The sequence below is a fragment of the Comamonas sp. B-9 genome (genome assembly GCF_000410635.1).
Lineage (GTDB): Bacteria > Pseudomonadota > Gammaproteobacteria > Burkholderiales > Burkholderiaceae_C > Comamonas.
In genome coordinates this window covers 17,204-68,767 of record NZ_KE148601.1, presented here as the reverse complement: position 1 = coordinate 68,767, position 51,564 = coordinate 17,204, and the positions used below count along the sequence as shown (strand labels likewise).

Below are 51,564 nucleotides of genomic sequence, written 5' to 3'. Positions count from 1 at the left end.
GCTGGCAGAGCGCGAACAGGTGCCGGTGGCGCAAGGCACGCACAGCGCCACCAGCCTGGCGCAGGCCCAGGCCTTCATGCAGCAGCTGGGTGGGCCGGTGATGCTCAAGGCGCTGGCAGGCGGCGGCGGGCGGGGCATGCGCGCGGTGATGGCCGTGGAAGACCTGGGCGCAGCCTTTGACCGCTGCAGCTCCGAAGCGCTGAGCGCCTTTGGCCGCAGCGATCTGTATGTGGAGCAGCTCATCGGCGGCGCCCGCCATATTGAGGTGCAGATCGTGGGCGACGGCAGCGGCGCGGTGCAGCACCTGTTTGAGCGCGATTGCACTTTGCAGCGCCGCCACCAAAAGCTGCTGGAGATTGCACCCAGCCCCTTTATCAGCGAAGCGCTGCGCGCGCAGCTCGTGCAGCACGCCTGCCGCCTGGGCGCCGCAATGCACTACCAAGGCCTGGGCACGGTGGAGTTCCTCGTCGACAGCCGCAGCGGCCAGTACATCTTTATCGAATGCAATCCGCGCCTGCAGGTGGAGCACACTATCACCGAGGCCATCACCGGGCTGGACCTGGTGGCGCTGCAGTTTGCGCTGGCCGATGGCGCCAGCCTGCAGGACCTGGGCCTGGACCAGGCAATGCCGCTGCCCCGCCAGTTTGCGCTGCAGGCGCGTGTGAACATGGAGAGCATGCAGCCCGATGCCCAGGCCCTGCCCACCGGCGGCACCTTGGCGCGCTTTGAGCCGCCCACCGGCCCGGGCGTGCGCGTGGACAGCTTTGGCTATACCGGCTACGAGACCTCGGGCAACTATGACTCCCTGCTCGCCAAGGTCATCGTCAGCGGCCCCAGCCAGTTTGGCGTGCTCTGCGCCAAGGCCGAGCGTGCGCTGGCCGAGTTCCATATCCAGGGCCTGGAGACCAACCTGGACTACCTGCGTGCGCTGCTGCGCGATGCGCAGGTGCTGCGTGGAGATATCGACACCACCTATGTGGAACGCCAAGGCCCGGCGCTGCATGCAGCGGCCACTGCACTGGCAGCACAGCGCCAGGCTGACCCACAGAGCACCAGCCAGAACGCCGCACAGACCGGCACCAGCGACGAGCCCGCGTTGCCCGAAGGTGCCCATGCGGTGCGCGCTGCGATGCGCGGGCGGCTGATTGCGCTGGAGCGGGATGCCGATACGGTGCAGGCCAAGGGTGCCTCGGTGGCGGTGCTGGAGGCCATGAAGCTCGAGCACAGCGTGGACCTGGCCCAGGGCGGCCGCTTTGTGGCGCGCGCGGCGCTGCTGGGCGAGGTGGTGGCGGCGGGCACCCTGCTCGGCTGGGTGCTGCCCGATGCATCGGCCGATGCGATGGCCGCAGAGCAGCAACAGGCCGACCTCGATGCGATCCGCCCCGACCTGGCCAAGGTGCTGCAGCGCCAGCAGGGCCTGATGGATTCGGCCCGCCCTGAAGCGGTGGCCAAGCGCCGGCGCCATGGCAAGAACACCGCACGCGAGAACCTGGAGCAGTTGCTCGATGCCGGCAGCCTGGTGGAATACGGCGGCCTGACCCTGGCCATGCAGCGCGGGCGCCGCAGCGAGGAAGAGCTGATTCGCCTCAGCCCCGCCGACGGCACCATCACCGGCCTGGGCCGCATCAACGGCCAGCAGTTTGGGCCCGAGCAGTCGCGCTGCGCGGTGATGGCCTATGACTACACGGTGTTTGCCGGCACCCAGGGCTTTATGGCCCACCGCAAGATGGACCGCATCGTGCACACCAGCGAACGCCTGGGCCTGCCCTTTGTGCTGTTTGCCGAAGGCGGCGGCGGGAGGCCCGGCGACACCGACTATGTGGGCGTGTCGGGGCTGGAGTTCACGACCTTCACGCACATGGCACGGCTGTCGGGCAAGGTGCCCACCATCGGCGTGGTCTCGGGCCGCTGCTTTGCCGGCAATGCCGCCTTGCTGGGCTGCTGCGATGTGATCATCGCGACGCAGGATGCCAGCATCGGCATGGCCGGCCCGGCGATGATCGAAGGCGGCGGTCTGGGCGTGGTGGCGGCCGACGACGTAGGGCCCGTGGGCGTGCAGACCCGCAATGGCGTGATCGACCTGCTGGCCCGCGACGAGACCGAGGCGGTGACCCTGGCCCAGACCTACCTGGGCTTTGTACAGGGCAAGCTGCCGCCCGGCGCGCATGCCGACCAGCGCCTGCTGCGCGCGCTGGTGCCCGAGAACCGGGTCAAGGGCTACGACATCCGCGCGGTGGTGCAGACCTTGTTTGACAGCGGCAGTTTTCTGGAACTGCGCGAGCACTTTGGCCGCAGCGTCGTCACCGGCTTTGCCCGGCTGGAAGGCCAGGCCGTGGGCGTGCTGGCCAACGATGGCAGCCACCTGGGCGGCGCGCTCGATGCCAACAGCGCAGACAAGATATCGCGCTTTCTGGAGCTGTGCGACAACTACGGCCTGCCGGTCGTGTCGCTGTGCGATACGCCGGGCTTCATGGTGGGACCCGAGAGCGAGAAGGCTGCAGCCGTGCGGCACTTTGCCCGCATCTTTGTGACGGCCAGCCATATCAAGGTACCCGTGCTGGCCATTGTGCTGCGCAAGGCCTATGGCCTGGGCGCGCAGGCCATGCTGGGCGGCAACCTGTTTGTGCCGGTGGCCACCGTGGCCTGGCCCACCGGCGAGCTGGGGCCCATGGGCATCGAAGGCTCGGTGCGCCTGGCCTACCGGCGCGAGTTGGAAGCGCTGGAGGACGCTGCCGAGAAGGCCGCCTACTTCCAGGCCAAGACCGATGAGATCTACGCCCAGGGCAAGGCGCTGAACGTGGCCAGCTACAACGAGATCGACGATGTGATCGACCCGGCGCAGACACGCAACTGGCTGGCCAGCATGCTCGCCAGCCTGCCAGCAGCCAGCCCAGGGCGGGCGGCCTCGGGGGTATCGCCCTGGTAGGCAACCCGCCCCCGCCTCAGCCAAACACTGCGACCGAGATCCCCAAAAACACCAGGACCGTAGGAGACACCATGAGCCCCATCGCATACCGGCAACAAGAAAAGCCCTTGCATGAGTACCTGCGCCAGCATGCGCGCACCCAGCCCGACAAGCCCGCCTTTATCTGGTACGGAACCGCCATCAGCTGGGCCCAGCTGGACCAGATGAGCGATACCTTTGCGCACCAGCTGCAGCAGCGCGGCGTGGCCAAGGGGGACCGGGTGGCCCTCTTCATGCAGAACTGCCCGCAGTACGTGATTGCGCATATCGGCATCCAGAAGCTCGGCGCGGTGGTGGGGCCCTGCAGCCCGCTGTTCAAGGGCCATGAGCTGGAGTACCAGCTCTCTGACCTGGGCGCCAAGGTGATCGTCGCAGCCGATGTGCTCTACGAGATCGTGCAGGCGGCACGCCCCAAGACGGCGATTGAACATGTGTTCCTCACCCACTACGCCGACCTGCTGCCGGCCCAGCCGACGATCGACCTGCCCGCCGAGATCGGCACGCCCAAGCGCCATATCGATGGCACGACAGACTTTGTGGACTGCCTGCGCACGCCCCTGCCCGCGCCCGATGTGGGCCCGCTGGACATGGACGATGTGGCCCTGATGACCTATACCTCAGGGACGACCGGCCTGCCCAAGGGGGCGATGCTGAGCTACCGCAACGCGCTGTTCAAGGCCCATGCGGCAGCGGACAACAATCCGATCCGCGATGACGACACCATGCTGGCCGTCGCGCCGCTCAACCACATTGCAGGCATGCTGATCGGCCTCAATGTCACGCTCTACACCGGCATCCGCTGCGTGCTGCTGTACCGCTTTGACCCCGTGCAGGTGCTGCAGGCGCTGGCGCGCTACCGGGTGAGCTGGTGGTACAGCGTGGCGAGCATGAATGCAGCGGTGATGCAGGTTGACGCTGCGCACAGCTACGACCTCAGCGCGCTGCGCATCAACCCCAGCACCAGCTTTGGCATCACCATCAACCAGGCGCTGGCCGAGCAGTGGCGCGGCTTTGCGCCCAACTGCCAGCTGTTTGAGGTGACCTATGGCATGTCCGAAACCCACACCTGGGACACCTCGATGCCCGTCGATGCCATCAAATGGGGCGCGCACGGCATTCCGATCGAAGGGGTGGAATGCCGCGTGATCGATGCGGGCACCGGCCAGGACCTGCCAGCTGGCCAAGTCGGCGAGCTGGTCTTGCGCAGCCCGGGCAACTTCAAGGGCTACTGGAACAAGCCCGAGGCGACGGCCAGCACCTTGAAGGACGGCTGGGTGCATACCGGCGATATGGCCAAGATCGACAGCGATGGCTACCTGACCTTTGCCGGCCGCTTCAAGGAGATGATCAAGGTCTCGGGCTACAGCGTCTTCCCCGAGGAGGTCGAGTCCATCATGATCAAGCATCCCTCGGTCGCCCAGGTGGCGGTGATCGGCATCGATGACCCGAACAAAGGCCAGGCCGTCAAGGCGGTGGTGATTGCCCGCAAGGGCGCGCCGGCAGTGAGCGCGCAGCAGCTGATCGACTGGTGCCGCGAGCAGATGTCGGTCTACAAGGCACCGCGCGAGATCGAGTTTCGGGAGGCACTGCCCACGACGGGTACCGGCAAGGTGCTGCGGCGCCTGTTGAAGGATCCGCAGAAAGCGAGCGCCGCATGAACGCGCAAGCCCACCCCGATGCGGCGCTGGATAACCAGGCGCTGCTGGAGCTGTTGCAGCGCGATGGCGAACTGGCCACCGAGCGCCTGGCACACTGGGCGCGTACCAAGGGCGACCAGCTCTTCTACCTGTATGGCGAAGACGATGTGCGCCTGAGCTATGCCGAGTTTGACCGCATCACCGATGCCATCGCTGGCAACCTGGCAGCTGCCGGCATCGGCCGGGGCATGCCGGTGTCGGTGTTCATGCGCAACCAGCTCATCAGCGCCTTGGCGATGTTTGGCATCTGGAAGGCCGGCGCCATCTTTGCGCCGATCAATTTTGGGCTGACTGAGCGCCTGCTGGCCTACCAGATTGGCGACACCCAGCCGGTGATGCTGCTGGCCGAGCGCGCACTGGTACCGGCGCTCAACGCGATCGTCGACGAGCTGGCCCAGGTCGCGCCCTTGGCCCATGTGGTGGTCTACGAGCCACCCGCCGCCAGCCATGATGCGGTGACAGGCGGCGTGCCCTACCGCGGCCCGCATGCGGAGACGGACTGGGCCGCGCTACTGCAGCCCGCAGCCAAACCGGATGTGGCGCTGGCCTATGACGACCTGTGCAACATCATCTACACCTCGGGCACCACCGGGCCATCGAAAGGCGTGGTGCAGAGCCACCGCTGGATGAACCAGTACACCTTCCTGTTCCGCCAGATGCTCAATGGCCATGACGTGGTCTACAACGACTTGCCGATGTACCACGTGGGCGGCGCGGTGTTCAATGTGGTGCGGGCGGTGTGGGCCGGCAGTGGCCTGGCCTGCTGGGACCGCTTCAGCCCCAATGACTTTTGGCGCCGCATTGCAGTCAGCGGCGCCACCAGTGCGGTACTGGTGGACACGATGATCTCCTGGCTGGCCAAGGCAGCGCCAGCAGCCACCGACCACCACAACAGCCTCAACAAGGTCTATATGCAGCCGCTGCCCCAGCGCCATGCGGAGATTGCGCGCCGCTTTGGTTTTGACTTTGTGACCGCCGGCTTTGGCCAGACGGAGTCGGGCATGTCCTGCTTCACGGTCATCGAAGAGACGGACGCCAGCTGCGAATCCCCGCCCGCCTACCGGCGCGGCCAGACGCGCGAGTCCATCCGAGCGCAGGTGGCGGCCCTGGGCCTGGAGCTGCTGGGCCCCGCGCAAGCGGGCCAGGTGGGCAAGGGCTACCTGGGCCATCCGAGCCTCTTTGTAGAGGCCGCCGTGCTGGACGAACGCGATGGCGAGTGCCCTGTGGGCGTGGCCGGGCAGCTGGCTTTTCGGTCGAAGCTGCCCTATTACCTGCTGGTCGAATACCTGGGCAAGCCCCAGGCCACCGCCAAGGCCTTTCGCAACCTCTGGTTCCACACCGGCGACTCGGCGCTGCGCCATGCCGATGGCAGCCTGAGCTTTGTCGACCGCATGGGCGACCGCATCCGGGTGCGCGGCGAGAACATCTCGTCCTTCCATATCGAGGACATGGTCAACCAGTACCCGGCCGTCGAGATGACGGCCGCCTTTGCCATTCCCGCGCACGAGGGCGATGAGGACGATGTCGTCGTCTATGTCGTGGCGCGCGAGCAGCAGCTGATCGACCGCCAGGCGCTGCATGCCTGGTGCGACAGCAAGATGCCCAAGTTCATGCGGCCGCGCCATATCCGCGTGGTCGAGCAGTTCCCGCGCACGCTGACGCAAAAGATCGAGAAGTTCAAGCTCAAGGCGATGATCCTGGCCGAGCTGCAGGGCCAGCCTGCCAACGAGACAGCGGCCACGCCACCCACCAAGGAGGGCCGCATGACCTGATACCTCCGCCCTGCCCCACCCAGCTTTGCGCCAAACCCTTTGTGTGATCCGCTACGCCGTGCCCACCAGGCCCAACCCCTTGCCCTGAACCCTTTGACAGCGGGGCAAACCCACCTGGCCGTGGCCAACGATAAAAATACCAGGAGACCATTTCCATGAAGTTCAGAACCACTTGTTTGACGACCCTGCTTGCATCTGTTGGCCTGGCCTCTGGCGCATGGGCGCAGGGCATATCCGACAACGCCGTGCGCATAGGGGTGATCAGCGACACCTCCAGCGCCTACGCCGATATTGGCGGCAAGGGCACGGTCGCGGCGGCCACGATGGCGATCAAGGATTTTGGCGGCACGGTGCTGGGCAAGCCGATCGAGCTGCTGTCGGTGGACCACCAGAACAAGGCCGACATTGGTGCCACCCGCGCCCGCGAATGGTTTGACCGCGAGAACGTGGACATGGTCATCGGCCTGGGCAACACCGCCGTGCACAACGCAGTCGCCACCGTGGCCAAGGAAAAGAACAAGGTGCTGATCAACACCGAGGCGGGCTCGAGCTCGATCACCGGCGAGAACTGCGCAGCCAACATCGTGCACTACACCTACGACACCTATGCCACGGCCAACAGCACCGTCAAGGCGGTGACCGAGGGCGGCGCCAAGAGCTGGTACATCGTGGCGGTGGACTATGCCTTTGGCCAGGCACTGTCCAACGACATCACGGCCGCCGTCGACAAGAACGGCGGCAAGGTGATCGGCACCGTCAAGCACCCACTCAATGCGCCCGATTTCTCGTCCTACATGCTGACGGCGCAAGCCTCCAAGTCCGATGTGATTGCGCTGGCCAATGGCGTGAACGACACCATCAACTCCATCAAGAGCGCGCGCCAGTTCGGCATCACCGACAAGCAAAAGGTGGCCGCAGCGCTGATGTTCATCTCGGACGTGCATGCGCTGGGCCTCAAGACCGCCCAGGGCATGTATGCGACGACGGCTTTCTACTGGGACCGCACGCCCGAGAGCCGCGCCTGGTCGCAAAAGTACTTCAAGGTCATGAACAGGATGCCGACCATGGCCCAGGCCGGCACCTACTCGGCGGTGATGCACTACCTCAAGGCGGTCGAAGCGGCGGGCACCGACGAGACCGCTGCGGTAATGACCGCGATGAAGAAGATGCCTATCAAAGACTTTTTCAGCGACGACGGCAAGATCCGCGAGGACGGCCGCATGGTGCATGACATGTACCTGGTGCAGGTCAAAAAGCCCGAGGAGTCCAAGGCGCCTTGGGACTACTACAAGATCATCGCCACCATCCCGGGCGACCAGGCCTTCCGGCCGCTGTCCGAGGGCAAGTGTCCGCTGGTCAAGTCTTGATGGGCATCAGCCACTGACGGCCCCCAGCGCTGCGCCCCGGCACATCTGGCTCAGCCATTAGCTGGGCTGCTGCGGCAGCGGCTGGCTCATGGCCGGCCGCTGCGCACCATGCCCAGCCAACTGCAACGCCCTGCTCACGATGCCCCTGGGCTGCGCGTATATTGTCAGCCTAGGGAAACTTTTGGAGCCTTGCATGCTGTTGGATGGTGTTCGCGTCATAGCACCCAGTTGCTACCCCGAAGACGCATGGAATGAGGCGGAGGTTCTAGGCGGCATGGTGTGGCTGTGGAACCAGCACAGCTACTACCGCCAGGGCTCGGTCGAATCGGCGATGGAAATACTGACCGCGATCATCGCTTCGCGCCATTTCTGCTTCTTTGTCAAAGACCAGCAACCTTTGGGCTATGTCAATTGGGCCTTTCTGAATGAACAGGACGAGCAGGCCTACATCCACAAAACCGAGCCCTATGCGGCTTTTTTGGACCGTCCCCACGATGGCAGCACGCCAGTGCGCATGTGGATGCTGTCCTGGTTCTTTCCCGCAGGCGGCGGCACAGTCGCCAAGCGCCTGCTGAGAAAGCATGTGCTCAAGGCGGAGCGGGCCTATTTCCTCTACCACAAGCCCGCCACAGGCACGGTAACGACCAAGTTCTTCTCCGGCCTGGAGCGGGGCCGCTAAATTGGCGCTGCAGGCCGAGCGCTGCACACAGCGCCCCATGCAGCCACACTGCTTGAACAAGCAGCATGGCTTTGTTGGGGCTAGCGGTTCATCGGTACCCGCCTTCGGCGCTGGCGCTTAAGACTTGGGCTGCCTCTCATCGCGTTGGCGCCGCCAGGCCAGCATGCCGATCAGGGCGGCCAGCCCTCCCAAGGCCAAAGGCGCATTGACGGGTACACGGGCCAGATCACCCGTGCCTCTAGTCAGCTGGTTGCTAATGGTGGCGGTAGCCGTCTGCCCGGCCACAATGCGGCCAGGCTGGGTATAGACAGGTGGCGCCCAGACCAGGCCATCGGGGGCAGCCGGCAAGGTTTCAGTCACCGTGCATTGGCTCCCTTCTGGCACTGCAATCGGGGCGGCACTGCCCAGGTTACCCGCCACAGCGATGCTGCCAGCGGTGTTGAAGTTCGGGCTGACGCAGGCGACGCTGAAGCTGATGCTGCCGCTGTACGCAGCAGCACCTGCGGGCACGAGCACCGCCTTGTTCACCTGCAGCGTCCCCATGGCCTGCATCGTATTGGAAAGCGTATTGGTAATGGTGGCCGTCTGCTCCTGGCCAGCGAGCACCGGGGTGATCGCCGAGTAAGCCGGTGGCCCCCAGGCATAGCCAGCCGGTGCTGCAGGCAAGGTCTCACTCAATGCGCACTGGCTGCCCGCTGGCACCGTGATGGCGCTGGATGCACCCAGGTTGTTGGCCACGGTGATGCTGCCATGGTGCGTCGCGCCGCTGTCGCAGCTCAGCGCAAAATCAATGCTGCCATTAAAGGGCGCGGCGCCCGCCGGTGCGTTAACCTCTTTGCGCACCACAATGGATCCAGTGCCAAGCCTGGACTGCAAGTACCAGTTGTTGCCCACCTTGACCAGCGCATAAACAAAGCTGCCCTGCGCGATGGAGCCACCATCGAGTGTGAAGGTCGCGGCGGAATTGCCCGAGACCTCGACCACCAAGATCCCGTTCCCGGTGGTGAGCGCGCCTGCGCAAGCCGCGCCCGCCGCAGGTGTTACCTTAAGCACCGTGCTGCCACTGGTGTCTCCCACCACCTTCAGCACATCGGAGGGTGCGCTGCTGTCGCCCAGACAGGTATCGACCGCCAGCACTGCCGCATTGCTGCCGCTATAGCTGGGCTGGATGGTCAGCACATCATTGGGCTCGCTGTCCACCAAATTGGTGGTCGAGGCATCCGAGTTGACCGGTCCGTTCATCACAAAGGCCCCAGCACCCGCCTTGAAGGCATCCAGCCGCGAGCCTGCCGCCATGCCAAAGCTGGTGTAGGTGGAGGTTTTGTCGCCGTTCGTCTTCTCGGCTAGGGCCCAGACGGAGGCATGGTTCAGCGCGATATCGAGGCTGGAGTTGACATAGGACTTGTTGCTCAACCCTCTTGCCACGCTGGCGTTGTCCAAGCTCAACTGGGCCGAACTGGCCGCCGCCGAGCTGCGGTACTGGATGATGTCCACCAGATAGCCATTGCTCGCTGCAGTCAGGTCTGAGCCTTTGTCAAACAGCATCTGCACATCCTGCTGCCCGCTGTCGACCAGCAGCAGCGGCGCCGTCGCCGACTGGGTCGTTAGCGTGGCTTTGCCAAATTGCGCCTGGATGCCTTGCGAATCCACGCTGGTACCCCAGTCATCAATCCCGATGGCCAGCGCAGAACGGCTGGCCTGGATGTTGGCAGAGCTGTTGGCGCCGTTTGCCAGCAACTGCGAGCCGGTGACGGCCAGCTTGATGGCCGGGCTCATATAGGGCTCGCTGCCTCCCAGCGCCGGGTCCATCGTGATCTGCATCGCCCCCTGAGACGTGACCAAGCCCTTGCCGGTACCGATGGCCCGCGATTTGCCAATTTTGATGGCGCTGCTGTCGGCGACCGCGCCGCTTCTGGTCAACGTGATCGTGCTGTCGTTGAGCACCACCTGCGAAACGGCCTCACCGCCACTGCTGGCGGCAGCCCCGGACACATAAATGCCCTCCAGGCGTGCACCGGTCATCGACATACCGAGCCGCCCCTTGATCTCGATCTTGCCCGAGCTGCCATTGCCCGCATCCTGGTAGGCGCCCTGGATGGCCCGCAGGCCGGCGTTCAGGATGGGGTTCTTGGTTCCTCCCGACGAAGTCTGGTTGAGGGTCAGGTTATCGAGCGTCACCGTCGTGAAAGTGCCGTTGCGTGCGGTATTGCCCGTCCCTCCTTCGCCCGACACCACGCTGGACCCGGCCAGCACGCCATAGATCGCGGCACCACCGGTGGTATTGCCTCCGCTATAGCTCATGGCCGCTGTGATGTTGGTATTGGCCGCACTGATGTTGACACCACTGTGGCTGCCGATGCTGGTCGCATTGTCTGTCGTCGCCACATCCAGCGTGATATTGCCCGCCTGCATGGACGCATTTCTCGCTCCAGGTGCACCTGGGCCGGTAGCGTACTGGTTGCCGATGCCGCCATAGCCCCCACTGACATGGGCTTGGACATTGGCATTGCCAATGGTCAGCACGCCATCCAGGTTGGAGCGGGCTAGCAGGTAAAAGCTGGCAGTGGCTGGCTGCGTCAGCAATCCTGCCGTAGCTGGCACCACGGTGCAGGTGGCATCGGCCCCTGAGTTGCCTGGCAGGTAGGAGCCATCGGCTGCCTGGCTGCAGTTTTGTGCCTGGGCCAGCGCTGCAGTGCACAGCAACACAGCGCCCACCGTCGTTTGCTTGCCTGCACGCTTGGTGATTTCGGAGCATGCCACCCAGGCCCCGAGCGCTGCGCTCCACTTGCTGGTGTAGGTTTTATTCATGTCACTCCTTTGAATTATCCGTCGACAGAATATCCATCAACAAAATACAAATAACACTTGATTGTGGGCCTCATCAAATGAAATGTCGAGAATCGAAAACGCCCACTAAATGTCAACCAATGTGAATACAGCAGCAGTGCCTGATTTAGCCCGAATGCTTCAGACACAACAAGAAACAGATCTATTGATTCAGCTCAAGAAAATACGCTCTTGGTTGCACCCGCTGGCACTTTGAAGAGCTCACCACCCGGCACGACGAGATGGCAAGCATTTGACTTTCATGAAAAAAGTACCACCTCGGTGATCAATGTCGATCAGCCTACCCAACGGAATCCATGGCTTTCTCAGCTCTTCATTTTCAGTTTCTGCCTATACCGCAACTTATGCACCCGGGAATTTCCATTACGCCCCTTTAAAAATACGTCCCTGGCATAGGCAAGTTATCACTGAAAATCTGACACAGCTACAAATGTCAATTAATGTCATCCGATCAATTAATTGATCACCTAATGCTATAAATAAAACCTAATTTAAATCTCAGGCACCGACATTTGCTGCCTGCGCACGTCCTATACCGTCGCTGTTGACCATGCTTTTGAACTTACCGATTCTTTCTTCTTCGCTCATGGGTCTGGCCTTGGCGGCCCCATTGATGGCCCAGGCCCAACTGGTCTACCGGCCAGACAGCCCGCTCGGTATTCCCACCTTTACCTGCAGCAACGCCTCCGAGCCCTTTCTGACAGCAGCGGCACTCAAGGATCCGGGGCAGGTGCTCAACACCCAAGCCACCAGCATCAGCGACCGAGGCAACCAGCAGCGCTGGGCCTATGCCTTCAATCCCGCAGCGCCGGGCTCGCACACCATTCCACAAGCCACGGCCGGGGCCACCGAAGAGATCCCCACGTCGCTGACCTTTGCCGGCAATGCAGTGCCCGCCGCGCTCAGCAGCCTGCCCACCATGGCCTGGCAGCATTTCTCGGGCCGTGAGGTGTTTGCTTATAGCGGCGGCACGCTAACAAGCCCCCAACTGGGCACCGCCCAATCGCTCAGCTCGGTGGGCTTCTACCTGGCCAATCCCAATGGGGGCGCGCCCTCCAACCAGACGCGGTTCTTGCGCTACCAGTTCTATCTGGCACCTGAGGCCGATGCGGCCACCTACCAGCTGAGCTTGAGCGGCGTGGGCGCCGATGACCAGATTGCCGGCTACTACATCAACGGCGTGCTGAGCGGCACCAGTCCAGTGCTGGGCGCAGGTCCCACTGCGGATCTGCAGTGGAAAACGGGCCTCAATACGCTGACCGTGGCCCTCTATGACACCATCCCATCAGCTACACGCTTGGTCGTAGGCGGCGCGACTGCGTCTGCCTGCATTCCGCAAACCCTTGCCGTAACGCTGGCCGTGCAGGCGCCGCTCATCACCACCGCGCAGACGCAGGTGCTGAGTGGCATCGCAACGTCGGCGGCACCGGGCGGCGGCGCATCCACGCCCTTGCCCCCGGGCACCACCATCACCTTGCAACTCTCCGGCCCCGATGGATTTAGCGCCAGCCAGACCACCACCGTCATCGGCAGTGGTGGCGCGTATTCACTGACCTGGCCGGCTGGCCTGGCGCCCGGCAACTACGAGGTCATTGCCCTCCTCAGCGACCAGCCAGGCGTGCAATCGAGCGTGGGCAGCTTTACCGTGCAAGCGGTGGTCGTGCCGCCCCCTCCGCCACCGCCGCCGCCCACCACGCCGCAGGCTGTGCCAGCGCTGGCTCCCTGGGCCACCATCGGCTTGGGAGCGTTGCTTGCCCTGCTGGGCAGGCAGCGCCTGCGCCGCCGTACAGGCTGATCCGATCCAAGGCCGCCTTCGGGCGGCTTTATTTATCTATCTGATGGATCATGACAACAATTAGCTGCATATCCATTTATTTTCAGAGAGAGTGCCTACCACGTCACAAGGACGAGCGCGGAGGTGCTTGGGGGGAGATGACAGCTAGGAAATTGCTTTTTTCTCAATAAACTGAGATTTAGACAACGAAATGCAGATTTTTCTTGAAAACCAGCATATATATAGATTGCTATTTTAGTTACATTTTGTTAACTTCGTCTCCTTTTACACCGAGGGAGACACCATGAACAAACTTTTGGCATCCGCCGCGCTGGCGCTCAGTGGTCTGGCGTTCACTGCCGCCGCCCAAGCCGCGCCGCTGCAGTGGACCTTGAAGGACGTGACCTTTGACGATGGCGGCACGGCCACCGGCTCTTTTGTGTATGACGCCGACAGCGACACCTACAGCAATGTGCAGCTGAGCACCACGGCAGGCAGTGTCGGAGGAGCTTCGGAATTTCGCAGCAAATGTGTCACGCCCCACTGCATCAACGCCTTGCCGGAGCTCATCTTTGTCGCCTCCAGCAACCAGAGCGACCTGACCAATGTGCCCTACCTCGATATTGAACCGTCGGCACCTCTCACCAATACGCCGGGTACGGTCGAGCTGGTGTTTGGTATGTCCACCACCTGCGGCAATGCAGCCTGCTCCACCAATGGCCCCGGATTGCGCGCGTTCTTCAGTGGCCAGCTCGTTGGGATACCCTATATCGCTCCACCTGCTGCACCCACCAGCGTTCCGACGCTGAACCCATGGGGCCTGGCCGGACTCAGCATGCTATTGGCCGCATGGGCCTTGCTGTATCGCCGCCGCGCATCCTGATATAGGGCGGTTCCTTTTCCCCGGACATCCAGCCATCTGCACTGGTCCTTTACCCAGCCCTGCCTGCGAGTAAACCTCCAAGGGTGCCTCAAGACACTCCCTGACATTCAGGCAAGCAATATGTAAGGATAAGTTGATAGAATGTAAAGATTAACAACGGGGATATGATGATTTTCAAGAAGATTGCATTGGTTGGCGCCTTGCTCGGCACTGGTTTGGCACAGGCCTTTGCGCCGCAAACAGGCACCTGGATTGTGACCAGCGAAGTCAATGGCAAGCCAGGCCGTGGCTTGGCGATTGATGTGCAGGACAATACCTTGGTTATGCAAATGTATGCATATGATGCCAGTGGTAACGCTACGTTCTATATGACCAGCGGCACCTTGGCGAATGACCGCTACTCTGCGCCCCTGAACAAATACCGTGGCGGCCGTTATCTGGGCAGCGGAGACCTGTCGGGCAAAGAAGACGGCAGTGCTGGCAACGTTTCGATCCGCTTTGAGTCGGGCACCAAGGGGTACATCACCCTGCCTGGCGAGACCGAGAAAGAGATCTCCCGCTTCAATTTCGCCTATGGCAATAATCCAGAAGGCCTCAAAGGAATCTGGATTTTCAGCCCACTCAATTCGCTGACGCCGACCTCGGACTTTTTCAGACTTGAAAAAGTGCAGGCCCCAACGGCCGATGGCAATGGCGTGATCACTACTGCTGCAGGCACTTTTGGCTGCGAATACCAAGTATCTGGAAGCGCTGCCGGAACGGTGATTTGTGCAAAGGTGAGTTCGGCTGGCAGGTTGCTCGGTGGCTACCAGTTCACCTACAGCGTGAACGAGGGTGAAGGCTATTACCTCAATAGCGCTGGCGTACGCGCCTCCATCGCGACCATGCACCGCTTGGCCAATCGCGCAGATACGGGAACGGGTATTGTCCTCAAAACGGAAGCGAATGACGACAGCGCGGCCCCGCAGGTGAGCCCAGAGCAACTGCGCCAGGCAATCGAAAGCGTGGCAGCGCAAGTGGAATAAGCGGCAGCACGCTGCGAGCAAACACCACCAAACCGCCCTAGGGCGGTTTTTTTATGGGCGATTTCGCCGCTGCAGACGTTTGCAGCTTTGGCCCCAAACGGCGCAGCCCATTTTTGACATCGCCAGGCTTGGCGAGCCACTAAACTGGCCCACTACCGATAAATCAGGACATGCTTTGATGCGGACACCTTATCTATTTGCCTGCCCTTAGAACCTGTTCAATGTCTCCTCGCGCCGCGACAGTGTCTTTGCGGGATAGGATGCTAGGCGCGGGGCGCAGCCAATAGCAAGCTATTGGCAAGCGCTGCAACGCCGCAGACCGCCCCTGCCCGGGCGGCCGCAAAGCCCCTGTCCCTAAGGGTTGGAGTGAAATCGGGCGATTTCTTCGCGCTGGCCCTTGCTTGCCCCCCAGTGCAAGCTGCGTTCCATCCCTTCGAACTCTTCCCGATTGCACTCCAACGCGCCTGCGTAGAGACTTTGAACAGGTTCTTAGCCTTGGCACTCATTGCCTGCCAGCAAGAGAAGCCCAAAGCCACAACGCAGGCAGCCACCAAACCCACATTTACGGCGCCAAGCGTGGATATAGCAACCCCCGACAAGGCGGTGAAAAGCTGGTGGGCCTTGGTGGATGCAAGGGCCAGCTTTAAACACCAAGAGTGCACACAAGCCCCTAATGCCGAGCAAGCAGCGCTGCGGCAAGCCCAGTTGCGCTTGAGCACTGGAGCCGTCAAGAGCTATCTGCAACAAGACCCCAACTGCACGTTGTATACCTACGATCGCAGAATCGATCGCGTAGATATGGAAACGGAATCCAGAGCCTTGGTTGTCGCCACGATCAAGAACATTACCCGCCCGAAAGAAGGACAGTCGATAGCGGGCAATTACGCAGAAGGTGGAACCGTCGGTGCCGAATACCGCTATGTGCTATCCCGCGAGGATGACGGCTGGCGTGTGGACGACATTTTCCAGTACGACGAGGTCAACAAGCTCATGGGACGTGACCCCTGGAAACAGGAATACAAGCGCAACTCGTCCGAGCTGTACCTGCTGATATTCAATCAGTAGCCAGCTGGGGAGAGAAGGCGCCCCGTTCTCGCCCGAAGCTTAGCGCCAATAGGTATGCACCAGCGACTTGATCTGCACCAAGGACGGTAGCCGCGCCGCACTGCGGCGCACCGCCTGCGTCAACGGCAGGCCACCCGCAACCCACAGCACCGTATCGTGCGGGTGCCAATCCTGCTGCGCCAGCCATTGCAGCACTTGCGCAATCTCCAGCTGCGACGCACCGGGCACACCGCCACGCAGCCAGGTGACGTTTATGCCGGAAAATGCGGGCAACAAGGCCGCCTGCTCCTGGGCATCGGACACCCACAGCAGCACGGTGGTGGACGGGTACGCTCGCCGCGCCTGTGCAATGCGTGCCGCTGCGGGCAAGGCGCAAGCATCTGCCACCAGCACGCAATGCTGTGCTTGCGACACCATGCCGCCGGCCGGGCTCAGCACGCCCACCTCGGAGTCCGGCTCGGCGCTGGCAGCCCAGACGGCACCAGGCCCGGCCATGTGCGGATCGGAATGGCCCGTGCCATGGTGGAGCAAGGCATCGACTTCGAGCCAGCCCTCTTCAGGATCCATCGCGCTGATCGTGTAGGTGCGGCGTGCCAATGCCGGTTTGCCGGCAGGCCAATGCAGGCGGTTGCCATCGGCCAGGGTCGGCCATGCCGGCGCTTGGCCGGGCTCGGGCAAGAGCATGCGCACATGCAAGCCACTGGGAGCAAAGGCGCTGATATCGCCCGCCGCCAGGCGAATGCGGCGCATGCGCGGCGACAGCGCCTGGTTGCTGAGGACACGCATCACTTGCAGCCTGGAGGTCGCAGGCGGGGCATCGCCTTCCCAGACCAGCTCCCAACTGCCCTCCACCCAGGCCATCTGGTCGGCGAACTCGGCCAGGTGCTCGGCCAAAGACAGCTGCATCAATTCCCCCATGCGCGGCGCCACCGGTTGCAGCAGGCAATCAATGCCGCTGGCGCTGGTTTGCTGCAGCCTGGCCGTGCCCACATCGGCCAAGGCCAGCAACAAGGTGCCCGCTTGGGGCTGGCTCACGTCGATGCCCTCATCGCGCCAATGCTGCAGCAACCAGTCCACAAACGCGCCGGCTTGCGGCAGATGGATATGGGCCTTGCGTACGAGCGTCTGCGGCACCGTCATATGCGTCTCCCGGTATCGGCAACCACTTGCGCATGGCGCCGCAGCAACGCAGCGGTGGCCAGCCAGCAGCCCACCGCAATCGCCGTCGCCATCGCAAACAGTCCAGAGAACTCGAAGTGCTTGGCAATGAATCCGCCCGCCATCGCGCTCAGCATATAGCTCAGCAACTCGGCGCAGACAAAGATCGAAAAATCCGTACCCGGCTGCTGGCGGCTGGACGAGGCCATGAACAGCGCATACAGCGCCACCATCTCCATATAACGATGCACGCTCAAACCCACGGCGAGGACTGCCAACGATGTGGTGCCCCCCAGCCAGTGCAACGAATGCGCCAGGAACAACGCAAAGGCCAGCACACGCAAGGCACTCAAGCCCAGCAGCACCTGGCTGCGGCTGCGCTGCCGCAACCACTGTGCCGCCAGCCAACTGCCCAGCAAGCCGGCCAGCGCAGCGCCACTGCCGGCAATCACCCCCACTTCGCTCAAGCTCAGGCCGCTGTGCAGCAGGTAGCTGCTTTCCATGGAGCGCAGCATGCCTTCACTCAGCCGATAAACAGCGGCCAGGCCCAGAATCGCCCAGACACCGGGGCGCACAAAGAACTGCTGGATGCTGGGGCGCGCAGGCTCTGCAGCAGCGCTGTCTTGCGCATCCTCCTCGGCGGCAGCAGGCATGCCTTCGTCCATCCACGGCAGCGCCAGCAGGGGCAGCAAAGACAGCGCGGCCATCAACAGCATGGTGGCTTGCCAGCCCCACTGATCGACCAGGGCCATGGCCAAGGTGCCGCCCAGCAGCACACCACCGGCCACCGATGCGGCCTGTATCGCATTGCCCCGGCCCAGCTCATCGCTGCGCAGCTGCTGCGTGGCATAGCCGTCGGTGGCGATATCCTGCGTGGCGATGCTGAGCGCCAGACACATGCCGATGCAGACAATCGTGGTGATGGACGCCTGCGGCCCCACCCAGGCCAGTGCGCCAATCGCCAGCACCGACGCCAGCTGGGTGCAGACAATCCAGCCCCGGCGGTGGCCCCAGCGCAGTGGGCGCAAGCGGTCCACCCAGGGCGCCCACAAAAACTTCAGCACCAGCGGCAGCATCAGGATGGACAGCATACCCACCTGCTGCAAAGGCATGCCGGCAGCGCGCAGTGCGGCGGGCACCGTCATGATCATCAGATACGACGGCACGCCCTGCGCAATATAGAGCGCCACCAGCACCGCCCAAAACTGCCAGGGGCGATGCGCCGCGTTCAAGCTTGCGCCCTGGGTTTGCACACCTGCCGCCATCAGTATTCAACGCTGTAGTTCAGCGAGAAGGTGCGCCCGCGGCCATAGAACGCAAAGGTTTGCGGTGACACCGCACCCACGCCGTACAAGGCCATCGCGCGCTGCGACCAGGTCGTCAGGTACTGCTTGTCCAGCAGGTTCTGGATACCGACGTTGAGGCGGCCGACCGGCAGCTTGACGCCACCCATCAGGTCCAGCACCGTGAAGCCATCGATCTTGCCCGCGCTGTCATCCTTGAGCCTGAACATGTGGGAGGCCTGCAGGCGCAGTTGCCAGGGGTTCGGGCTCCACTGCACATAGGTCGACAGCTTGGAGGGGCTCGCCGTCATGATGGACTGCTTGGCCCAGCTGCCGTTTTGCCGCGTCTCCGAGCGGATCCACAGTGCATTGCCACCCAGCGCCCAGTTCTTGGCAACGGCAACGTCCAGGCTTCCTTCCCAGCCGTAGTTGCGCCGCTTCTCATCGAGCACATTGATGGTCACATTGTTGTTGGCGTTGTTGAGCTGCAAGGTCTGGTCAGACCAGGCATAGAACAGCGCAGACTGCAGCTTGACGGCACCGCTGGCCTGCTTGAAGCCCCATTCCACCTGCCGCGTCTTGATGCCTTGCAGCGGAGAGCTTTTCGGATCGATGCCGCTGACCAGTTGCCAATGCGTGCCATTGGCCTGGTAGTTGCCCTGGCCATAGTACTTGCCTGGGTCCGGCAGCTCAAAGCCTTCGGCGTAGTTGAGCCAGGTGCTGCGCGCAGCATCGATCTGGTAGCGCGCCCCCAGGTTGAACAGGCTCACGTTGTAGCTGTTCTTGCCGCCAGGGATCGCATCGGCCGAGTTGCCACGGCCCAGCAGCATGTAGAGCTGCTGGGTGTAGCCCACAAAATCGTCCACCTGCAAGTCGGTGCGTTGGTAACGCAGGCCGCCGTTCAAAGTCCACTGCGGGTTCAGCTTCCACTCAGCCTGGGCAAAGGCTGCAGCGGTATTGACGCGGTAGCCCGGGTAGCGGCCGGTGCTGCCGATTTGCCGGTTGACCATGCCGCCGCTGGCCAGCGCCTGCGCGGTATCGAACACGGTGGCACTGCCATCAAAGCTCTCGCGGTCCCAATCCAGGCCATAGCGCACACTCAGGTCGCCCCAGGACTGGGCCAGCGCGGCCTTCAGGCCCCAGGTGTCTGTGTTCTGGTGGGAGGCGGTCACAACGGAGCTGGGGAAAGGCGCAAAGTCCAGCTTCTCCTGCCGCCAGAAGGCCTGCAGATACAGGTCCTGGTCGCCCCAGACCTTGGCGGCATGGTAGTCGGCATTGAACATGGCCCGCTCGGTCTGCGGCATCACATCGCTGACAAAGCCGCCCCGCTGCTCCAAGAGCTCCGGCTTGCCACCCATGATGCCTACCAGGTTGGGGCCGCCATACAGGTAGGAGGAACCATCAAAGCGGTTGCGGTAGTACTGCGCGGTCAGGCCCAGGCTTTGCTCGGGGCTGATCTTGATCTGCACATTGCCCAGCACATCCACCCCCTTGGTGTTCTGGGCATCGGTCTGGGCAATGTCGGTGCGCACCGGCTTGCCCTTGCCGTCATAAAAACTGCCATTGTTTTGCAGCGCGATGCCCAGGCGCGCCTGCACCTGCTCATTGCCACCGGCAATGGATTGGGCCAGCCGGTATTGGTGGTCGCGCGAGCCCTGGAAGCCGGAGGTGACCCCCACTTCGCTGCCCAGCTGCAGGCCAGCGGCGCTGCCTTTTTTGGTGATGATGTTGACAATACCGCCGGTGGCGCCGCCCCCGTACAAGGCGCTGGCACCTGACAGCACCTCGATACGGTCAATATTGAACGGGTCGATCGCATCGAGCTGCCGGGCCGTGCCGCGCGAGCTGTTGAGCGAGACGCCATCGACCATGACCAGCATGGTGCGCCCGCGCAGGTTCTGGCCAAAATTGCTGCGCGACTGCCCGCCCAGGTCAATCCCCGGCACCAGCTGCCCCAGGGCCTCGGCCACACTTTTGCCAGCCGTCACTTGCTGCTGCAGTTGTTCGCTGTCGATGACCTGGGTGGTCTGCGCCAGCTCGCTGCGGATGCTGGGCGCGGCCGATGCCACCACATGCTGCACCGCCAATGGGGTGTCTGCCTCGGCGCCTTCAGACTCTGCGGCCGCAGCCGCCATCTGTGCCTGCGCGCTGCTGGCCAATACCCCGATAGCCAGGCTGATGGGCGCCATCGTCCATCCACCACCCCATTTGTTCCGCTGAGCTGGGACCGACCGCCCCTGATTTTGCATAGCTACGCCTTTTGTTCTCTTACAACGACAGCGGAAAAGCTTAATTGGAAGAGAATGGGAAGTCTTTTCTCTTGAGAACAATTCTCATTTAAATGAAACCCAAGGCCGCATTTCTCAGCAAGGACCAGGTGCTCAGCCAGTGGCAGCACTGCATGTGGGCGCATACGGTGAGCGAAGCACAGGCGCAAGAGTTGGTGCACGCCCATCTGCAGCTGCGCCATGTGCATGCGGGCCAGTACCTGTGGAAGGCGGGCGACGTCCCCACGGGTTGGACCGGTGTCACGCGCGGCGCAGCCAAAATCTGCGTGCCCACGCCCGATGGCCGCTCCATCACCTTGTGCGGCTATGCGGGCAGCTGGTTTGGAGAAACCTATTTGCTACGCCCGCACATGGCCATGGACTGCGATGCCATCGCCTTGCATGACCTGACCATGCTGACATTGCCTGCCCACGCCTTCCACGCGCTGCGCCGGCAATCTGCCACGTTCAGCCAGTTTTTGCTGGAGCTGATGGCCGAGCGCAGCCACCAATTGATGCGCCTGCTGACCGCCAAGCAATGCCTGAGCGTCACCGGCCGGGTCGCGCAAAGCCTGGGCTCCCTCATCACACCGCTGAACTTTCCCTTCCCCGATGCCGGCTTGCTCAACATCACCCAAAGCGAGCTGGCTGATTTCTGCCAGGTCTCGCGTGCCCGCTTCAATGAAGCCTTGCTGGAGCTGGAAAAGCAAGATTTGCTGGAAGTGGGCTACCGTACGGTGCGGCTGAAAGATATTGAGGGTTTGAGGCGCTACGAGTACTGAGGAGACTTTGGCACTTTTATCATCCGTTGACCAAGGCAGCCCCAGGCGCATTTGTCCGGCAGTCTCGGCTTGGATGACGGCCCAACAGACAGAGAATGGGAACGCGGCCATGGGGCTCAAGCCTCTGCTGCTGCACCGGTGTTCGCAGCAATACCGATGCCCAAAAGAAAAAGCGCCCACTGAAAAACCAGTGAGCGCCTTTTTGGCTTGTATGGTGGAGCTGGCGGGAATTGAACCCGCGTCCGTCAGCCTTCGTCGAGCAGATCTACATGTTTAGTGTTCTGGTTTGAATCTCGCCTGCAAAGCCGCGCAGACACACGCTGCATTGCAAGCCAGTACCCTTGGATCTTGCCATCTACCAAGGTACCCGGTAGACGGCCAGCTGATGTAAATTCCCTTGCAGCCGGGAGGTATTGCTACCCCCTTGCCCAGCCCATCAACATACTGTTGCAAGGCTCACCGGATTTAAGCGGCGAGTGCGAAACGTTCGTCGTTTGCAGTTAGTTTTTTGAACGGAGATTTACGAGCGTCATTCAAGCTCGACATGCACCACACCGATCCCGAACCCACGTCGAAACCAGGACAGCCCCATAGCATCTATTTTAGGCCAGATTCAGCCGTTTCAAGAGCTCGTGTGGAGAATTGATGACATCATCGGCCTCCCAATGCGCGACCGACTGCTTTTCGCCCAGGTAGCCGTAGACAGCGGCGACGGTGTGCATGCCGGCGGCCTTGCCCGCGATGATGTCGCGCTCGTCGTCACCCACATAGACGCAGTCCTGCGGATCGACGCCAATGCGGCGTGCTGCTTCAAAGAGCGGCTCGGGATGGGGCTTGGCATGCGGTGTGGTGTCGCCACTCACGACGGCGCCGGCACTGGCAAACAAGGCCATCTGGCGCGACAGCGGCTCGGTAAAGCGCTTGGACTTGTTGGTCACCACGCCCCAGTGCAGCTGGCGCGCCACAATGCTGGCCAGCATGTCGGACACGCCATCGAACACGGTGGTGTCTTGCGTCATGCGGCGTTCGTAGTTCTGGAAGAACTCCTCGCGCATCGTGGGGAACTCGGCATCCTCGGGCTGCATGCCAAAGGCCACGCGCAGCATACCGCGCGCGCCCGATCCGGCATACGGCCGGTAATCGGCCATCGGCAAGGATGGCATGCCTCTTGCCACCCGCATCTGGTCTGCAGCGGCGCCCAGATCCGGGGCGCTGTCAATCAGGGTTCCGTCCAGGTCGAACAGAATGGCGCGTATCGATCTTTGCATCAGCCGGGCTTTCGGGTTGCGATCATGTAGTTGACGCTGGTGTCTTCATTGAGCCAGTAGCGCTGCGTCAAGGGATTGAACTGCAGGCCCTTGCTGTGCGCATGCACCAGGCCGGCGCTGCGGCAGTAGTGGGCCAGCTCCGAGGGACGGATGAACTTGGCAAACTCATGCGTGCCCTTGGGCAGCATCTGCAAGATGTATTCCGCACCTACAATCGCCAGCGCAAAGGCCTTGGCATTGCGGTTGATGGTCGAGAAAAACACCCAGCCGCCGGGCTTGACCAGGTCATGGCAGGCCTGGACCACCGATGCGGGGTCGGGCACGTGCTCGAGCATCTCCATGCAGGTGACGGTATCAAAGCTCTCGGGCTGCAGCTGTGCCAGCGTCTCGACGGCGATTTCCTGGTAGGTGATACTGGGGGTTTGCGCCTCCAGCGCATGGAGCTGGGCCACGCGCAGCGCCTTGGTGGCCAGGTCGATGCCGGTCACGGTGGCGCCCTTGCGCGCCATCGAGTCGCTCAAAATGCCGCCGCCGCATCCCACATCCAGCACCTTCTGGCCATTCAAGGGACTGAAGGCATTGATCCACTCCAATCGCAGTGGATTGATCTGGTGCAAGGGTTTGAAGTCACTGTCCGGATCCCACCAGTGCATGGCGAGCTCGGAAAACTTGGCCAATTCGGCCGGATCGGCATTCACAGTCTGGTTCATGGCCTGATTGTCCACCATCTGCAGGCGCATTCAGGCATAAAAAAAGCCCCACGAATGGGGCTTTTTTGCGCAGGGGCAGAAGAATTACTTCTGGGTGCCCACCACTTCGATTTCCACGCGACGGTTCTTGGCGCGGCCAGCTGCAGTCTTGTTGTCTGCCACTGGTTGCTTTTCGCCCTTGCCTTCGGTGTACACGCGGCTCTTGTCGATGCCCTTGGACACCAGGTAAGCCTTCACAGCTTCAGCGCGACGCACGGACAGCTTTTGGTTGTAAGCATCGGAGCCGATGGAGTCGGTGTGACCCACAGCGATGATCACTTCCAGGTTGATGTTCTTCACCTTGGAAGCCACATCGTCCAGCTTAGCCTTGCCTTCTGGCTTCAGCACCGACTTGTCGAAGTCGAAGAATGCGTCAGCAGCGTAGGTGACCTTTTGGGTCTGGGCAACTGGAGGAGCCACTGGAGCTGGTGCAGGAGCAGCTGGGGTAGCAGCAGGTGCTGGTGCGGGTGCTTCAGCAGCCTTCACCAGGGCACCGTCGCAGCCTTCAGCAGCGGTAGCAGGGGTCCAGTTAGCATCGCGCCAGCACAGTTCGTTGGTACCGTTCTTCCAGACCAACTCACCACTGCCGTTTTGCCAGTTGTCAACTACTTTGCCGCCATCAGCAGCCTTAATTTGTGCTCCAGCGGCGGTTGCAAGCGCTGCAGAGGCAAACAACATCGCCACTTTGTTCAGTTTCTTCATGGTTCTCCTCTTGGGGAAAAAGCCGCAGCCGCGCTGCGAATCAAGACGTCGTCAGTGACCATCACCAAAAACGTTCTTACTTATTGTGCCATAGGCGTACCGGATCGCCATAGTTATCTGTAGCGCCAACGGTAAGACAAAAGCGCATTGGGCCTAGAATGTTGCCCACATGCAACATCAGCTTGCGCCTAAAATGCCTCTTGTACTTCGCCACCTATGCACGCACTATGACCCAGTTTGCTAAAGAAACATTGCCGATCAGCCTGGAAGAGGAAATGCGCCGCAGCTACCTCGATTACGCGATGAGCGTGATCGTTGGCCGCGCTCTCCCAGATGCCCGTGACGGCATGAAACCGGTGCACCGCCGGGTTCTGTATGCGATGCATGAGCTGAACAACGATTGGAACCGCCCTTATAAGAAGAGCGCGCGTATTGTGGGTGACGTGATTGGTAAGTACCACCCGCACGGTGACAGCGCCGTCTACGACACCATCGTGCGCATGGCCCAGGATTTTTCGCTGCGCCATATGCTGGTCGATGGCCAGGGTAACTTCGGCTCGGTGGACGGCGACAGTGCTGCGGCCATGCGGTATACCGAAATCCGCCTGTCCAAGATCGCCCATGAAATGCTGGCCGATATCGACAAGGAAACCGTGGACTTCGGCCCCAACTATGACGGCTCCGAAAGCGAGCCGCTGGTGCTGCCCGCGCGCGTTCCCAATCTGCTGATCAATGGATCGGCCGGTATTGCGGTGGGTATGGCCACCAATATTCCTCCGCACAACCTGAATGAAGTGGTGGATGCCTGCCTGCACCTGCTGCACCACCCCGACGCCTCGGTCGATGACCTGATGGAGATCGTGCCCGCGCCCGACTTCCCCACCGCCGGCATCATCTACGGCATCAATGGCGTCAAGGAAGGCTACCGCACCGGCCGCGGCAAGATCGTGATGCGCGCCAAGGTGCACTTTGAAGATATCGACAAGGGCCAGCGCCAGTCGATCATCGTCGACGAGCTCCCCTACCAGGTCAACAAGAAGACCTTGCAGGAGCGCATGGCCGAGCTGGTGCATGAGAAGAAGATCGAAGGCATCAGCCATATCCAGGACGAATCGGACAAGTCCGGCATGCGCCTGGTGATCGAGCTCAAGCGCGGCGAAGTGCCCGAGGTGGTGCTCAACAACCTGTACAAGCAGACCCAGCTGCAGGACACCTTCGGCATGAACATGGTGGCGCTGGTCAATGGCCAGCCCAAGCTGTGTAACCTGAAGGACCTGATCAAGGTCTTCCTGGAGCACCGCCGTGAAGTGGTGACGCGCCGCACCGTGTATGAGCTGCGCAAGGCACGCGATCGCGGCCATGTGCTCGAAGGTCTGGCTGTGGCGCTGGCCAATATCGATGACTTCATCGCCATCATTCGCAATGCGCCCACACCCCCGGTGGCCAAGGCCGAGCTGATGACCAAGAGCTGGGACAGCAAGCTGGTGCGCGAGATGCTCACCCGCACGCGCACCGATGGCGGCGTCATCAATGCCGACGACTACCGCCCCGAAGGCCTGGAAGTGGAATTCGGCATGCAGCAGGACGGCCTCTACCGCCTGTCCGAGACGCAGGCGCAGGAAATCCTGCAAATGCGTCTGCAGCGCCTGACCGGTCTGGAGCAGGACAAGATCGTTGCCGAGTACAAGGACATCATGGCGGTCATCGAAGACCTGCTGGACATCCTGGCCAAGCCCGAGCGCGTCTCGACCATCATCGGCGAAGAGCTGGTGGCCCTGAAGACCGAGTTCGGCCAGACCAAGCTGGGTGCACGCCGCAGCCAGGTGGAATACAGCGCGCAAGACCTGTCCACCGAAGACCTGATCACCCCGACCGACATGGTGGTGACCTTGTCGCACACCGGCTATATCAAGAGCCAGCCGCTGAGCGAGTACCGCTCGCAAAAGCGCGGCGGGCGCGGTAAGCAGGCCACCGCCACTAAGGAAGACGACTGGATCGACCAGCTCTTTATCGCCAACACGCACGACTACTTGCTGTGCTTCTCCAACCGGGGCCGCCTGTACTGGCTCAAGGTCTGGGAAGTGCCTGCCGGCTCGCGCGGCTCGCGCGGTCGCCCCATCGTCAACATGTTCCCGCTGCAGGACGACGAGAAGATCAACGTGGTGTTGCCGCTGACCGGTGAATACCGCAGCTTCCCGGCCGATCACTATGTGTTCATGGCCACCCGCATGGGCACGGTCAAGAAGACCTCGCTGGACGAGTTCAGCAACCCGCGCAAGGCCGGCATCATCGCCGTGGGCCTGGACGATGGCGACGTGCTGATTGGCGCGGCGCTGACCGAAGGCCGCCACGATGTGATGCTGTTCAGCGATGGCGGCAAGGCCGTGCGCTTTGATGAAAACGATGTGCGCCCCATGGGCCGCAATGCGCGCGGCGTGCGCGGCATGAACATCGACGACAGCCAGAACCTGATCGCGATGCTGGTGGCCGAGCAGCACCCGGCCGAAGTCGAAGCGCGCAAGGCCAAGGACGCGCTGGACAACCTGCAGATCCGCGACAAGGAATTGCAGGACGCCCAGGCACCAGCGGCTGACATTGACGCGGTGCGCAAGCAGATCGACGACGCCCGCGCTGCGCTGGAAGCGGCCGACCTGGCGGCCATTGCCGCACTGGGCGAGCTGCCACGCGAGACCTTGCACAGCGTGCTGACCGCCACCGAAAACGGCTACGGCAAGCGCACCTCGATCGTTGAATACACCCGCCACGGCCGTGGCACCAAGGGCATGATCGCGATCCAGCAGTCGGAACGCAACGGCAAGGTCGTGGCCGCCACCCTGGTGAGCCCGGATGACCAGATCATGCTGATCACCGACACCGGCGTGCTGGTGCGCACCCGGGTGGCCGAGATCCGCGAGATGGGCCGCGCCACACAGGGCGTGACCCTGATCAGCCTGGATGCAGGCGCCAAGCTGAGCGGGCTGCAGCGCATTGTCGAGAACGATGCGCAGGCGGACGAGAACGCCGAGGCTGACGGTGCCGATGGCGCCGAAAACGCCCAGGGGGCGGACGGCAACGACGCCGCAAGCCCGGCAGACGGCTCCTAAGCCCGCACAGAAAAAGCCATGTTGCGACATGGCTTTTTCCTGCCCTTTATGCTCCTTTTTCCATAGCTATCACCGCTCGCTGTGCGAGCCAACAAGGCCTTCCATGCAACGCCCCTATAACTTCTCGGCCGGTCCGGCCGCCATCCCTGAAGACGTGCTGCAGCAAGCAGCCAGCGAGATGCTGGACTGGCGCGGCAGCGGCATGAGCGTGATGGAGATGAGCCACCGCGGCAAGGAGTTCATCTCGATCTGCGAGAAGGCCGAGGCCGATTTCCGCCAGCTGCTGGCCGTGCCGAAGAACTTCCACATCCTGTTCATGCAAGGCGGAGGCCTGGCGGAAAACGCCATCGTGCCGCTGAACCTGTCGCAAGGCGGCGCCGTCGATTTTGTCGTCACCGGCAGCTGGAGCCAGAAGTCGACCAAGGAAGCGGCCAAGTTCTGCAACGCTGCCGTGGCTGCGACCGACGAAGCCCAGGGCTTTACCCATATCCCCGACCCCGCCAGCTGGAAGCTGCGTGCCGATGCGCGCTATGTGCACATCTGCAGCAACGAGACCATCAATGGCGTGGAGTTCCAGCAGCTGCCCGACCTCGCCAGCCTGGGCTGCCAGGCGCCGCTGGTGATCGATTTCTCGTCGCATGTGGCATCGCGCAAGGTGGACTGGAGCCGCGTGGGCCTGGCTTTTGGCGGCGCGCAGAAGAACCTGGGCCCGGCGGGCCTGACCCTGGTCGTCGTGCGCGACGACCTGCTCGGCCACGCGATGGCCATGTGCCCCAGCGCCTTCAACTACCGCTTGGTGGCCGACAACCAGTCGATGTACAACACGCCACCCACCTGGGGCATCTACATTGCCGGCCTGACCTTTGAATGGATCTTGCGCCAGCAAGAAGGCGCTGCCAGCGGCGTTGCCGCGCTGGAAGCGCGCAACAGCGCTAAGGCCGAGCTGCTCTACCAGGCCATCGATGGCTCGCAGCTCTACGAGAACCGCGTGGCGCGCGACTGCCGCTCGCGCATGAATGTGCCCTTCTTCCTCAAGGATGAGTCACGCAACCAGGCATTTCTGGATGGCGCCAAGGCGCGCGGTCTGCTGCAGCTCAAGGGCCACAAGTCGGTCGGCGGCATGCGCGCCAGCATCTACAACGCCATGCCACTGGCAGGCGTGCAGGCGCTGGTGGACTATATGCAAAGTTTTGAAAAACAGGGCTGATCAGCAACGCCCCGGTTTTGCCCGGGAAACACTCTTACGTTATTCTTACTGGCTGGCAGTCTCCCCGGGAGCTGCCCGCATCGCACACCCAGGCCACCATGAGCACTTCACCCCAAGCGTCCCCCGAACTCGCCGCACTGCGTGTCCAGATTGACAATCTCGACACGCAGCTGCTGACCTTGCTGAACCAGCGCGCCCTGGTTGCCGAACGGGTGGGCGAGCTGAAAAAGCGCGAAGGCACGCCCTTCTTCCGCCCAGACCGGGTCGCCCAGGTCATCCAGAAGATTGAAAACGCCAACCCTGGCCCCTTGAAGGCCGCCCATGTCTCGGCCATCTGGCGCGAGATCATGTCCGCCTGCCTGGCGCTGGAATCGCCCCAGCGCGTAGCCATCCTGGGCCCGGCCGGCACCTTCTGCGAAGAAGCGGCCATCCAGTACTTTGGCGGCGCTGCCGACATCAAGTACTGCAACAGTTTTGAAGAGGTCTTCCATTCCACCGCTGCTGGCAGCGCCCAGTTTGGTGTCGTCGGTGTGGAAAACTCGAACGAAGGCGTGGTCACGCGCTCGCTGGACATGTTCCTGCACACGCCCTGCCATGTGGTGGGCGAGGTGAGCCTGCTGATCCGCCACAACCTGATGCGCACGACCAACTCGCTCGAAGGCATCGAGGTCGTGGCCGCGCATCCCCAGGCGCTGGCGCAGTGCCAGGGCTGGCTGTCCAAGCACCTGCCCCATGCCGAGCGCCGCCCGGTCGAGAGCAATGCCGAAGGCGCGCGCCTGGCGGCCCTGCACCCGAACATGGCCGGCATCGCCGGCGAGCGTGCGGCCCAGCAGTACGGCCTGCACATCATCAGCCACGCCATCCAGGATGACGCCTACAACCGCACGCGCTTTGCCATCATCTGCCTGCCCCACACGCTGGCCACGCCCGAGCCCAGTGGCAAGGACTGCACCAGCCTGGTCGTCTCGGTGCCCAACCGGCCCGGTGCCGTGCATGAGCTGCTGATGCCGCTGAGCAAGCATGGCGTGTCGATGACGCGCTTCGAATCCCGCCCGGCCCGCACCGGCCAGTGGGAATACTATTTCTATATTGATCTGGACGGCCACCCGTCGCAGCCCCATGTGGCCAAGGCCCTGGATGAGCTGCGCGCGCTGTGTGCGTTCTACAAGGTGCTCGGCGCCTACCCTGTCGGGAGTTGAATCGGTGAAAAAGTTTGAACATATGGCGCTGATCGGCTGCGGGCTGATGGGCGGCTCATTTGCCCTTGCAGCCAAACGGGCGGGGCTGGTCAAACGCATTGTCGGCTACAGCAAGTCGCCATCCACCACCAGCCGCGCGCGCCAGATGGGCGTCATTGATGAAGAGGCCAGCTCGGCCCTGCAGGCCGTCTCGGGCGCCGATCTGGTGCTGCTGGCCATCCCGGTCGCCTCGACCGAGTCGACGCTGGCCAACATCAAGCACCTGATCAACCCCGACACCCTGGTGATGGATGTCGGCTCGACCAAGATGGATGTGGTGGCTGCCGCGCGCCGCGCACTGCGCGACCGCTTTGGCTGCTTTGTGCCGGCCCACCCGATCACCGGCAAGGAAGTCTTTGGCGTGGACCACGCCGACGTCAACCTCTACCGCGATGCCCAGGTGGTGCTCACCCCGACTGAGCTGACCAAGGTCGCCCAGCTGCGCCAGGCCGAGGCCATCTGGAAGGCCATTGGCACCCATGTGACCAGCATGGCGCCCGAGCAGCACGATGCCGCATTGGCCGCCAGCAGCCACGCGCCGCACCTGGTGGCCATGGCCTATATGAACTCGCTGCTGTCGCAAGACGGCGCGCACCGCATGCTGTCGCTCGCCGGCCCCGGTTTTCGCGATTTCACCCGCATTGCCGCGGCCGAGCCGCAGATGTGGCGCGATATCTTCCTGGCCAACCGCAGCGAGATCCTCAAGCAGATCCAGTCGCTGCAGCACATGCTGGGCAGCTACGAGGCCGCGTTGCTGAGCGACGACCAGCCCGCGCTCGAGCAGCTGCTGCGCGAGGCCAGCGGCACCCGCGCGCAGTGGAAGCAGGGCAAGCTCTACACGCCAGAGTCGCTGTCCAAGCACAAAACCACCGCTTGATCGGCGCAGCACCAGCACTGGCCCAGCCGGTGGACCGATAATAGCCAGTGGCGCTACCTGATAACGGGCAGCGCCACCTTCGTTTGCGACCACCGCGCCGCCTGCGCAGCAGGCCTGGCGCAACCACCCCACAGCAGAGCCCCGCCATGTTCTCCACTGCATTTCTCGATATCCCCGCCTTGCAAAGCGCCCATGGTGAAGTGCAGCTGCCCGGCTCCAAGAGCATCTCCAACCGCGTGCTGCTGCTGGCCGCGCTGAGCGCGGGCACCACCACCATCCATGACCTGCTCGATTCCGACGACACCCAGGTGATGCTGCGTGCGCTCGAGCAACTGGGCTGCGCCGTGGTGCGCAGCACCGACCCGGCCCACCTCAACAGCTACCACATCACCGGCATTGCCGGCCAGCTGGCGCCCGCGCTGGCCGCCCGCAGCACCGCGCTGTTCCTGGGCAATGCCGGCACGGCCATGCGGCCGCTGACCGCTGCGCTGGCTTTGCTCGGCGGCCAGTTCGAGATGAGCGGTGTGCCGCGCATGCACGAGCGCCCCATCGGTGACCTGGTCGATGCGCTGCGCCAGCTGGGCTGCCAGATCGACTACCTGGGCAACGAGGGCTTTCCGCCACTGCGCATCCAGCCCGTGACGGCCGCGCAGCTGCAGCTGAACACGCCCATCACCGTGCGCGGCGATGTCTCCAGCCAGTTCCTGACCGCCCTGCTGATGGCCCTGCCCTTGGTCGCCACGCGCCAGGACATCGTGATCGAAGTCGCCGGCGAGCTGATCTCCAAGCCCTACATCCATATCACCCTGGAGCTGCTCAAGCGCTTTGGCATCCAGATCAAGAATGAGCAGTGGCAGCGCTTTACCGTGTTGGCCGGCAGCCGTTACCAGTCGCCGCACGAAATCCATGTCGAGGCCGATGCCTCGTCGGCCAGCTACTTCATCGCGCTGGGCGCCATTGCCGCCAGCAAGGGCAGCCGGCCCAATGCGCAGGGCGGCACCTCCAGCGTGGACCGGGTCGTCAAGGTCGTGGGCGTGGGCGCGCAGTCGATCCAGGGCGATATCCGCTTTGTCGATGCCGCCCGTGCGATGGGTGCGGCCATCACCAGCGGCCCCAACTGGCTGGAGATCCGCCGGGGCGCCTGGCCGCTGCAGGCCATCGACATGGACTGCAACCACATCCCCGACGCAGCGATGACCCTGGCCGCGATGGCGCTGTACGCCAATGGCACGACCACCTTGCGCAATATCGCCAGCTGGCGCGTCAAGGAAACCGACCGGCTGACCGCGATGGCCATCGAGCTGCGCAAGCTCGGCGCTGTCGTGGTGGAAGGCGCGGACTACCTGACCATCACCCCGCCCGCGAACCGCGAGGCCTGGAAGCCCGCCAGCATCCACACCTATGACGACCACCGCGTAGCGATGTGCTTCTCGCTGGCCGCCTTCAACCCCGCCGGCCTGCCGGTGCGCATTGAAGACCCCAAGTGCGTGGCCAAGACCTTCCCCGGCTACTTCGAGGCCATGTTCTCGGCCGTGCGCGCCGTGCCCGGCTCGATTCCGGTGATCTGCATTGATGGGCCCACCGCCTCGGGCAAGGGCACCGTGGCCTCGGCCGTGGCCGAGCAGCTGGGCTACCACCTGCTTGACTCGGGCGCGCTCTACCGCATCACCGGCCTGGCCGCCACCCGCGCCGGCATCCCGATCGATGCCGAGCATGCCAGCCAGATTGCCGCGCTGATTGCGCAGATGGACATCCAGTTCGGCGCCGACCATGGCGTGCGGCTCGATGGCGAGGACATCAGCCTGGCCATCCGCAGCGAAGAAGCGGGCATGAACGCCTCCCTGGTCTCGGCGCTGCCCGCCGTGCGCCAGGCGCTGGTGCAGGCCCAGCATGATTTTCGCCAGCTGCCCGGCCTGGTCGCTGACGGCCGCGACATGGGCACGGTGATTTTCCCGCTCGCCCCTTTGAAGGTCTATCTGACGGCCAGCGCCGCCAAGCGCGCCGAGCGCCGCCATAAACAGTTGATTGAAAAAGGAATACCGGCTACAATAGCCGACCTTCGTGCTGACCTTGAGGCGCGGGACGCGCGCGACATGAACCGCGCCACCGCCCCCTTGCATGCAGCGCAGGATGCATTCTTGCTGGACAACTCCGAGATGAGCGTGGACAACGCGGTCGCTCAGGTGCTGTCCTGGTGGGAAAAGCGACAGCCGTTTGGCAAAGAACAGGCCTGAGGCGCCCACCGCGCCCCTTCTCCTGCCTTTGGCGGCGGTGTTACCCGCCCCTGCAACCTTCTACTGGTGGATCTAACCGCCATGGGTTGCCGGGTTGTTTAACTTTGAACCCCGTGGTGTCACAACCACACAACCTGCACGGCCAGCCATAAAAACGTCAGCAATAGTGCTGCCGGAAACCTGCCCGTGTCTAAGGAAATACATGTCTGAATCTTTTGCCGCCCTTTTTGAAGAGTCGTTGACACGCACCGAAATGCGTCCTGGCGAAGTGATCACTGCTGAAGTCGTGCGCGTTGAGCACAACTTCGTGGTGGTGAACGCCGGCCTGAAGTCCGAAGCCTATGTGCCAATCGACGAATTCAAGAACGACCAGGGCGAAATCGAAGTCCAAGTGGGTGACTTCGTGTCCGTGGCCATCGGTTCCATCGAAAACGGCTACGGCGACACCATTCTGTCGCGCGACACCGCCAAGCGTCTGGCTTCCTGGCTGGCCCTGGAAAAGGCGCTGGAATCGGGCGAATTCGTGACCGGTACCACCTCCGGCAAGGTCAAGGGCGGCCTGACCGTTCTGGTCAACGGCATCCGTGCCTTCCTGCCAGGCTCGCTGATCGACACCCGTCCGATCAAGGACCTGACCCCTTACGAAAACAAGACCCTGGAATTCAAGGTCATCAAGCTCGACCGCAAGCGCAACAACGTGGTGCTGAGCCGCCGCGCTGTGGTGGAAGCCTCGATGGGCGAAGAGCGCGCCAAGCTGATGGAAACCCTCAAGGAAGGCTCCATCGTTCAAGGCGTGGTCAAGAACATCACCGAATACGGTGCGTTCGTGGACCTGGGCGGTATCGACGGCCTGCTGCACATCACCGACATGGCATGGCGCCGCGTGCGTCACCCATCCGAAGTGGTGACCGCTGGCCAGGAAATCACCGCCAAGATCCTGAAGTTCGACACCGAAAAGAACCGTGTCTCGCTGGGTCTGAAGCAAATGGGCGATGATCCATGGATGGGCGTGTCGCGCCGTTATCCATCGAGCACCCGTCTGTTCGGCAAGGTCACCAACATTGCCGACTACGGCGCGTTCGTGGAACTGGAACCAGGCATCGAAGGTCTGGTGCACGTGTCCGAAATGGACTGGACCAACAAGAACGTTGCGCCTTCCAAGCTCGTGACCCTGGGCGACGAAGTCGAAGTCATGGTTCTGGAAATCGACGAAGACAAGCGTCGTATCTCCCTGGGCATGAAGCAGTGCAAGGCCAACCCATGGCAAGAATTCGCGCAGAACACCAAGCGTGGTGACCGCGTGAAGGGCCCGATCAAGTCGATCACCGACTTCGGCGTGTTCGTGGGCCTGGCCTCGGGCATCGACGGTCTGGTTCACCTGTCTGACCTGTCGTGGAACGAAACCGGCGAAGCCGCGGTTCGTAACTACAAGAAGGGCCAGGAAGTGGAAGCCATCGTGCTGGCCGTGGACGTGGACCGTGAGCGTATCTCGTTGGGCATCAAGCAGCTCGACAGCGATGCATTCACCACGTTCGCTACCGTGAACGACAAGGGCCAGATCGTGACCGGCAAGGTCAAGTCTGTGGATGCCAAGGGCGCTGAAATCGACCTGGGCGACGACATCGTCGGCTACCTGCGTGCTTCCGAAATCTCGGTGGACCGCGTGGAAGACGCACGTTCGGTGCTCAAGGAAGGTGATGAAGTTACCGCCGTGGTGACCAATGTGGATCGCAAGAGCCGCAGCATCTCCCTGTCCATCAAGCAGAAGGACCACGCTGAACAGCAAGAAACCATGGCTTCGCTGTCGCAGCAATCGTCCAAGGAAAATGCTGGTACCACCAGCCTGGGCGCACTGCTGCGCGCCAAGCTGGACGCCGACAAGTAATTGACGGCTCCGCTACCGACCCATGCCTTGCCCGTCTTGGTATAGTCGGTAGCTTGCAGACAAGGTGGGCGCCCAGTGCGCCCACCAACGCTTTGACTATTTGATTCACGAAGATTCCACATTCGTATGACCCGATCCGATCTGATTGAAGAGCTTGCCGCTCGATTCCACCAGCTGACGCAGCGGGATGCGGAGCAGGCCGTCAAAACGATTCTGGAGGCCATCGAAGACTCGCTGGTACGCGGACAACGCATCGAGATCCGTGGCTTTGGCAGCTTCACCATCACCCACCGCCAACCCCGCCTGGGCCGCAACCCACGCAGCGGCGAAGCCGTGCAGGTGCCCGCCAAGCGCGTCACCCACTTCAAGCCAGGCAAGGCCTTGCGCGAATCGGTGGACGACCCCAGCAACATCCTGACCTCGACCGCCAGCCCCAAGAACAACGACGAATAAAGCGCCGGCTGAACCACCCGGATGGCCCATCTGCCGCTGGCAGTTGGCAGCCAGCCCAACGAACGCTCCCTGTGGGGCGTTTTTTTATGCCTTGCTATTGCCCACGTTCCCCACGTTGCCCGCTTTCGCAGAGGTAGCTGTGCGGCACACTGCGGATCTGCACCAGCGCTATGCTGGGCGATCCACCCCGTCGCACCATGCCGCAACACCCCCTACCCGGCTCCCTGGACCAAGACCTGCTTCAAAATCTGAACCAGGATCTGGCCCAAACGCTGGCCCAGCACCCCAACCGGCGCCAATGGCTGCAAGGTCTGGGCGCCCTGGGCCTGGCCGCCCAGTTGCCGGCCATCGCGCAGACAGGCAGCGATTCGCCTCTGGCCATGGCCCCCTGGCCGGTCTCGGAGCAGCTGTTTGGCCTGGGCGTTGCCAGTGGCGAGCCCGATGCCAGCAGCGTGGTGCTGTGGACGCGGCTGCTGCCCAGCGCCAGCGCGCCCTTGCTGCGCCCGGTGGCGGTGCACTGGGAGCTGGCCCAGGATGCGCAGTTCCGCCAGATCCTGCGCCAGGGCGAGGCCATGGCCAGCCCGGACGGCGGCCACAGCGTGCATGTGCTGGCCCAGGGGCTGGAGGCCGACCGCTGGTACTACTACCGCTTTCACTGCCAGGGCCAGACCAGCGCCACAGGCCGCACCCGCACCGCGCCAGCCGCTGGTGCGGCGGTGGCCCGGTTGCGCCTGGTCTATGCCTCCTGCCAGCGCTGGGAGCATGGCTACTACGCCGCCTGGCGCCATGCGCGCGAGGACGATCCCGACCTGGTCGTCTTTCTGGGCGACTACATCTACGAATACGCCTCTCCCGCATCCGCTGCCAAGCAACAGCGCAGCCAGCTCGCGCGCCTGCAGCCGCTCTCCCATGCCGTCAGCCTGCAGGACTACCGCGACCGCTATGCGCTGCACAAGAGCGACCCGGACCTGCAGGCCATGCATGCGCACTGCCCCTGGCTGGTGACCTGGGACGACCATGAGGTTGAAGACAACTATGTCGGCGACGATGGCGTGGGCCAGGTCCAGGCCTTTGTCGCCAAGCGCATGGCCGCCTACCAGGCGTTTTACGAGAACATGCCGCTGCGCGCCTCAGTCGCCTGCAAACAGGGTGGCCTGGCCCTGCCCCCGGTCCACACGCCGCTCTACCGCCAACAAAGCTGGGGCGCCTTGGCCGCGATGTGGGTGCTGGATGCACGCCAGTACCGCGATGCCCAGGCCTGCCGCGCAGTCACCGAAAAAAGCCCGGCCTCCGTCAAGGGGGCAGACTGCCCCGACCTGGCGCGCAACAGCCGCAGCTTTCTGGGCTGGAGCCAGGAGCGCTGGCTGGCAGCGCAGCTGGCAGGCAACAGCGCGGCTATGCCCGGGAGCCGGCGCTGGAGCATCATCTGCCAGCAAACGCTGTTTGCGCCTCGCCACTTTCCCAACGGCCGCACCAGTGCCGATACCTGGGATGGCTACCCCGCCGCCCGCCAGCGGCTGCTGCGCGCTATGGAGCAAGCGCAGCTGCGCAACACCGTGCTGCTGGGCGGCGACATCCACCAGAACTATGTCTGCCGCATCCAGGATCCGGAGAGCGCTACTCCAGAACGCGTGCTGGCCAGCGAATTCTGTGGCACCTCGATCAGCTCGCACTCGGGCACCACCCAGGCCCGGGTCGATGCCATCGTGGCCCGCAACCCCCATGTGCTGCTCGCCCGCTGCGATGAGCGCGGCTATGGGCTGTGCGACATCACCCCCAAGCTTTGGACCACCCAGCTGTGCGTGGTCAACCAGCCGCAGTATGCGGACAGTGCCGCCCACACCTTGGCTCGCTTTGTGGTGGAGGACCAGGTCGCCGGGCCGCAATGGGCTTGATCCTGGACTGATCTTGCCGCCGATCCCGTAGCCCTGGGCAGCCTACATTCTGCAACGCCCTGGGGACCTTCTAGCGGCGCTGTCCGCTACGCCTGTCGCGGCAAAGCGGTTAGCATGCCAGACATTGCCGCCACAACAAGGAGATCGCCATGCCACGACTGTCCCCGGGGTCCCGCACCCGCCGCCCGCATCTGCCGCCTTCCCGCACCACGGCCAGCCGCTGGTCGCCGTCTCTGGCGGCAGTCGCTACGGCGGCCTTGCTGGCCGCCTGCAGCAGCCAGCCCCAGCTGCAATACCAGCCCCCGATGGCATCCGACCAGCCCGAAGGCAGCTCCGGCTGGACCGACAAGCCCGGCTGGGCTACCGAGCAATACGCGGTAGCCGCTGCCAACCCCTTGGCCACCGATGCCGGCTACCAGGTGCTGCAAGCGGGCGGCTCGGCCATCGATGCGGCCATTGCCGTGCAACTGGTGCTGGGCCTGGTCGAGCCGCAATCGAGCGGCATCGGTGGTGGCGCCTTTTTGCTGCATGCCCAAGGCAGCCAGGTCGAGGCCTATGACGGCCGCGAGGTGGCGCCGATGGCCGCTGACGAGAACCTGTTCATGCGTGACGGCAAGCCCATGGCCTTTCATGATGCGGTGGTGGGCGGCCGCTCGGTGGGCGTGCCCGGCGCCATCCGCATGCTGGAGATGGCGCACAAGGAGCACGGCAAACTGCCCTGGGCCAGCTTGTTCGAGCCGGCCATCCGCCTGGCCACCGATGGCTTCAAGGTCAGTGCGCGTGTGAACGCGCTCACTGCCCAGGAGAAATTTCTGGGCCAGGATCCGGTCGCCAGCGGCTACTTTCTCGATGCCCATGGCAAGCCCTGGCCCGTGGGCCATCTGCTGAAGAACCCCGAATACGCCGCCGTGTTGCAGGGCATCGCCCAGCACGGCTCCAAGGCGCTGCTCGAAGGCCCGGTGGCCGAGGCCATCGTGCGCAAGGTGCAAGGCCATGCCAGCAACCCCGGCAAGCTCAGCCTGGCTGATCTGGCCGCCTACCAGCCGCTCAAGCGCCAGGCGCTGTGCAGCGATTATTCGCCCAGCGCTGCAGGTGCCCCGGCCAGCCAACCGGCATCGACCCGCAGCTACCGCCTGTGCGGCTTTCCACCGCCCAGCTCGGGCGGCATTGCGGTGGCGCAAATCCTGGGCATCCTGGCCAACACCCCGGCGGGGCAAATGGGTCTGGGTGCCGACGGCCTGCCCAGCGCCGACTGGCTGCACCTCTATGCCGAGGCCTCGCGCCTGGCCTTTGCCGACCGCAACCAGTATGTGGCCGACCCGGCCTTTGTCGGCGCGCCGGCAGGGGATTGGTCGAGCATGCTTAGGCCCGATTACCTGGCCCAGCGCGCCCGCCTGATTGGCGCGCGCAGCATGCAGCAAGCCCAACCCGGGCGGCCAGGCAGCGTGCAGATGGCTTACGCCAGCCAGCCCTACCAGCAGGAATACGGCACCAGCCATATCAGCATCGTGGACCGCTACGGCAATGCGATTGCGATGACCACAACCATCGAAGACCAGTTTGGCTCGCGCCAGATGGTCAACACCGGTCGCGGTCTGGCTGGTGGCTTTCTGCTGAACAACGAGCTGACCGATTTCAGCCTGGCGCCGCGCGATGCGCAGGGCCAGCCCATCGCCAACCGGGTCGAGCCCGGCAAGCGCCCGCGCTCGTCGATGGCGCCCACCCTGGTGTTCGACAAGGCCACCGACCGCCTGGTGATCAGCGCCGGCAGCCCCGGCGGCGCCTGGATCATCCACTACACCACCAAGACCTTGTACGGCATGCTCAACTGGGGCCTGATGCCGCAGCAGGCCATCAACCTGCCCAATTTTGGCAGCCTCAACGGCCCCACCGTGCTGGAGGAAAAGCGGTTCCCCGCCGCCACCGTGCAGGCCCTGCAGGCCCGTGGCGCCGAGGTGAAAGAGCAAAACCTGACCAGCGGCCTGCAGGCGATCTCGCGCGGCGAGGCGCATGGCAAATCCTGGTGGTTTGGCGGTGCCGATCCGCGCCGCGAAGGCATTGTCATGGGCCAGTAAGCGCCCCCTCTGCTTGCCAACCCACGGGCCGCTTGCGGCCCGTTTTTTATCTGCCTGCCATGTACAGAGACTGTCCGCAGCCAACCCTAAAAAGCCTGCTACACCTGGTCACATAGCGCCTGGGCACCGCATTGCTGATTTTGCAGCCCGCCCTCTACAATGCGGGCTCCACGCAAGGCGCGGCACCCAAGCACACCACAAGCTGCGTCCATCCGGTTTCAAACCACAGAGGGGAAAACACATGAAAAAACTAGGCATCGGCATTGCCGCAGCCGTGGCCGTGCTGGCCGCAGGCGGCGCCACCACAGGCTACCTGGTAGGCAACAACATCGAGCAAGGTTTTGCGACCGCCGCCAAGGAGTGGAGCAAGCCGCCGCTGCTGGTGCAGGTGCAGGACTACCAGAAGGGCATTTTCTCGTCGACCGCGCAAACGCTGTGGACGGTGGACACCGGTGAAGAAAAGCTGCAGTTCACCGCCCAGCACGCCATCAGCCACGGCCCGCTGCCCATTGCACACCTGGCAGAAATCGTCTCCACCTTTGCGATCAACCCCGATGCACCGCCCGAGTGGGTGGTGGCCTTCAAGGACAAGGCGCCGCTGGTCTGGAAGAGCAAGGTGGGCTGGTCCAAGAGCACCCAGAACGAGGTGACTTCGCCAGCGTTCAATGGCGAATTTGGCGCGGACAAGCTCGCCTTTGGCGGCTTCAAGTCGGACTTCGAGATGTCTTCCGATTTCAGCCGCATCAAGGGCGATGCATCGATGCCCAGCCTGCTGGTGCAAAGCAAGCCCGGTGAAGAAGACGACGGCCAGGCCTCCGAGATGCTGATGAGTGGCAACACCATGCGCTTTGACATGCACCAGCCCACGGGCCAGGAGTTCATGGTGGGCAGCATCGAGTGGGCGCTTGCCAGCCTCAAGGTCAGCCCCAAAAACGGTGACAGCCCCGCTGAGCTCGCCGACCTGAAAATGGTGGCCGACACCCAGTTGCAAGGCGAAGTGGTCAACACCACGATCAACGCGTCGATCAAATCCTTTGTGCAAAAGGACCACAAGATCGACGACATGGTGATGGACCTGGGCCTGCACAACCTCGATGCCGGCTGGCTGAACCAGTTCACCAAGGAGTCGCAGAAGATCCAGAGCGATCCGCAGGCCATGCAGATGCTGCTGATGCAGGGCATGCAGCAGCTGCTGGCACGCAAGCCCGAGCTGGAAGTCAAGCGCATCAGCTGGCGCACGGCCGAAGGCAAGGCCGAGGTGGCAGCATCGCTGGCCTACCAGGGTGATGCCGGCAAGCCGCTCAATCCCATGACCGACTTCAAGGCGCTGCTGCGCCTGGACATGCCCAAGCCCGTGCTGCAGTCGCTCTACGCCAGCAAAGTGCGCGAAGCCTATCTGCTGGAGAACGAAGGCGCGGACGACATCGATGCCAAGCAGATCGACAGCGCCGTGCAGCAGGATGTGGATGCGCGCCTGGCGGGCCTCGTGCAAGCGGGCCTGTTGGTGGACAACAAGGACCGTGTGGCCAGCGAGCTGCAATGGACTGACGGCAAGCTGCAAGCCAATGGCAAGCCGCTGGACCAGAACGGCATGATGGGTCTGCTGTCCGCGATGCCCTAAGTTGCAAGAGCCTGCGTGGCCAGTCTACGGGCCACGGACAAAAAACAAGCCCGTCATCTTCACGATGGCGGGCTTTTCTGTTGCCGCTTGAGCGACCTGGTGACCAGGCCGCAGCGCCGTATTACTCGACGAATTCTTCGTCGCCGGTCAGGCTTTGCTGGCGCAGTTCATCGTCCTGGCGCAGGTAGGACTTGATCAGGTCAAAGAAGCTGTCGTAGAAGGTGGCCGAGCTCACCGTCTCGCTGCCTACCTTGACCATGGAATCATTGCCGGCAGAAAACGGCAGCGACAGTGAACCCAGCGCGCCCACACCAACACTGGCCGAGTTGCTGCTCTTCTTGAGGTTGTAGGTGTCCTTGAGTGCAGAGACAAAGCCCAGGGTCACCTTGCCGTCCTTGCTGTCGGCAGCGCAGACGACGCGGATGGTGATGATCTGGTGGTTGTCCGTCGCTGGCTGGAAGCTCTTTTGGCCTTCGACCTCTTTGCCCTTGGAGACATTGATCAGATAGCCCTGGCTCAGCAGCGCGCGGCGTGCGGCCTCGCAAGCGCGCTCCGGCGGCGCATCAAACAGGCGTGAATAGGTGGCAGACGATCCAAAGGTCTCATGGGCCACAACGTTGTAGCGGTGGCTGTCGGCCTCGCGGTCCAGGCTGCCGCAACCCGATACAGACAGCGCCAAGGCTGCCACCAAGGACCAACCCGCCCATGAGCAATGCGGTGCGCAGCGGGTGGATGCAGCCAGTAAAAATAGATCTGAATGCTTGCCCAACATGAACGAAACGAACTCCCGAAACAACATGATGACCTGGATGACAGAGATGCAGGCCCAGCCGCACCACTGTAATGGATATGGCCGGCGCAGCATGTCAGCCAACGCCTGTATAGCACGCCCGGCGCGTGGGGCAAAGAGGCATGCTACCAGCCGCATTCCCCAGCACCAGCAGCGCTGCACTGGTTTACCAAATTTTGCATATTATGCGCGGCATTTACCCAGGATGGAAAAGCACAACGCGCTATGCTTTTAAAAGCACATTCAACCTCCCTGCCCAACCCCCATGTCCATGCCAGACCCTGCCCGCCCAACCGACTCCCCAGGCCCGCAGCGCCGCCTTTTGCTGCAGGCTGGCAGCGGCCTTTTGCTGCTGCCCTGGCTGCACGGCGCGCAGGCGGCGGCCACCGACGGCTGGCCTGCTGACGCGCGCGTCCCCGGTGGCGTAGCGCGCCTGTCGCTGGGCCCGGCGGCCGAGCGGCCCCAGGCCTTTGCAGGCGATATCCCGCTGCTGGTGCTGGGCGACGCCATCGAATGGACGGCGCTGGTCGGCATACCGCTGTCGGCCCCCACCGGCGCCGCAGAGATCCGGCTGCAAACGGCCAGTGGCCCACGCAGCATCGCCTACACGGTGCGCGACAAGAAATACAGCGAGCAGCGCCTCAAGGTCGCCCCCAAGACGGTCGATCTGTCTGCCGCCGACAATGCCCGCTATGAACGCGAACGTGACCACCAACAAACGGTGATGGCCACTTTCAGCACACCGCTGCCCGCGCAGATGCAGCTGCCCGTGCCGGTGCCCGGCCGGCGCTCGAGCTCCTTCGGGCTGCGCCGCGTCTTCAATGGCCAGTCACGCAATCCGCACAGCGGCATGGACATCGCAGCCCCCACCGGCACGCCGGTCAAGGCACCGGCCGATGGCAAGATCATCGATGTGGGTGACTACTTCTTCAACGGCCACACCATCTGGATGGACCATGGTGGCGGCTTTCTGACGATGTACTGCCACCTGAGCGCGACCCAGGTGACGGTAGGCCAGAGCGTGCGCGCTGGCGAAGTGATCGGCAAGGTCGGCGCCACCGGACGGGTCACGGGCCCGCATCTGCATTGGGGCGTGATGCTCAACCGCAGCATGGTTGACCCTGCCCTCTTCCTCAGCGCCTGATAGCGCGCCTGTGGTTATCCCAGATATCTGTGGGTCAGCATGTGGACAAGGCTCTGGACAAGATGGCAAGCCTTTGACTTACTTCAATAATTTTCATGCGCCTAAGTTTTAGGCAAACGCTGCTGCGGCAGCGCCCATGGAGCGGGCTGCCAAGCGCCAAGCTTGGCCTACACCAGCGCCGGCCGGCAGCCCCTAGGATGGCAAGCTGAGATCGTAAAAACGTTCTAGGTTTGCTTTCACCCACCGCAGCGCGCGCCTGTGCGCTGCCTCGAACAAGGAAAAAATTCATATGCAACGTTGGAAACTGATGAGCCTCAGCGCAGCCGCTGCGATGGCCCTGGCCGCCTGCAGCAGCACCCCATCGTCCACCCCTGCGGCACCTGCCACAGGCAGCACCGCACCCGCCATGAACGTATCTGCCACCGACAAGACCTTGCAGGCCTACCACTGGGATCTGGAACGCGCCGAAGACCAGTCCGGCCGTCCGCTGCCCGCCTTCACCGCACTGGCCCCCAAGAAGGTGCTGCGCCTGGGCTTCAGCGGCGATGCCAAGACGGCACACCGCGTGAGCATCGGCAACCTCTGCAATGTCATGGGCGCGGGCTACCAGCTCGATGGCGACAAGATCAGCATCAGCAACCCGATTGGCACGATGATGGCGTGTGAGCCCCCACTGATGCAGCTCGAGCAGGCGGTGAGCGCACAGATCACGCGCGCCGAGAGCCTGCGCATCACGCAGGACAACAACGCCCCGCGCCTGACCTTGCAGTTCAACGATGGCAGCCGCTGGCTGCTGAAGTCGGTGCCCACCAACGCCACCAAGTACGGCAGCGCCGGGGAGACCATGTTCTATGAAGTGGCCCCCCAGACCAAGCCTTGCAGCCACGGCGTGGCCAAGGGCGTGCAATGCCTGCAGGTGCGTGAGCTGCGCTATGACAGCAACGGCCGCAAGACCGTGGCCGGCGACTGGCAGCATTTCTACGGCAATATCGAAGGCTACCAGCACGAGCCCGGCTACAGCAATGTGCTGCGCGTGAAGCGTTACACCATTGCCAATCCGCCAGCGGACGCATCGCGCTACGCCTATGTGCTGGACCTGACGGTCGAGACCGCCAAGGCCCCTTGATGGTGCAGGCGGGTGCTGCTGACAGCGCCCGCTTACTCCGCTGAGATGGAGGTCTGGCCAGCTCGCAGCTACTGCAAGTTAGAGGCCTCAAGCTCAATCCAAACCACCAACCCCCAGTCGCCCCACAGCGGTGACTGGGGGTTTGGTTTTTGCAGCCCACATTGGCGCAATGCGCGCATCGCAGCGCCGTCGCACCCATGCCCCGCTTTTGGGCATGCCCTGCTTGCCGCATGGATAAGCCCAACTCTTATATAAGAGTTGGGCAGGCATGGCAGAATGGCGCCACAAACACCTACAACCATTTTGCGGTTGCAGCAGCTGCACCAGCGCAGGCTGCGCCCCACCCCATGCCAGCGACCACCCACTCCGCCCCTCCGCCGCTGCTGCGCGACCAGCAAAGCGGCTTTCTCGTTTTTCTGATCGCGCGCGTCTTTGCCGTGGGTGCCACCCAGATCCAGGCCGTGGTCGTCGCCTGGCAGGTCTATGACTTGACGCGCAACCCCATGGCGCTGGCCTTTGTGGGCCTGGCCCAGTTCATCCCGATGCTCTTGCTGCTCTTGCCTGCGGGTGAGCTGATCGACCGGCTGCCACGCAAGAAGGTGCTGGCCACCAGCTGGGCGCTGGGCAGTGTCTGCAGCGCGCTGCTGCTGTGGCTGTCGGGCCATGGCCATGCCGGGGTCGCAGGCATCTATGCGGTGCTGGTGCTGTATGGCGCCACGCGCGCCTTCTCGGGCCCATCGCTGCAAAGCCTGCTGCCGCAGCTGGTGCCGATGGCGCTGCTGCCCAAGGCCATTGCCACCAACAGCGTGGTGATGCGCTGCTCGGCCATTGGCGCTCCCATGCTGGGCGGCTTTTTGTACGCCGCTGGCGGGGCCGTGTGGACCTATGCGGTCTGCATGCTGGCCTTTGCGATTGGCACCGCGCTGCTGCTGCGCGTGAAGGTGCTGTATGCGGCGCCCAAGGCCGCTGCCGAGCCGGGCGCCGCGCGTGACACGATTTGGCAGCGCTTTGGCGCCGGCATCCGCTTTATCTTTGGCCGCCCCATGGTGCTGGGCACCATCTCGCTCGATCTGTTTGCCGTGCTGCTGGGCGGCGTGGTGGCGCTGCTGCCCATCTATGCCCACGAAGTACTGCACACCGGGCCCGAAGGCCTGGGCCTGCTGCGCAGCGCCATGGCGATGGGCGAAGTTTGTGCCGGCCTCTACCTCAGCAGCCGCCCCTTTGGCACCCAGGTGGGCCGGCGCATGATGCTGGCCGTGGCCGTGTTTGGCATCGCCAACCTGGTGTTCTCGCTGTCGCACTGGCTGTGGCTGTCCTGCCTGGCGCTGGCCGTCGCCGGCGCGGCCGACATGGTCAGCGTCTATGTGCGCGGCTCGCTGCTGCAATTTGCCACGCCCGACAACATGCGCGGCCGCGTCAATGCCGTCAACATGCTGTTCATCGGCTCATCCAATGAGCTGGGCGAGTTCCGCGCCGGCAGCAGCGCCGCCTTGCTGGGCGCCGTGCCCGCTGCGGTGGCGGGCGGCCTGTGCTCACTGGCCGTGGTGGCCTTGTGGACGCGGCTCTTTCCCAGCCTGTGGAAGGTGAACCGCTTCGAAGATGCGCAGCACCAGTCTGCGGGCCGCTAAGAGCCGCCAACACAACCCTTGATACGTCGTTGCCAAGCCTTGTCGTACGCCTGTACTGCCTGCGGCTTGGCGCCTAGTCTCAACCGCAAACCTTCGGTTCGCTGGGTCGTGTTACCGGCTCTAAGACCAAACCTCAACGCTCCCTCAGAGCGCATCGACTGGCAGCTTGAGAAAACGCCGGCCCTGCCCATCGGCATCGGGCAGGCGCCCGGCGCGGATATTGACCTGCACCGAGGGCAGCATCAGCTGCGGCATCGCCAGCGTTGCATCGCGCGCCTCGCGCATCACAACAAACGCGGCCTCGTCCACCCCCTCGTGCACATGGATATTGTGCGCACGCTGCTCGGCCACCGTGCTGCACCAGGCGGCAGCGCGGCCGGCTGGCGGGTAATCGTGACAGACATAGAGCAGCGTCTCTGGCGGGTGCGCCAGCAGCCGGCCAATCGAGCGGTAGAGCGCATGGGCATCGCCGCCAGGGAAATCACAGCGCGCTGTGCCCACATCGGGCATGAACAAGGTGTCGCCGACAAAAATGGCGGCCACCATGCCTGCCGCAGCACCGCCCTCTTCCACCGCATAGGCCAGGTCCGCCGGCGTGTGGCCGGGGACACCCAGCGCGCGGATGCGGGTGGCGCCCAGCGCCAGCACATCGCCATCGCGCAGCAGGCAGTCAAAGTCCGCGCCCTGCGGCGCAATGCAGCCCTCCATGCCGTAGATGCCGCCAAAGACTTTTTGTACCTGGGTGATGCGCTGGCCAATCACCACCGGCGCAGCAATACGCACCGCGCCAACGGGCATCTGCGTGCGCAGCCACTGGGCGGCAGACAGGTGGTCTGCATGGGCATGGGTCTCCAGCACCCAGCGCAGCGTCAGCTGCTCGGCATCCAGGTAATCAGCGATGCGCTGGGCTGATGCGGTACTGGTGCGGCCGCTCTTGGCATCAAAGTCCCAGACCGGGTCGATGACGGCCGCCTCGCGGCTCGCCACATCGTGCAGCACATAGCTGACGGTGCCGGTCACCTCGTCAAAAAATGCCTGAACGCCAAAAGAAGGGGCAGAGCGCATGGTCAAAACACATTCACACAAAACAATATATCTTTTAATATAATAAAAATCCTCCTTTTCGGCAAGCCTGCTGCGTCCAAGCCTTCTTCCCATGTCTGTAAAAACCAAGGCCTCCCCTTCGCCCGAAGCCATGCGCAAGGCAGCGCACCATGCCGTCTCTGCCCTCAAGCTGCTGGGCAATGAGGACCGTTTGCTGCTGCTCTGCCTCCTGAGCCAAGGCGAATGCTGCGTCAGCGATATGGAGGCGCAGCTGGGCATTGCGCAGCCCACCTTGTCGCAGCAGCTCGCCGTGTTGCGGCGCGAAAACGCGGTCAGCACCCGGCGCGAGGGCAAGAACATCTTCTACCAGGTGGCCGATGCGCGCCTGCTGGCGCTGTTGCAGACGCTCTACGCCCAGTACTGCCCGGCAGCCTGAAACCCCACCGCATCGCTCACGCCAAGAAAGTCGCCCATGTCACTCGATCTGTCTGCCTTTACGCCGCTGGCCGCCCTCGCAGGCGGTGCCTTGATCGGTCTGGCCGCCGTGCTGCTGGTGCTGTTCAATGGCCGCATTGCGGGCATCAGCGGCATCGTGGCCGCACTGCTGCCGCCGCGCCCACAACCCGGCGCCTGGCGGCTGGCCTTTGTGGCTGGCCTGCTGGCGGCCCCTTGGCTCTACCAGCTTTTTGCGCCTTTGCCAGCGGCCAGCAGCCCTGCAGCCTGGCCGCTGTTGGTGCTGGCCGGCCTGCTCGTGGGCATAGGCACGCGCCTGGGCTCGGGCTGCACCAGTGGCCATGGCGTCTGCGGGCTCTCGCGCCTGTCGCTGCGCTCCCTGGTGGCCACCTTGGTTTTTATGGCCAGCGGTTTTGCGACCGTGTTTGTGCTGCGCCACGTGTTGTAAGGAGAGAACGATGGCTATCCTGATCGCAGCCCTCGCTGGCCTGGTCTTTGGCCTGGGCCTGCTGGTGTCCGGCATGGCCGATCCGCAGAAGGTGCTGGGCTTTCTAGATCTGGCCGGTGCCTGGGACCCTTCGTTGGCCCTGGTGATGGGCGGCGCGATAGCGCTGGGTCTGCCCGGTTTTGCACTGGCCCGCCGGCGCAGCCGCAGCCTGCTGGGCGCGCCCATGCAGCTGCCTGCACGCCAGGCGGTCGATGCACCGCTGCTGATCGGCTCGGCGCTGTTTGGCATCGGCTGGGGCCTGGCCGGCTACTGCCCAGGCCCTGCGCTGGTGGGTACGGCAGCGGGCATTGGCTCGGCGGCGATCTTCAGCGCGGCCATGCTGGCGGGCATGCTGTTGTTCACGCTGTGGCCCAAGAGGTCTTGAGGCACGATCACTATAAAATCCATAGCTACGCACCCCAGCACCATCGTTTCACCAGCCCACCCACTCATGTCTTTCGCCATCGACCCTGCTGTTGCGCATACCCATGCGCAGGACTGCCCCCTGCCCCTGCTGTGGCGCGACGAGCACCTGGTGGCGATCTACAAGCCCGCCGGTTGGCTGGTGCACCGCACGGGTCTGGATGCGGGCGAGACCCGCTTTATCGTGCAGACCTTGCGCGACCAGATCGGCCAGCATGTGTTTCCGCTGCACCGGCTCGACAAAGGCACCTGCGGCGTGCTGCTGCTGGCGCTGCATGCCGAGGCCGCCAGCCGCACGCGCATGCAATTTGAAAACCACCAGCTGCACAAACGCTACCTGGCCCTGGTGCGCGGCTGGGCACCGCTGCAAGCGGATGTTGACCACGCGCTGCGCCCCGACGATGCCCCGCAAGACGCGCCCGCCCAGCCGGCCCAAACCCGCTTTGCGCGCCTGGCGACGCTGGAGCACGCCGAGGCCTACGACAATCGCTTTGCCGGCACGCGCCTGTCCTTGGTGCAGGCCGAGCCCCACACCGGGCGCCGCCACCAGATCCGCCGCCACCTCAAGCACATCGCCCACCCCATCATTGGCGACGCCACGCATGGCAAGGGCCCGCTGAACCGCTGGTGGGCCGAGCGCCTGGGCCTGCAGCGGCTGTGGCTGCATGCCTGGTCGCTGTCGCTGCAGCACCCCTATACGCAGGCCCCCTTGCATATTGAAAGTGGGCTGCAGTTCCCGTACACAGAACCCGCAGCGGGCATGTCCGTGCCGCAATCGCACCCCAGCCTGCAGCAATGGCAGGCGCTGCTGCGCAACCCGGCCTGGTCGCGGCAAGCCTAGCAGCTGCGCCAAGACCAAGGGTGCACATTGTTTTTCGGATGCGCGCACACTCGCCCCGTGAAAAATAAACAAACAACATCCTCTCCCGCCGCACCCTCCTCGGCAGCGCCTGCTGCAACGCTCAGCCCTGCCGTCTTGCTGCTGATGGCCACGGCCTGCGGCCTCTGCGCCGGCGCCAATTACTTCAACCAACCGCTGCTCAACTCCATCGCCCATGCGCTGCAGGTGAGCGATAGCACGGCCGGCATCCTGGTGACCTGCGCGCAGGTGTCGTATGCGATTGGCCTGCTGTTTCTGGTGCCGCTGGGCGATATGCTCGAGCGCCGCAAGCTGACCGTGGGCCTGATGCTGCTCGCTGCGATTGGCCTGCTGGTCAGCGGCTTTGCAGGCCTGATGCCCTCGCCGTTCACGGCCCTGGTGCTGGGCACCTTGGTGACGGGTCTGTTCTCGGTCGCCGCCCAGGTGCTGGTGCCGATGGCCGCCAGCCTGGCCCCGCGTGAGTCGAGCGGTCGCGCCGTCGGCCTGGTGATGAGCGGCCTGCTCACCGGCATTTTGCTCTCGCGCACCGTCGCCGGACTCCTGTCGGCCGTGGGCGGCTGGAGCCTGGTCTACAAGGCGGGCGGTATCGCGATGGTGCTGGTGGCGCTGGCGCTCTACCGGGTGCTGCCAAAAGTAGCGCACAGCGGCGCACGCCTGCCCTATGGCCAAGTGCTGGGCAGCATGGCCACCTTGATTCGCACGCAGCCCCGCCTGCGCACCCGCACCTTGCTGGGGGGCCTCGCCTTTGCATCGGTCAGCGTGCTGTTCTCGACGATGGCCCTGATGCTCGGCGGCCCCGAGCACGGGCTGAGTGACTCATCGATCGGCCTCATTGGCCTGTCGGGTGTGGCCGGCGCCTTGATGGCCAACGCCGCAGGCCGCCTGGTCGACAAGGGCCTGGAGCGCCCGACCACCGCCTTCTCGGTGCTGCTGCTGGTCGTCAACTGGGCGCTGCTGTGGTACAGCCAGCATTCGGTGTTCCTGTTCATCGTCGGCATGCTGGTGATCGAGCTGGCGCTGCAAGGCACCCACATCTGCAACCAGAACGTCATCTACCGCCTGGCACCCGAGGCGCGCTCGCGCATCAATGCCTGCTATATGACGGGCTACTTTATCGGCGCATCGGCTGGCTCGGCCATCGGTGCATGGGCCTGGCACCACGGCGGCTGGACGGGTGCCTGCATCGCCGGCACGGTGCTGGCACTGCTCAATGTCGCGGCCTTGCTGGCGGACCGCAGGCTGTCGCAGCCGGGCGCCGTGGCCTCTGCCACCCGCGCGGCATAAAGGGGCGGCCCGGAGCTTCCCGCCCGGAGCTTCCCACCAGGCACTGTCGCGCAGACACGCCGGGCAGACAGGAGGACAATGGTAGGCTTGCAGTTCCGGCATGGCGGTCAGTGGCCGCCTGCACCGACACGAGAGAGAAACCATGTACCTCGACCAAGACAACGCCCCCAACATCAACCAGCTCACCGCATTTCGCCGCGATCTGCACATGCATCCGGAGCTGAAGTACGAAGAAAACCGCACCGCCGACAAGATCGCGGCCTATCTGACGGCGCTGGGCATCCCCATGGTGCGGGGCCTGGGCACCACCGGCATTGTGGCCAGCATCTATGGCCAGGGGCGCGATGCGGCCAACCCCGGGCCTGCCATCGGTATCCGCGCCGATATGGATGCGCTGCCGGTGCAGGAGACCAACCAGTTTGGCCACATCAGCCAGTACCCGGGCCGCATGCATGCTTGCGGCCACGACGGCCACACGACGATGGTGATGGGTGCGGCCGAGCTGCTCGCTGGCCAGCGTGACTTCGATGGCACGGTGCACCTGATCTTTCAACCTGGTGAAGAAGGCGGCGCCGGCGCGCGCGCGATGATGCAGGACGGCCTGTTTACCCAGTTCCCCTGCCAGGCCGTGTTTGCATTGCACAACTGGCCCGCGCTGCCGCAAGGCCAGATGGGGGTGCGCGTGGGGCCCATCATGGCAGCTGCCCTGCGCTTTGAGATTGTGGTGCGCGGCCGGGGCGGCCATGCGGCACTGCCCCACACCACGGTGGACCCGATCCCGGTGGCCTGCTCCATCGTCGGCCAGCTGCAGACCCTGGTCTCGCGTGGCACCGATCCCTTGGATGCGGCGGTGCTGACCGTGGGCAAGATCGAGTCGGGCACGGTGGAGAACATCATCCCGGATGAGGCCCGCATCTACGGCACCTGCCGCAACCTGACGCTGGCCTCGCAGCAGTTCCTGATCGACGGCCTGCACCGGGTCTCCGGCCACATCGCCGAGGCGCATTTTGCCAGCGCCGAAGTGATCATCAAACCCGGCTACCCCAACACCACCAACCACCGCAAGGAGGCGCTCTTCATGGGCGAGGTGATGCGCGAGATGGTCGGCAACACCAACGCCCACACCGATGTGCTGCCGGCGATGACGGCCGAGGACTTTGGCTTCATGCTTGAAGAAGTACCCGGTGCCTATGGCTGGATCGGCAACGGCGCCGATGGCCAGCCCGGCGTTGGGCTGCACAACCCCGGCTATGATTTCAACGACAACAACATCGCCCTGGGCGCCACGTTCTGGGATCGCCTGGCACGCCGCTGGTTTGCGACCCAGGCGCAGCGCTAAGCGTTTATCACCGCAAGGGCTCGCACCACCGCAAGCCTTGCGGCCATGATCTGGAGTCCGTTTTGCAGCGTTCAGCACCCCTCTCGTCTCTCCC

General features: G+C 63.6%; 38 protein-coding genes and 1 other RNA gene. 29 read left to right on the top strand and 10 right to left on the bottom strand.

The window, feature by feature from the left end; genetic code table 11:
- From H928_RS28180 to H928_RS0115625, 5 genes are all read left to right on the top strand, one after another.
- A partial coding sequence (locus H928_RS28180; protein WP_043340449.1) for a carboxyl transferase domain-containing protein occupies window positions 1–2,926 on the top strand: 2,926 nt, incomplete at its 5' end.
- 71 nt (window positions 2,927–2,997) lie between these two features.
- Window positions 2,998–4,623: an AMP-binding protein gene (locus H928_RS0115640; RefSeq protein ID WP_021027355.1), complete on the top strand. Its 1,626-nt coding sequence runs from the start codon at window positions 2,998–3,000 to the stop codon at window positions 4,621–4,623.
- Complete coding sequence (locus tag H928_RS28175) at window positions 4,620–6,434, top strand: class I adenylate-forming enzyme family protein (RefSeq protein ID WP_021027354.1); 1,815 nt, start codon at window positions 4,620–4,622, stop codon at window positions 6,432–6,434. The genes H928_RS0115640 and H928_RS28175 overlap by 4 nt, the downstream gene beginning before the upstream one ends.
- A gap of 155 nt (window positions 6,435–6,589) precedes the next feature.
- On the top strand, window positions 6,590–7,801 hold the full coding sequence (locus tag H928_RS0115630) for an ABC transporter substrate-binding protein (protein WP_027011004.1): 1,212 nt from the start codon (window positions 6,590–6,592) through the stop codon (window positions 7,799–7,801).
- Between the two features lie 193 nt (window positions 7,802–7,994).
- Window positions 7,995–8,480, top strand: coding sequence for a toxin-activating lysine-acyltransferase (locus tag H928_RS0115625; RefSeq protein WP_158400557.1), 486 nt, complete (start codon window positions 7,995–7,997; stop codon window positions 8,478–8,480).
- A gap of 117 nt (window positions 8,481–8,597) precedes the next feature.
- Here the strand turns inward: H928_RS0115625 and H928_RS28170 are convergent, their stop codons facing one another.
- Window positions 8,598–11,288 (bottom strand): DUF5979 domain-containing protein, encoded by a 2,691-nt coding sequence (locus tag H928_RS28170; RefSeq protein WP_021027351.1) that lies wholly within the window; start codon window positions 11,286–11,288, stop codon window positions 8,598–8,600.
- Between the two features lie 589 nt (window positions 11,289–11,877).
- On the opposite strand from H928_RS28170, the gene H928_RS0115615 reads away from it, so the two are divergent.
- The 4 genes from H928_RS0115615 to H928_RS0115600 all read left to right on the top strand — a co-directional run bounded on the left by H928_RS0115615 (window position 11,878) and on the right by H928_RS0115600 (window position 16,074).
- The gene (locus H928_RS0115615) at window positions 11,878–13,122 is read left to right on the top strand and encodes a hypothetical protein (protein WP_158400555.1); all 1,245 of its coding nucleotides are present in this window, start codon (window positions 11,878–11,880) and stop codon (window positions 13,120–13,122) included.
- Between the two features lie 283 nt (window positions 13,123–13,405).
- Window positions 13,406–13,984, top strand: coding sequence for an IPTL-CTERM sorting domain-containing protein (locus tag H928_RS30220; RefSeq protein ID WP_021027349.1), 579 nt, complete (start codon window positions 13,406–13,408; stop codon window positions 13,982–13,984).
- Window positions 13,985–14,148: 164 nt separating this feature from the next.
- On the top strand, window positions 14,149–15,009 hold the full coding sequence (locus H928_RS0115605; protein WP_021027348.1) for a hypothetical protein: 861 nt from the start codon (window positions 14,149–14,151) through the stop codon (window positions 15,007–15,009).
- Between the two features lie 495 nt (window positions 15,010–15,504).
- A complete protein-coding gene (locus H928_RS0115600; protein WP_148293179.1) occupies window positions 15,505–16,074 on the top strand; it encodes a hypothetical protein in 570 nt (189 codons plus the stop codon).
- Window positions 16,075–16,113: 39 nt separating this feature from the next.
- Here H928_RS0115600 and H928_RS0115595 read toward each other — a convergent pair whose 3' ends face one another.
- The 3 genes from H928_RS0115595 to H928_RS0115585 are packed head-to-tail and all read right to left on the bottom strand — an operon-like array spanning window position 16,114 to window position 20,704.
- Complete coding sequence (locus H928_RS0115595) at window positions 16,114–17,214, bottom strand: siderophore-interacting protein (RefSeq protein ID WP_021027346.1); 1,101 nt, start codon at window positions 17,212–17,214, stop codon at window positions 16,114–16,116.
- Window positions 17,211–18,464 (bottom strand): MFS transporter, encoded by a 1,254-nt coding sequence (locus H928_RS28160; RefSeq protein ID WP_158400551.1) that lies wholly within the window; start codon window positions 18,462–18,464, stop codon window positions 17,211–17,213. The genes H928_RS0115595 and H928_RS28160 overlap by 4 nt, the downstream gene beginning before the upstream one ends.
- Before the next feature lie 32 nt (window positions 18,465–18,496).
- Window positions 18,497–20,704: a TonB-dependent receptor gene (locus H928_RS0115585; RefSeq protein WP_021027344.1), complete on the bottom strand. Its 2,208-nt coding sequence runs from the start codon at window positions 20,702–20,704 to the stop codon at window positions 18,497–18,499.
- Between the two features lie 152 nt (window positions 20,705–20,856).
- On the opposite strand from H928_RS0115585, the gene H928_RS28155 reads away from it, so the two are divergent.
- Entirely contained in the window at window positions 20,857–21,564 is a 708-nt protein-coding gene (locus tag H928_RS28155) for a Crp/Fnr family transcriptional regulator (protein WP_021027343.1), read from the top strand.
- Window positions 21,565–21,776: 212 nt separating this feature from the next.
- On the opposite strand, the gene ssrA is transcribed toward H928_RS28155, so the two are convergent.
- The 4 genes from ssrA to ompA form a co-directional block, all read right to left on the bottom strand.
- Window positions 21,777–22,154: a transfer-messenger RNA gene (gene ssrA / locus H928_RS30930) on the bottom strand.
- A 12-nt stretch (window positions 22,155–22,166) separates the two neighbouring features.
- Window positions 22,167–22,832 (bottom strand): HAD-IA family hydrolase, encoded by a 666-nt coding sequence (locus H928_RS0115575; protein WP_021027342.1) that lies wholly within the window; start codon window positions 22,830–22,832, stop codon window positions 22,167–22,169.
- Window positions 22,832–23,542, bottom strand: coding sequence for a bifunctional 2-polyprenyl-6-hydroxyphenol methylase/3-demethylubiquinol 3-O-methyltransferase UbiG (ubiG, locus tag H928_RS0115570; RefSeq protein ID WP_027011002.1), 711 nt, complete (start codon window positions 23,540–23,542; stop codon window positions 22,832–22,834). Before ubiG ends, H928_RS0115575 begins: the two co-directional genes overlap by 1 nt.
- An 84-nt stretch (window positions 23,543–23,626) precedes the next feature.
- Window positions 23,627–24,283: an outer membrane protein OmpA gene (ompA, locus tag H928_RS0115565; RefSeq protein WP_021027340.1), complete on the bottom strand. Its 657-nt coding sequence runs from the start codon at window positions 24,281–24,283 to the stop codon at window positions 23,627–23,629.
- A 227-nt stretch (window positions 24,284–24,510) separates the two neighbouring features.
- Here ompA and gyrA point away from each other — a divergent pair, with 227 nt between their 5' ends.
- The 10 genes from gyrA (at window position 24,511) to H928_RS0115515 (ending at window position 40,872) form a co-directional block, all read left to right on the top strand.
- Window positions 24,511–27,387, top strand: coding sequence for a DNA gyrase subunit A (gene gyrA / locus H928_RS0115560; RefSeq protein ID WP_027011001.1), 2,877 nt, complete (start codon window positions 24,511–24,513; stop codon window positions 27,385–27,387).
- Between the two features lie 103 nt (window positions 27,388–27,490).
- Window positions 27,491–28,594 carry a 3-phosphoserine/phosphohydroxythreonine transaminase gene (gene serC, locus H928_RS0115555; RefSeq protein WP_021027338.1) on the top strand — a complete coding sequence of 368 codons (1,104 nt, stop codon included), beginning with the start codon at window positions 27,491–27,493 and terminating at the stop codon, window positions 28,592–28,594.
- Between the two features lie 98 nt (window positions 28,595–28,692).
- Entirely contained in the window at window positions 28,693–29,793 is a 1,101-nt protein-coding gene (gene pheA, locus H928_RS0115550; protein WP_021027337.1) for a prephenate dehydratase, read from the top strand.
- Window positions 29,794–29,815: 22 nt separating this feature from the next.
- On the top strand, window positions 29,816–30,709 hold the full coding sequence (locus H928_RS0115545; protein ID WP_043340473.1) for a prephenate dehydrogenase: 894 nt from the start codon (window positions 29,816–29,818) through the stop codon (window positions 30,707–30,709).
- A 146-nt stretch (window positions 30,710–30,855) separates the two neighbouring features.
- On the top strand, window positions 30,856–32,943 hold the full coding sequence (locus H928_RS0115540) for a bifunctional 3-phosphoshikimate 1-carboxyvinyltransferase/cytidylate kinase (RefSeq protein ID WP_021027335.1): 2,088 nt from the start codon (window positions 30,856–30,858) through the stop codon (window positions 32,941–32,943).
- A gap of 202 nt (window positions 32,944–33,145) precedes the next feature.
- Window positions 33,146–34,828, top strand: a complete 1,683-nt coding sequence (gene rpsA, locus H928_RS0115535) for a 30S ribosomal protein S1 (protein ID WP_021027334.1) — start codon at window positions 33,146–33,148, stop codon at window positions 34,826–34,828.
- 126 nt (window positions 34,829–34,954) lie between these two features.
- On the top strand, window positions 34,955–35,281 hold the full coding sequence (locus tag H928_RS0115530) for an integration host factor subunit beta (protein ID WP_021027333.1): 327 nt from the start codon (window positions 34,955–34,957) through the stop codon (window positions 35,279–35,281).
- A gap of 197 nt (window positions 35,282–35,478) precedes the next feature.
- Window positions 35,479–37,176 (top strand): alkaline phosphatase D family protein, encoded by a 1,698-nt coding sequence (locus H928_RS0115525; protein ID WP_084635830.1) that lies wholly within the window; start codon window positions 35,479–35,481, stop codon window positions 37,174–37,176.
- A gap of 149 nt (window positions 37,177–37,325) precedes the next feature.
- On the top strand, window positions 37,326–39,251 hold the full coding sequence (locus tag H928_RS0115520; protein WP_084635825.1) for a gamma-glutamyltransferase family protein: 1,926 nt from the start codon (window positions 37,326–37,328) through the stop codon (window positions 39,249–39,251).
- Between the two features lie 241 nt (window positions 39,252–39,492).
- Entirely contained in the window at window positions 39,493–40,872 is a 1,380-nt protein-coding gene (locus H928_RS0115515) for a YdgA family protein (protein ID WP_021027330.1), read from the top strand.
- A 121-nt stretch (window positions 40,873–40,993) separates the two neighbouring features.
- On the opposite strand, the gene H928_RS28150 is transcribed toward H928_RS0115515, so the two are convergent.
- Complete coding sequence (locus H928_RS28150; RefSeq protein ID WP_312986736.1) at window positions 40,994–41,551, bottom strand: DUF2242 domain-containing protein; 558 nt, start codon at window positions 41,549–41,551, stop codon at window positions 40,994–40,996.
- A 382-nt stretch (window positions 41,552–41,933) separates the two neighbouring features.
- Between H928_RS28150 and H928_RS0115505 the strand changes: the two genes are divergently transcribed.
- From H928_RS0115505 to H928_RS0115495, 3 genes are all read left to right on the top strand, one after another.
- A complete protein-coding gene (locus H928_RS0115505) occupies window positions 41,934–42,806 on the top strand; it encodes a M23 family metallopeptidase (RefSeq protein WP_027010997.1) in 873 nt (290 codons plus the stop codon).
- Between the two features lie 289 nt (window positions 42,807–43,095).
- Window positions 43,096–43,932 (top strand): META and DUF4377 domain-containing protein, encoded by an 837-nt coding sequence (locus H928_RS0115500; RefSeq protein ID WP_027010996.1) that lies wholly within the window; start codon window positions 43,096–43,098, stop codon window positions 43,930–43,932.
- Window positions 43,933–44,279: 347 nt separating this feature from the next.
- A complete protein-coding gene (locus H928_RS0115495; protein WP_021027326.1) occupies window positions 44,280–45,560 on the top strand; it encodes an MFS transporter in 1,281 nt (426 codons plus the stop codon).
- Window positions 45,561–45,704: 144 nt separating this feature from the next.
- On the opposite strand, the gene H928_RS0115490 is transcribed toward H928_RS0115495, so the two are convergent.
- Window positions 45,705–46,625, bottom strand: coding sequence for an MBL fold metallo-hydrolase (locus tag H928_RS0115490; RefSeq protein WP_027010994.1), 921 nt, complete (start codon window positions 46,623–46,625; stop codon window positions 45,705–45,707).
- 91 nt (window positions 46,626–46,716) lie between these two features.
- Here H928_RS0115490 and H928_RS0115485 point away from each other — a divergent pair, with 91 nt between their 5' ends.
- From H928_RS0115485 to H928_RS0115460, 6 genes are all read left to right on the top strand, one after another.
- Window positions 46,717–47,040, top strand: coding sequence for a helix-turn-helix transcriptional regulator (locus tag H928_RS0115485; RefSeq protein ID WP_021027324.1), 324 nt, complete (start codon window positions 46,717–46,719; stop codon window positions 47,038–47,040).
- Between the two features lie 36 nt (window positions 47,041–47,076).
- The gene (locus tag H928_RS0115480) at window positions 47,077–47,505 is read left to right on the top strand and encodes a YeeE/YedE family protein (RefSeq protein WP_027010992.1); all 429 of its coding nucleotides are present in this window, start codon (window positions 47,077–47,079) and stop codon (window positions 47,503–47,505) included.
- Between the two features lie 10 nt (window positions 47,506–47,515).
- The gene (locus H928_RS0115475; RefSeq protein ID WP_021027323.1) at window positions 47,516–47,929 is read left to right on the top strand and encodes a DUF6691 family protein; all 414 of its coding nucleotides are present in this window, start codon (window positions 47,516–47,518) and stop codon (window positions 47,927–47,929) included.
- A gap of 66 nt (window positions 47,930–47,995) precedes the next feature.
- Window positions 47,996–48,808 carry a pseudouridine synthase gene (locus H928_RS0115470; RefSeq protein WP_021027322.1) on the top strand — a complete coding sequence of 271 codons (813 nt, stop codon included), beginning with the start codon at window positions 47,996–47,998 and terminating at the stop codon, window positions 48,806–48,808.
- 144 nt (window positions 48,809–48,952) lie between these two features.
- Entirely contained in the window at window positions 48,953–50,131 is a 1,179-nt protein-coding gene (locus H928_RS28145; RefSeq protein ID WP_084635829.1) for an MFS transporter, read from the top strand.
- Between the two features lie 142 nt (window positions 50,132–50,273).
- Window positions 50,274–51,470, top strand: a complete 1,197-nt coding sequence (locus tag H928_RS0115460) for a M20 aminoacylase family protein (protein WP_021027320.1) — start codon at window positions 50,274–50,276, stop codon at window positions 51,468–51,470.
- Window positions 51,471–51,564: the final 94 nt, after the last annotated feature.

Coding starts and splice junctions, on each gene's coding strand:
- H928_RS0115500 (WP_027010996.1), top strand. CDS start 43,096: ATGCAACGTTGGAAACTGATGAGCCTCAGCGCAGCCGCTGCGATGGCC.
- ubiG (WP_027011002.1), bottom strand. CDS start 23,542: ATGAACCAGACTGTGAATGCCGATCCGGCCGAATTGGCCAAGTTTTCC.
- H928_RS0115545 (WP_043340473.1), top strand. CDS start 29,816: ATGGCGCTGATCGGCTGCGGGCTGATGGGCGGCTCATTTGCCCTTGCA.
- H928_RS0115530 (WP_021027333.1), top strand. CDS start 34,955: ATGACCCGATCCGATCTGATTGAAGAGCTTGCCGCTCGATTCCACCAG.
- gyrA (WP_027011001.1), top strand. CDS start 24,511: ATGACCCAGTTTGCTAAAGAAACATTGCCGATCAGCCTGGAAGAGGAA.
- rpsA (WP_021027334.1), top strand. CDS start 33,146: ATGTCTGAATCTTTTGCCGCCCTTTTTGAAGAGTCGTTGACACGCACC.
- H928_RS28155 (WP_021027343.1), top strand. CDS start 20,857: ATGAAACCCAAGGCCGCATTTCTCAGCAAGGACCAGGTGCTCAGCCAG.
- H928_RS0115615 (WP_158400555.1), top strand. CDS start 11,878: ATGCTTTTGAACTTACCGATTCTTTCTTCTTCGCTCATGGGTCTGGCC.
- H928_RS28175 (WP_021027354.1), top strand. CDS start 4,620: ATGAACGCGCAAGCCCACCCCGATGCGGCGCTGGATAACCAGGCGCTG.
- pheA (WP_021027337.1), top strand. CDS start 28,693: ATGAGCACTTCACCCCAAGCGTCCCCCGAACTCGCCGCACTGCGTGTC.
- H928_RS0115475 (WP_021027323.1), top strand. CDS start 47,516: ATGGCTATCCTGATCGCAGCCCTCGCTGGCCTGGTCTTTGGCCTGGGC.
- H928_RS0115515 (WP_021027330.1), top strand. CDS start 39,493: ATGAAAAAACTAGGCATCGGCATTGCCGCAGCCGTGGCCGTGCTGGCC.
- H928_RS0115595 (WP_021027346.1), bottom strand. CDS start 17,214: ATGACGGTGCCGCAGACGCTCGTACGCAAGGCCCATATCCATCTGCCG.
- H928_RS28145 (WP_084635829.1), top strand. CDS start 48,953: ATGGCCACGGCCTGCGGCCTCTGCGCCGGCGCCAATTACTTCAACCAA.
- H928_RS28170 (WP_021027351.1), bottom strand. CDS start 11,288: ATGAATAAAACCTACACCAGCAAGTGGAGCGCAGCGCTCGGGGCCTGG.
- H928_RS0115490 (WP_027010994.1), bottom strand. CDS start 46,625: ATGCGCTCTGCCCCTTCTTTTGGCGTTCAGGCATTTTTTGACGAGGTG.
- H928_RS0115605 (WP_021027348.1), top strand. CDS start 14,149: ATGATGATTTTCAAGAAGATTGCATTGGTTGGCGCCTTGCTCGGCACT.
- H928_RS0115625 (WP_158400557.1), top strand. CDS start 7,995: ATGCTGTTGGATGGTGTTCGCGTCATAGCACCCAGTTGCTACCCCGAA.
- H928_RS0115585 (WP_021027344.1), bottom strand. CDS start 20,704: ATGGCGCCCATCAGCCTGGCTATCGGGGTATTGGCCAGCAGCGCGCAG.
- H928_RS0115575 (WP_021027342.1), bottom strand. CDS start 22,832: ATGCAAAGATCGATACGCGCCATTCTGTTCGACCTGGACGGAACCCTG.
- H928_RS0115630 (WP_027011004.1), top strand. CDS start 6,590: ATGAAGTTCAGAACCACTTGTTTGACGACCCTGCTTGCATCTGTTGGC.
- H928_RS0115540 (WP_021027335.1), top strand. CDS start 30,856: ATGTTCTCCACTGCATTTCTCGATATCCCCGCCTTGCAAAGCGCCCAT.
- H928_RS30220 (WP_021027349.1), top strand. CDS start 13,406: ATGAACAAACTTTTGGCATCCGCCGCGCTGGCGCTCAGTGGTCTGGCG.
- H928_RS0115480 (WP_027010992.1), top strand. CDS start 47,077: ATGTCACTCGATCTGTCTGCCTTTACGCCGCTGGCCGCCCTCGCAGGC.
- H928_RS0115640 (WP_021027355.1), top strand. CDS start 2,998: ATGAGCCCCATCGCATACCGGCAACAAGAAAAGCCCTTGCATGAGTAC.
- serC (WP_021027338.1), top strand. CDS start 27,491: ATGCAACGCCCCTATAACTTCTCGGCCGGTCCGGCCGCCATCCCTGAA.
- H928_RS0115520 (WP_084635825.1), top strand. CDS start 37,326: ATGCCACGACTGTCCCCGGGGTCCCGCACCCGCCGCCCGCATCTGCCG.
- H928_RS0115470 (WP_021027322.1), top strand. CDS start 47,996: ATGTCTTTCGCCATCGACCCTGCTGTTGCGCATACCCATGCGCAGGAC.
- H928_RS0115460 (WP_021027320.1), top strand. CDS start 50,274: ATGTACCTCGACCAAGACAACGCCCCCAACATCAACCAGCTCACCGCA.
- ompA (WP_021027340.1), bottom strand. CDS start 24,283: ATGAAGAAACTGAACAAAGTGGCGATGTTGTTTGCCTCTGCAGCGCTT.
- H928_RS0115485 (WP_021027324.1), top strand. CDS start 46,717: ATGTCTGTAAAAACCAAGGCCTCCCCTTCGCCCGAAGCCATGCGCAAG.
- H928_RS0115495 (WP_021027326.1), top strand. CDS start 44,280: ATGCCAGCGACCACCCACTCCGCCCCTCCGCCGCTGCTGCGCGACCAG.
- H928_RS0115505 (WP_027010997.1), top strand. CDS start 41,934: ATGCCAGACCCTGCCCGCCCAACCGACTCCCCAGGCCCGCAGCGCCGC.
- H928_RS0115525 (WP_084635830.1), top strand. CDS start 35,479: ATGCCGCAACACCCCCTACCCGGCTCCCTGGACCAAGACCTGCTTCAA.